A 55266-nucleotide genomic window follows, 5' to 3' on the forward strand; every position below is an offset into this window, starting at 1 on the left:
GAAGATCACCGCGAAGCGGAACAGCGCGAAGACGAGATGGAAACGCAGGAGCGGCGCCGTTGGCACGGCATGGGCATAATAATGCGCGAGGAACGCGGCCTCCGTGGGGATGCCGAGCGCGGCCCGGTCGAGCCCGAGGATGCCGCCATATTCGTCGGGCGCGGTGTGCCAGGGCATGGCGCAATAGCCGAGATCGGCCAAGGGGTGACCGAGCGTCGACAGTTCCCAGTCGAGGATGCCGATCACCTCGGGCTTCTCGGGATGGAAGAGCAGGTTTCCGAGCCGGAAGTCGCCATGGGCGATCGCGACATGGCCGTCATCGTCAGGCAGATGCGCGGGCAGCCAGTCGGCGACCGCCTCCAGCTCGGCAATGCGCTCGCCCGGCGATTCCCGCAGCTGTTTGGTCCAGCGCGCGATCTGGCGCTCGAAATAGTTTCCGGGGCGGCCGAAATCGCCGAGACCGACCTCATCGGGCTTCACCGCATGGAGCTTCGCCAGTGCCTCGGCCATGCCGAGATAGAGGCCGTGCCGCTCGGCCGGCGCGAGGCCGGGCAAGGCAGCGTCATGGAAGACGCGCCCCTCCAACCGCTCCATCAGATAGAACGGCGTGCCGAGCGGCTCGGGATCGGTATGGAAGAGCACGGCACGCGGTACAGGCACATTGGTTGGCCCGAGGGCTTCGAGCACACGGAACTCGCGGTCGATCGCATGGGCTCCGCGCAGGATCGGCCCGGCCGGCTGCTTGCGCAGCACGAGACGGCGCGTGCCCCAATCGACGAAATAGGTCGGATTGGACTGGCCGCCGCCGATGCGTTCGAGATTGAGATCGCCGGCGCCGAAGCGCGCCTGCAGGATGCCAGCCAAAGCGGCCGGATCGAAATCGATGCCGGACGGCACTGGGGCTGCCATCGCGTCAGCCCTGCGCCGCGCCGGCCACGGGCCAATGCCAGAAATCACGCCCCTCCTGCGTGAGGAAGCGGTTCAGCACCATCTTGTGAACCTCATCGGCCCCGTCGACCAATCGCGCCTGACGGGCATAGCGGTAGATCCACTCCAGCACCGTGTCCTTGGAATAGCCGCGCGCACCATTGACCTGGATCGCGACATCGGCGGCATCGTGCAGGACATTCGCGACCTGAACCTTGGCCATCGAGACCTCCTTGCGCGCGAAGCCGCCGCGATCAAGTTCCCAGGCCGCCTTCATCACCAAGAGGCGGCCGATCTCGATGCGCATGGCGAGATCGCCAAGCTTGAGCTGGATGCTCTCGCGATCGGCGAGGCGCTGGCCGAAGCCGTAACGCTCGGCGGCATAGGCCTGCGCGATCTCGATGCAGCGCTTGGAGAGGCCGAGCCAGCGCATGCAATGGGTGAGGCGGGCCGGGCCGAGGCGAACCTGCGTCACCTTCATGCCCTTGCCCTCGCCGGCCAGCACGTTGTCGGCGGGGATTTCGAGCCCGTCGAACTCCAACTCGCAATGGCCGCCATGCTCCTCCGGCCCCATGATCTCGATGCGGCGCAGGATGCGCCAGCCCGGCTGATCGGCATGAAAGAGGAAGGCAGTGAGGCCGTTGCGCGGATCGTCCGAGGTGCGGGCGATCAGAATGAAGTGCTTGGCCTCCTCCGCCCCGGTGATGAACCATTTCCGGCCGCTGACGACATACTTGTCGCCACGCCGCTCGGCCCTGGTCTGGATCATCGAGGGGTCGGAGCCGCCGCCGGGATGAGGCTCGGTCATGGCGAAGGCGGAGCGCACCCTGCCTTCGACGATCGGCTTCAGCCAGCGCTCCTTCTGCTCGGGCGTGCCGAGCGCCTCCAGCACCATCATGTTGCCGTCGTCGGGCGCCGCCGAGTTGAAGATGACCGGCCCGAAGATCGAGCGGTTCATCTCCTCGTAAGCGACGGCCATGCCCATCTTGCCGAGGCCCGCACCGCCGGTTTCCGGCTTGAGCTGCACGCACCAGAGGCCCACGGCACGCGCCTTGGCCCGCATCGTGTCGAGCAAGGGCAGCGCGATATTGCCATGGGCGTCGTAGGAGGACCGATCGGCTTCAAGCGGCAGGATCTCGCGCTCGACGAAGGCGGCGATGCGCGCGCGATAGTCTTCGATCCGGGGAGAAATCTCGAAATCCATGGCTGTGCTCACAGGGACGAAACGAGATGGCCGCCATCGACTTCGATGGTCGAGCCGGTGATGTAGCTGCCGGCAGTGGAAGCAAGCAGGAGCAGCGCGCCATCGAGCTCCTCCGGCTGGCCTAGCCTTCGCTGCGGGATGCGCTTGATCAGGTTCAGGCCGGCTTCGGTCGCGAAGAAATCGCGGTTGATGTCGGTCTCGATATAGCCGGGGCAGAGCGCGTTGACGCGGATACGATCGCGCGCCCATTCGAGCGCCAGCGCCTTGGTGAGCTGGATCACGCCTGCCTTCGAAGCGGCATAGGCGCTGACGCCGCCGGCAACACGATGCCCGAGGATCGAGGCGATATTGACGATGCTGCCGCCCCGGCCGGCCTCGCGCATGCCACGCGCCACGGCCTGGGCGACAAGGAAGACACCTTTCAGATTGGTGTCGAGCACCGCATCCCAAGCTGCTTCCGAGAGATCGGCCGCCGGCCCGGCACCGCTAACCCCGGCATTGTTGATCAGGATGTCGAAATGCCGGCCGTCGAGCGCATCCGCGATCGAGGCAGCATCGGCCACGTCCAGAACCAGATGTTTCGCGCTGCCGCCCGCCGCGGCGATCTCGGCGCCCGCCTGATCCAGCGCAGACTGCCTTCGCGCGGCAAGCGTCACATCGGCGCCGTGTCGCGCAAGCAGCCTGGCGAAATGCAGCCCCAGCCCGCCCGACGCGCCCGTCACCAAAGCCGTCCGGCCTGAAAGATCCTCGAACATCGCGGCGATTCCTCCACCAAAAATCGAGCGAGCGCTCGCTATTTTTATGGCGATCCACCCACGCTTGCAATAGCTTGCTTCGACAGCGGAAGCTTGGCTCAGGCAGAGGCGCGGACAGGGTGCAGCCGGCGGATCAAAAGGACGACGCCAGCGCTTTCTCGATGGAGGCGCTCTGCCAGCGCATCTTCGAGCGCCATCGCGACGCCATCCGCGTGCGCAAGCCGCATGTCGCCGTCGCCAATCTCGCGCGCATCGTCGAGGCCACGCTCAAACTCTCGAACCGGCAGGGCTTTCACGCCACCAGCCTACGCGATCTCGCAGAGGCCTCCGGCCTCAGCATGGGCGGGCTCTATGCCTATTTCCCCAACAAGACGACGCTGCTGGCGATGATCCTCGGCGAGGTCGCGCACGCGGCGCAGGAAGCGCTCGGCGCACCGCCTGCCGCCATCGCCGGCGATCCGCGGCGCCATCTCGCCTGGCTGATCGAGAGCCATATCCGCCTGACCGAGGTCATGCAGCCCTGGTTCGTCTTCGCCTTCATGGAGGCGAAGTCGTTTCCCGCCGCCGAGCGCCGGCAGGCCATCGACAGCGAGGCAGCGACCGAGACGATGATCGCCGAGGTCCTGCGGCGCGGCACGGCCGACGGCGTCTTCTCGATTGCGGATATCGATCTCGTCGCCGCGCTGATCAAGCCGCTGCTGCAGGAATGGTATGTGAAGCGCGCCAAGTACCGGAAGCGCGGCACATCGATCGAGACCTATATCGCTGCGACCACCGATTTCATCATGGCGGCGGTGCGGGCGCGGCCGCCCAGCTGACCGGATTAAATTACCCGGATAAAATATTGCCTTATTAAAATCCGGGTACTATTAGAACACCCATCACGGAAGGATGGGTTGCACCGATGCAGATGGCTGACAGGAGGGCGGCGACGGCCGCCTACAAGGAACGGAAGACGGTGGCGGGCATCTTCGCCTTCCATTGCGAGGCGGCCGGGCTGACATGGGTCGGCCGCGCGCCCGATCTTTCCACGATCGAGAACCGGCTGCGCTTCACGCTCCGCCATGGCAGCCACCGCCAACGCTCCATGCAGGCGGCGTGGAACGCGCATGGCCCCGAGGCCTTCCGCTTCGAGGCACTGGAGAGGCTGGAGGACGAGGATATCGCCTATGTGCTGGATCGCGTGCTGAAGGAGCGCCTCGCCCATTGGCAGGCGAAGCTCGGCGCCGAGGCGCTCTGATCAATCGCAGCTTGCCCCACCCACGCTGGTCATCCCGGGCGTAGCGAAGCGAAGACCCGGGATCCATTCCGGAACGGTTCAGGCATGGATCCCGGATCGGCGCAGCTTCGCTGCTTGTCCGGGATGACGGCGTGTTTCCTGAAAGAACGAAGTACAGGCTGCGCCGGCTCAATCGTCCATCTTGAGGGCGGCGATGAAGGCTTCCTGCGGGATTTCGACCTTGCCGAACTGCCGCATCTTCTTCTTGCCTTCCTTCTGCTTCTCCAGAAGTTTCCGCTTACGCGTGGCGTCGCCGCCATAGCACTTGGCGGTCACGTCCTTGCGCAGCGCGCGGATGGTCTCGCGGGCGATGATCTTGCCGCCAATGGCCGCCTGAACCGGAATCTGGAACATGTGCGGCGGGATCAGCTCCTTGAGCTTCTCGCACATGGCGCGGCCGCGGGCGTCGGCACGCGAGCGGTGGACCAGCATCGAGAGCGCATCGACCGGCTCGGCATTGACCAGGATCGACATGCGCACGAGGTCGCCCTCGCGATAATCGGTGATCGCGTAGTCGAAGGAGGCATAGCCCTTCGAGATCGATTTCAGTCGATCGTAGAAGTCGAACACCACTTCGTTCAGCGGCAGGTCGTAGACGACCTTGGCGCGCGAGCCGACATAGGACAGATCGGTCTGGATGCCGCGGCGGTCCTGGCAGAGCTTCAGGACGGAACCGAGATATTCGTCGGGCGTGAAGATCGTCGCCTTGATCCAGGGCTCCTCGATGAATTCGATCTTCATCACGTCCGGCATGTCGGCCGGGTTGTGCAGTTCCAGCGTGGTGCCGTCGCGCAGCTTGAGACGGTAGACCACGGACGGCGCGGTCGAGATCAGGTTGAGGTTGAACTCGCGCTCCAGCCGCTCCTGGATGATCTCCAGATGCAGCAAGCCGAGGAAGCCGCAGCGGAAGCCGAAGCCGAGCGCGGCCGAGGTCTCCATCTCGTAGGAGAACGAGGCATCGTTCAGCCGCAGCCGGCTCATCGCGGCGCGCAGCACCTCGAAATCGGCGGCGTCGACCGGGAAGATGCCGCAGAACACCACCGGCTGCACCGGCTTGAAGCCCGGCAGCGGTTCCGCGATCGGCTTCTTCTCATCGGTGATGGTGTCGCCGACGGCGGTATCCGCGACCTCCTTGATCGAGGCGGTGAAGAAACCGACCTCGCCGGGGCCGAGCTGCTTGACCTCGGTCATCTTCGGCTTGAACACGCCGACGCGATCGACGCCATAGGAGGCGTTGGCCCGCATCATCCGGATCGTCATACCCTTCTTCAGCACGCCGTCGATGACGCGCACCAGCACGACGACGCCGAGATAGGCGTCGTACCATGAGTCGACCAGCAGGCACTTGAGCGGCGCATCGGGATCGCCCTTCGGCGCCGGCAGCTTCTGGACGATCGCCTCGAGCACGCCCTCGATATTGAGGCCTGTCTTGGCCGAGATCGGCACCGCCTCGGAGGCATCGAGGCCGATCACATCCTCGATCTGCTGCTTGATGCGCTCCGGCTCGGCGGCCGGCAGATCGATCTTGTTGAGGACCGTGACGATCTCGTGGTTGGCGTCGAGCGCCTGATAGACGTTGGCGAGCGTCTGCGCCTCGACGCCCTGCGAGGCGTCGACGACCAGCAGCGAACCCTCGCAAGCCGCGAGCGAGCGCGAGACCTCATAGGCGAAGTCGACATGGCCGGGGGTGTCCATCAGGTTCAGGACATAGTCCTTGCCATCCTGGGCCTTGTAGTCCAGCCGCACCGTCTGCGCCTTGATGGTGATGCCGCGCTCCTTCTCGATATCCATCGAGTCGAGGATCTGCTCGCTCATGTCGCGGGCCGCGACAGTGCCGGTCTGCTGGATCAGGCGATCAGCCAGCGTCGACTTGCCGTGGTCGATATGGGCAACGATCGAGAAGTTGCGGATATTGTCGATGGAACGGGTGCTCATGCGCGCGCCATAGCAGTGATGCCGCGTCGCGCCAAGCGGTTGCGCGTTTCGAAGCTCGCCTGGTGACCATAAACTCTGCGGTCATCCCGGGCGAAGCGCAGCGAAGACCCGGGATCCATGCCTGAGCGTATCCAACGAAGGTTCCGGCATGGATCCCGGATCGGCGCCGCTTCACGGCTTGTCCGGGATGACGGCGGAGAGTTTCGAAATCTCCAAATGCAACTTGCAAATTCCAATATCTGAGAATTATTCTCAGCCATGGAGTTCGACCACGATACCGAGATCGACCGCATGCTCGGGCAGCGCCTCAAGGCTGCCCGCCAGCGCCATGGCCTGACGCTCGACGTGCTTGCCGAGCGCAGCGGTGTCAGCCGAGCGATGATCTCCCGCGTCGAGCGCGGCGAATCGAGCCCGACCGCGGCGCTGCTGGTCCGGCTCGGCTCCGGGCTCGGCCTCTCGCTCTCCGCCCTTCTGGAAGAGAATGCAGGAAGCGGGCCGCTGGCGCGCCACGACGCCCAGCCGGTCTGGCGCGATCCGGCGAGCGGATACCTGCGCCGCAACATTTCGCCGCGTGGAACGGGGTCGGGCTTCGAGATCGTCGAGGTGGAGCTTCCGGCCGGAGCCGAGGTGAGGCTCGACAATGCGACCGGTGCGGCCGCGCTCGACCAGCAGATCTGGGTGCTGCGCGGCCGGCTCGACCTCACCGTCGAAGGCCTCCGCCACGAGCTCGTCGAGGGCGACTGCCTGCAGATGCATCTGCGCGGCCCGATCATCTACCGCAATCCGGGCGATGCGCCCGTCCGTTACGCCGTCATCCTCGCCGCCAGAAGCGGCGCCTTTCCGGGACATATCGCATGAACGCGACCAGCCTCGCCGTCTCCATCGACACGCTCGATGCCAAGGCTGCCGAGGCGGCCATCCCGGCGCTGGCGGAAATCCTGCGCGACAGCGTCGCCAACGGCGCCTCGGTCGGCTTCATGAACTGGAATATGGCCGCCGATTACGAGCGCTTCTGGCGCGATGTCGCGGCAGGCGTCGCGAGCGGGCAGATCATCCTGCTGGCTGCGCGAAACGGCGACGGCCTCGTCGGCACCGCCCAGCTCCACCTGATCGGCAAGCCGAACCAGCCGCACCGCGCCGAGATCGCCAAGGTGCTGGTGCATTCGCGTGCGCGCCGGCAAGGCATCGGCGAGGCGCTGATGCAACGCGCCGAGGCGATCGCGCGGGAGAAGGGCCGCGACCTGCTGGTGCTCGACACGGACGAACACGGCGCGGCGCGGCGGCTTTATAACCGGCTGGGCTGGACCGAGGCCGGCACCATCCCGCGTTATGCGCTGATGCCTGATGGAGCCGATTGCGGCTCGACGTTCTTCTACAAGAGCCTGGCTTGAGCCACCGTTGTCATTCCGGGGCACGCCGCAGGCGTGAACCCGGAACCCACGACTGGGTGAGGCATTTGACATCCCACGACTAGCGGCTCGCCCAGTCGTGGTTTCCGGGCTCTTCGCTACGCGAAGCCCCGGAATGACAAGAAGGCTCAGCCCTCGGCGTTGCCGCGGACATAAGGCTCGACCGGGCCTTTGAGCGTGATCGTCATCGGACGGCCGAAGCGGTCCTTGGCGGTGCCGGCGGCGACCTTCACCCAGCCTTCGGAGACGCAATATTCCTCGACATTGGTCTTCTCGACGCCCTTGAAGCGGATGCCGATGTCACGGGCCAGCACCTCTTCATTGTAGAAGGGGCTCTCGGGATTGACGGAAAGACGGTCGGGAAGCTGCTCGGACATGGCTCGCACCTGAATTGCGGAAAGGGATGATTTGCCCGCTCGATAGCCGCTTCCGCCCGCAAAGCCAACTCAGGGCCTCGAGGCTGGCCTAGCGGCTGCCGTCGAGCAGGCGGCCGACGACCTTGGCGGTGTAGTCGACCATCGGGACGATGCGAGCATAGTTCAGGCGCGTCGGGCCGATAATGCTGACGACGCCGACGATGCGCTGCTCGGCGTCGCGGAAGGGCGCGGCGACCATCGATGACCCCGACATCGAGAACAGCTTGTTCTCCGAGCCGATGAAGATGCGCACACCGTCGCCATCCTCGGCCCGGGTCAAGAGGTCGATGACGTCGGTCTGCGTCTCCAGATCGCCGAAGAGCATGCGGATGCGCTCGAGGTCCTCCTGCGCCCGGAGATCGTCGAGCAGGTTGGCCTGGCCGCGCACGATGAGATGGCGGTCGCTGCCGGGGCCGGCCTGGGTCGCGATGCCGCTTTCGACGAGGCGGGCCGTCAGCACGTCGAGCTCGCGCTCCATCAGTTCGCGCTGCCCGCCGATCTCGCCGCGCAGTTCGGCCAGCGTCTTGCCGAGGATACGGGCGTTGAGGAAATTCGCGGCCTCGCTCAGGGCCGAGGCCGGGAGGCCGGGCGGCAAAGCCAGCAGACGGTTCTCCACCGTGCCGTCCTCCGAGACCAGCACGACGAGCGCGCGAGCAGGGTCGAGCCGGACGAACTCGATATGCTTCAGCCGGACATCGGCCTTGGTGGTGACGACGACGCCGGCGCCGCGCGACAGGCCAGAGAGCAGGGCCGAGGCTTCCGTGAGGGTCTGGTCGAGATTGCGGTTGCTGGCAGCGACCCTGATCTGCGCTTCGATGCGCGAGCGCTCCTCGGTCGTGAGGTTGCCGACCTCCATCATCGCATCGACGAAGAAGCGCAGGCCTCTCTCAGTTGGCAGGCGTCCGGCGGAGGTATGCGGCGCGTAGATCAGCCCGGCCATTTCGAGGTCGGTCATGACATTGCGCACCGTCGCGGGCGACAGCGCCCTCGGCAGCAGGCGCGCGATATTGCGCGAGCCGACGGGCTCCCCCGTCGTCAGATAGCCGTCGACGATCTGGCGAAAAATCTCGCGCGAGCGCTGGTCGGTCTCGACCAGGCTGCTCATCGTCTCGAGGCGGGGCGTATGGGCGCTCATGAACCTTTTCAGACGAACCGTCGTTCTCGTCCTATTGTCGTCATGCAAGGCGCGGGGATCAAGGGGCAGAACCGCTCCGCGCCTTGCCGCGCGCGGCGCAAACGCCTACAAGCCGCCACTTCCCCGCAAGACAGGAATATTTCATGCGACCCTCCAAACGCGCCGCCGACGAGATGCGCAAGGTCACGCTCGAACGCGGCGTGGTGCGCTATGCCGAGGGTTCCTGCATGGTGACGTTCGGCGAGACCAAGGTGCTCTGCGCCGCGACCGTCGAGGAAAAGGGGCCGCCGTGGCTGCGCGGCACCGGCAAGGGCTGGGTCACCGCCGAATACTCGATGCTGCCGCGCGCCACGCATGAGCGCACGCGCCGCGAGGTCACCTCCGGCAAGCCCTCCGGCCGCACGCAGGAAATCCAGCGCCTGATCGGCCGTTCGCTTCGTGCCGTGGTCGACCTGACCGCGATCGGCGAGCGCCAGATCGTCGTGGATTGCGACGTGCTCCAGGCCGATGGCGGCACCCGCACGGCCTCGATCACCGGTGCCTGGGTCGCGCTGCACGACGCGCTGAAATGGATGGAAGGGCGCGGCCTGCTCAAGGGCACCAACCCGCTCAAGGACCATGTCGCCGCGATCTCCTGCGGCATCGTCGCCGGCAACCCGGTGATCGATCTCGACTATGTCGAGGATTCCGGCGCGCAGACAGACGCGAACTTCGTCATCACCGGCTCCGGCGGCATCGTCGAGGTGCAGGGCACCGCCGAAGGCGCGCCCTTCTCCGAGGAGGAGCTTTTGTCGCTGCTGAAGCTCGCCAAGGGCGGCGTCTCCCAGCTCGTCACACTGCAGAAGGCGGCGGTGGCGTAGTCATCGTCATAGAACACGGCGTCATCCCGGACGCAGCGAAGCGGAGATCCGGGATCCATTGTAGAGTGCGACGCTCTTCGATGGATCCCGGGTCAAGCCCGGGATGACGGCGTGGTTCCAGAGGATAAGAAGAGATGTCGGAGCACCGCCTCCTCACCGGCAAGCTCGTGATCGCGACCCATAACCAGGGCAAGTTGCGCGAGATGCGCGACCTGCTGGCGCCCTACGGCATCGAGCTCGTCTCGGCCGGGGAACTCGGCCTGCCCGAGCCGGTCGAGGACGGCACCATGTTCTCGGAGAACGCGGCGATCAAGGCTGTCGCCGCGGCAAGCGCCAGCGGGCTGCCGGCGCTCTCCGACGACTCAGGCATCTGCATCGACGCGCTCGACGGCGCTCCGGGCCTGTTCTCTGCCAACTGGGCGGGACCGGGCAAGGATTTCGCCCCGGCGATCGGGCGGGTGCAGATGGAACTCGCCAAGCGCGGCGCGATCACGCCGGAGAAACGCAAGGCGCATTTCGTCTCGGCCCTGGTGATCGCCTGGCCGGACGGCCATCAGGAGCTGTTCGAAGGCCGCGTCTTCGGCACGGTGACCGAGCAGGCGCGGGGCCTCGGCGGCTTCGGCTATGACCCGATCTTCCTGCCGGACGGGTATGAGAAGACCTTCGGCGAGATGTCGGCTGAAGAGAAGCACGGCATTCCGGCCGATGGCTCGCCCGGTCTGTCGCATCGCGCGCGCGCCTTCCATGTGCTCGCCGCGACCTGCCTGAGGAAGCCCTCTTGAGCGCCCCGGCCGCCCTCACGGAGCGGCCAACGCTCCTGCATCCGACCGCGGATGCGGGCTTCGCCGTCTATGTGCACTGGCCGTTCTGCCTGGCCAAATGCCCCTATTGCGACTTCAACAGCCATGTGCGGCTGCAGCCGCCGGACCAGCAGCGCTATATCGCCGCCTTCCGCCGCGAGATCGCGCACCGGGCCGCGCTGGTGCCGGGCCGCACGGTGTCCTCGATCTTCTTCGGTGGCGGCACGCCCTCGCTGATGGAGGGCCGCACGGTCGGCGCGATCCTCGACGCCATCGGCGAGCATTGGGCTGTCGACCCCAATTGCGAGGTCTCGCTGGAGGCCAATCCGACCAGCGTCGAGGCCGGGCGCTTCCGCGATTTCCGGGCGGCCGGCGTCAACCGCGTCTCGCTCGGGGTGCAGGCGCTGAACGATGCCGATCTCAAGGCGCTCGGCCGGATGCATTCGGCCGAGGAGGCGCTCGCCGCCGTCGCGATCGCGCGCCAGTATTTCGAGCGCTACTCCTTCGACCTGATCTATGCCCGCTCGCCCTTGCAGACGCCCGCCCTGTGGCGCGCCGAGCTGGAGCTGGCGATCAGCCATGCGGCCGAACATCTCTCGCTCTACCAGCTGACGATCGAGCCCGGCACCGCCTTCGAACGGCTGTTCCGTTCCGGCAAGCTCGCCATTCCCGACCATGATGCGGGCGCTGCGCTCTACGAGACGACGCAGGAGATCACGGCCAGGCACGGGATGCCGGTCTACGAGATCTCGAACCATGCCCGGCCGGGGGCAGAGTGCCGGCACAACCTCGTCTATTGGCACTATGGCGAGTACGCCGGAATCGGCCCCGGCGCCCATGGCAGGCTGGTGACGGCGCAGGGCCGCATGGCACATTCGACCGAGAAGCGACCGGAGATCTGGCTGGAGCGGGTAGAGGCCGAGGGCCATGCGCTGGTCGAGGACGAGCGACTATCCGAGGAAGCGCAGGGCGACGAATACCTGCTGATGGGGCTTCGCCTCGTCGAGGGTATCAATCCCCAGGTGTTCAAGGCACTGGCCGGACGCGCACTCAATGCGAAACGCATCGCCAGCCTGATCGAGCAGAAGCTGCTGATGGAGCGTGATGGCGGCCGGCTCGCCGCGACACCGGACGGGGCACTGCTGCTCGATGCGCTGGTGGCCGATCTGGCGGCTTGAGGCGATTTTCGTCGAGCGTGGAAACACCGCCGTCATGCTCGCCCTTGTGGCGAGCATCCACGTCTTGAACACCGCATGACACAAATGAAGACGTGGATGGTCGGGACGAGCCCGACCATGACGAAGAGCGCGAAATGCGCCGCTCAGCCCTTCCCCAGCCTTGCTCCCGTCTTCGGATCGAAGACATGGACCTTGTCGGGATCGACGGTGATCCAGAGCCGGCCTTCCTGCGCCGCGACCTCCCCGGTCGCCGCCTGCATCACGAAGGGGTGGCCCGAGAGCTTGCCGTGGAAGAGCTGGGTCGCGCCCAGTTCCTCGATGAACTCGACATCGAAGGGCAGCGAGCCCGCCTGCCCTTCCGAGGCGATCTCGACATCCTCGGGACGTAAGCCCACCTCGACCGGAGACTGTGCCGTCAGGTCCTCGCGCAGGTCGCGGACTTCGATGATGGTGTCGCCGAGCGCGACGATGCCGGAGCCGTCGACGAGGCCGGGCAGGATGTTCATCGGCGGCGAGCCGATGAAGGTCGCCACGAACTTGCTCGCCGGCTTGCGATAGACCTCGGCCGGCAGGCCGATCTGCTCGACCTGGCCTGCATTCATCACGACAAGCTTGTCGGAGAGCGTCATCGCCTCGACCTGATCGTGGGTGACGTAGATCGAGGTGACGCCCAGCGCGCGCTGCAGCTTCTTGATCTCGACGCGCATCTGCACGCGGAGTTTCGCGTCGAGATTGGAGAGCGGCTCGTCGAAGAGGAAGACCTGCGGCTTGCGCACGATGGCGCGGCCCATGGCGACGCGCTGGCGCTGGCCGCCGGAAAGCTGGCGCGGCCGGCGCTCCAGGAAGGGCTCGATCGCGAGGATGCGCGCGGCTTCCTTGACGCGCTTGTCGATCTCGTCCTTGGGCGTGCCGCGGTTGCGCAGGCCATAGGCCATGTTGTCGTAGATGTTCATATGCGGGTAGAGCGCATAGTTCTGGAACACCATGGCGATGTCGCGGTCGGCCGGCTCGACCTGGTTGACGACGCGCTCGCCGATCGCGACCTCGCCGGACGAGATCGTCTCCAGCCCGGCGACCATGCGCAGAAGCGTGGACTTGCCGCAGCCGGAGGGGCCGACGAGCACGCAGAAGCCGCCGTCGGGGATGTCGAAGGAGACGCCTTTCACGGCCTCGACGCCGCCGGCATAGACCTTCTTGACGTTGCTGAGAGTGACCTGGGCCATTCGCGGATTACTTCTCGGTTTCGACCAGGCCCTTCACGAAGAGCCTCTGCATGGCGATGACGACGAAGACGGGCGGCAGCATCGCCAGCATGGCCGTGGCCATGGCGAGCTGCCATTCCGTCAGGGCGTCGGCGGTGACGATCATCTTCTTAATGGCGATGACGATGGTCTGCATCGAGTCCTTCGTCGTCACCAGAAGCGGCCAGAGATACTGGTTCCAGCCATAGATGAACTGGATGACGAAGAGCGCGGCGATCGTCGTCATCGAGAGCGGGAGCAGCGTGTCCTTGAAGAACCTGAAGGGGCCGGCACCGTCGATCTTCGAGGCTTCGAGCAATTCGTCGGGGATCGTCATGAAGAACTGCCGGAACAGCAGCGTGCCCGTCGCCGAGGCGATCAGCGGGATGGCGAGGCCCTGATAGGTGTCGAGCATGTTCAGGTCGGAGACGATCTTGAAGGTCGGGAAGATGCGAACCTCGACCGGGAGCATCAGCGTGATGAAGATGATCCAGAACGCCGCCATGCGGAACGGGAAGCGGTAATAGACCACTGCATAGGCCGAGAGCACGGAGATGAAGATCTTTCCGAGCGCGATCGTGATCGCCATGATGAAGGAGTTCACCATCATCCCGATCACCGGCTCGCGCGTCGTGCTCGACGTGCCGACAAACAGGATGCGCTTGTAGTTCTCCAGGAAATACGGGCCGGGATAGAGCGGCATCTGGCCGTTGATCACGGTCGCGGCGTCCCAGGTCGAGGCGACGAAGGTCAGCCAGACCGGGAAGGCGACGATCAGCACGCCGATCGTCAGGATGACATAGGCGATCGCGTCGCCCAGGCGGCGGTCTTCGACCATCAGGCGGCCCTTCCCATTTCGCGCAGCAATCCGGCCAGCGCGTCCGCACAGGCATCGAGGCAGGCCTGGCCCTTCTCGGGCGTGGCACGGCGCGCATCGCCGATCACACCGGTCTCGGTCATCTCCCGGAAGGAGCGGTGGCGCGAGACGGTCGGCCGCCCCGGCAGGCCGTCGCGGGCGCCGAAGGCCTCGGCCAGGCGCGGCTCGCGCACCGAGCCCGGCGCCAGCACCATCATCATCGAGGTCTCGACCTCGCAGGCATGCTGGACGCCCTTCTGGTCTTCAAGCAAGGGCGGGAACGCGTCCTGCGCCAGCATGAAATAGGTGGTCGCCTCGACATGCAGCCGGGTCTCGCGCGCGAAATCAGGCAGGAAGGCGGTGAGCGCGGCGATGTTGCCGCCATGGCCATTGACGATCAGCACGCGGTGGAAGCCGTGGCGCTCGATGCTCCTGAGGAAGGCGAGCAGCACGGCGCGATAGGTCGGGATATCGAAGGTGAAGGTACCGCCGAAGGCCATGTGATGCTCGGCCATGCCGCACCACAAGGTCGGCGCGACGACGACGTCGACATCGCCGGCGCGCTCGGCCGCCGCCTTGCAGACGCCGCTGCACAGGATCGTGTCGACGCCGACAGGCAGATGCGGGCCATGCTGCTCGATCGAAGCCACCGGCAGGACGACGATCGTGTCCGTCGCCGCCTTGGCGCGCAGTTCCTCCGCGGTGAGGTCCATCCAGAGCACGGAGGACATCAGTAGCTGACCTTGCGCTCGATGAAGCGGAACTGCACGGCCGTCAGCCCGATCACCATGATCAGCAGCAGCACCGACTGGGCCGCCGAGCCGCCGAGATTGGAGCCGCCCTTGCCGTCCGAGAAGACCTTGTAGACCAGCGTCTCGGTCGCGCCCGAAGGGCCGCCGCCGGTCACCGTGTCGATGATGCCGAAGGTGTCGAAGAAGACGTAGACGATGTTGACGACGAGCAGGAAGAAGGTCGTCGGCGAGAGCAGCGGGAAGACGATGGTCCAGAATCGGCGCATCGGCCGGGCGCCGTCGATCACCGCCGCCTCGATCACGCTTTTCGGAATCGATTGCAGGCCGGCGAGGAAGAACAGGAAATTATAGCTGATCTGCTTCCAGGTCGCGGCCAGGATGACCAGCAGCATGGCGTGGTTGCCGTTGAGCCGCGGATTCCACGGGACGCCAAGCGATTGCAGGCCGCGGGCGAGCATGCCGAGCGAGGGATCGAACATGAAGATCCAGAGCACGCCGGCGATCGCGGGCGCCACCGCATAGGGCCAGATCAGCAGCGTCTTGTAGACCTCGGCGCCCCGGATCTGGCGGTCCGCCATCACGGCGAAAAGCAGCGCGATCGAGAGCGAAAACACGCAGACGAAGGTCGAGAAGACCGCCGTGTTGATGAAGGCCTTGAGGTAGCCGGGATCGGCGAAGAGCATCTGGTAGTTCTCGAACCAGACGAATTCCGTCGATGTGCCGAAGGCATCCTCGAGCAGGAAGCTCTGCCAGACCGCCTGGGTCGCCGGCCAGTAGAAGAACACGACGGTGATGGCGAGCTGCGGCAGAAGCAGCAGGAAGGGGATCGTCAGCCCCTTGAAGTATGCATTCTTCTGCATCGGCTTCCCTGGAACGAGACGGCCATCCCGGACGGAGAGTGTCCGGGATGGCCTTGGGTTTGCAAGAGCTAAGCGTTTAGCGGGCCGCGGTGCGCTCGAACTGGCGCAGCATCTGGTTGCCGCGCTCGGCCGCCGCATCCAGTGCCGCCTGCGGCGACTTCTGGCCGTTCAGCGCCGCCTCCAGCTCCTCCGACCAGATGTCGCGGATCTGGACGAGGCTGCCGTAGCGCAGGCCCTTCGAGTTGTCGGTCGGAGCCTTGTTGGTCAGCTCGAGGATCGGGGTCTCGAGATAGGGCTTGTCCTTGTAGAAGCCGGACGCCTTGACCTTCTCGTAGGCCGCCTTGGTGATCGGCAGGTAGCCCGACTCGGTATGCAGCTTCACCTGGCGATCGACATTCGAGAGGAAGGTGAAGAACTTCGCGACGCCCTTGTACTCGTCGGCCTTCTTGCCACCCATCACCCAGAGCGAAGCGCCGCCGATGATCGAGTTCTGCGGAGCGCCCTGCACGTCGGGATAATACGGCATCGCGGCATTGCCCCAGTCGAACTTGGCGTTCGCCCTGACATTGCCGAAGAAGCCCGAGGAGGTCAGGAAGATCGGGCATTCGCCCGAGGTGAAGCGGCCTTCGCCATTGTTGGTGCGACCGGAATAGTCATAGGTCTTGTCCTTCTGCAGCTCGACCAGATTGGTCCAGTGCTTGAGGAAAGCCGGGCTCTTGTTGAAGTTCAGCACGGCGTCGAAGCCGGCCATGCCGTTGACCTTGGTCGAGAGCGCCACGTTATGCCAGGCGCCGAACTGCTCGATATTGGCCCAGGTCGCCCAGGCGTTCGAGACGCCGCACTTGTCGTAGCCGGCGGCCTTCAGCTTCTTGGCGGCCGCGAAGGTGTCGGGCCAGGTCTTCGGCGGCTTCTCGGGGTCGAGGCCCGCCTTCTTGAAGGCGTCCTTGTTGTACCACATCACCATCGACGAGGAGTTGAACGGCATCGAGAGCATGTCGCCCTTGGCCGTCGAGTAATAGCCGGTGATGGCGGGCAGATAGGCGGTCGGGTCGAACTTCTCGCCGGCTTCCTTCATGACCTCGTGGACCGGCTTGATCGCGCCCTTGGCCGACATCATCGTGCCGGTGCCGACCTCGAAGACCTGCAGGATGTGCGGGGCCTGGCCGGCGCGGAAGGCGGCGATGCCGGCGTTCAGCGTGTCGGGATAGGAACCCTTGTAGACGGGTACGACCTTGTAGTCCTTCTGCGAGGCGTTGAAGTCCTCGGAAAGCTTGACGACGACGTCGTTGTTGGCGCCGGTCAGCGCGTGCCACCACTGGATCTCGGTCTGCGCCAGGGCAGGCGCGGCACCGGCCAGCGCGAAGGCAGCGACCGACATCAGGATGCGCGATTTGATGCTCATGGAATGTCTCCCTTCCGCGGGCGGGCGCCGCCGCGGTTCTTGTCGTTGGTGCGCAAGCTAGCATGAAGCGCAGGCGACATTTCAATGACAAATCGATGACGACCGGCGCAATCCGCTTTAGGTCTGGGTCCGGCCCGGCATGAATCGCGCCGGCCTCTCGCTTGCACATTCCGGCGTAACCGGCTGATCTGCGCTCCCGACCCGAATCCGCCCGTGGATGCCGCCATGCCCAGCCTCGACCTCGCCGTGACCACGACCCTGCCCGCGGATGCCGATGCCGCCGCGCTCGCCGGCCGCGTCTGGCGCCCCGATCTCGGCGGCCCGGCCGTGGTGACGCTCCGCGGCGGACAGATCGTCGACGTGACCCGGAGCTTCCCCACCAGCCGGGATCTCTGCGAGAGCGCCGACCCGGCCGCAGCCCTGCGCGCAGCCGAGGGCGAGGCGATCGGTTCGTTAGCCGACATTCTCGCCAACACGCCTGTGGATGGCCGCGATCCGAAGCGCCCCTGGCTGCTCTCCCCGCTCGACCTGCAAGCGGTGAAGGCGGCCGGCGTCACCTTCGCCGTCTCGATGCTGGAGCGCGTGATCGAGGAGAAGGCACGCGGCAACCCGGCCGCGGCTGCAACGATCCGCACCGAGATCGGCAAGCTCATCGGCGACGACCTGTCGAAGCTGAAGCCCGGCTCGCCCGAGGCGATGCATCTCAAGGAGGTGCTGATCAAGCAGGGCGCCTGGAGCCAATATCTCGAAGTCGGGATCGGGCCGGATGCCGAGATCTTCACCAAGGCCCCGCCGATGTCGACGGTCGGCACCGGCGCGGATGCCGGGCTGCATCCGGCCTCGAGCTGGAACAACCCCGAGCCGGAGATCGTGCTGATCGTCGCCTCGACGGGTGCCATCGTCGGCGCCACGCTCGGCAACGACGTCAACCTGCGCGATGTCGAGGGTCGCTCGGCGCTCCTGCTCGGCAAGGCCAAGGACAACAATGCCGCTGCCGCGGTCGGCCCCTTCATCCGCCTGTTCGATGCCGGCTTCACGCTCGACCATGTCCGCCAGACCACGGTGACACTGACGGTCGAGGGCGAAGACGGCTTCCGGCTGGAAGGCTCCTCCTCGATCGCAAAAATCAGCCGCGACCCGGCCGATCTCGCCGCGCAGATGATCGGCCCGCATCATCAGTATCCGGACGGGGCGGCGCTCTATCTCGGCACCATGTTCGCGCCGATCAAGGATCGCGACGCGCCCGGCGGCGGCTTCACCCATAAATACGGGGACATCGTCACCATCGCCGCGCCCGAGCTCGGCAGCCTCGTCAACCGGATGAAGCGCACCGACGCCTGCGCGCCCTGGACCTATGGCGCCTCGCATCTGATGCGTTACCTCGCCGGGCGCGGGTTGCTCTGAGCGGCAGGATCGCAATTTTCACGGCCGCCGTGTCATCCCGGATGCAGCGAAGCGGAGATCCGGGATCCATCGTAGAGCGCGGCGCCCTTCGATGGATCCCTGGGCAAGCCCGGGATGACGGCGTGGTTTCGCGCAGACACGAACGGCGCCTGTGGCAGATGCGTGCGTCCAAACATCCCAATCTTCTACGAAAAGAACGAGAACCTGCCTTTCCGTCAGGCGGATGGTAAGAATTTTCTGCCACTGAGCGGGCTGGACCAGGAGGGTTCGGCGTGGCGATGAGTGAGATCGGGAGACAGAGCTCCCAGGTCGACAGCAAACCTGTCGACGGCAAAGGGATGAGGGTGCGCGTGGCCGGCTCGCCTCTCGCCTGGATCATGGCTTTCGCGCTGGCGGCCATCGCCGGCCTGATCTTGCCCCTGCGCCTGCCGCTCGGGCCGAATGCCTGGGACACGGTCGTCTATCTCGACGCGATCCAACGCATCGAACTCGGCCAGGTCCCGACCATCGATTTCTTCGCGCCGATCGGCCCCCTCGGCTTCTACCTAGCCGCGGCGCTCGACATTCTCTTCCCCAACGCGCAGCCGATGCTGCTGATCAACTGGGCACTGCTGCCGGTCATGCTGCCGGTGCTGGCCCTGATCGCCCGCGAGGTCTCCCGGCGCTCCCGGCCGCAGGCGCTCGCGCTCGTCCTGCCCTTCCTGCTGTTCGCGGCGCTGCCGATCAACCTGCACGGGCTCTATCCCTCGCCCGGTTTCGACGGCTACGGCTTCTACAACCGCCATGTCGCCCTGCTGCTCTACCTGCTGATCGCCACGCTGATCTTCGTGCAGCGGCGCGGCTTGCAGGTCGGGCTCGTGGCCGCGCTGATGCTGGCGCTGTTCCTGACCAAGATCACCGGCGCGGTCTCCGGCACGCTGCTCGTCGGCTATGCCACGCTCAGCGGGCGGATGCGCTTCCGCGATGCGGTCATCGCCGCCGGCTTCGTCATCCTCGCGCTGGGCGTGCTGGAGCTCGCGACCGGGCTGAGCTCCGCCTATGTCATCGATATCCTGACCCTGCTCGGCCTCAACACCGATACGCTGCTGCCGCGCTTCCTGACCGTGGCCTCGGTCAAGTTCAACGTGATCGGGCCGTCGCTGCTGCTGCTCGCCGTGCTGGCCTATGCCTCCTGGCGCGATGGTTTGCCGGCGACACTCGCCGGCTGGCGGGCGCTGGCCGATGCACCGATCGGCTGGTTCGCGGCCGGCCTGTTCGCGCTCGCCCTGTTCGAGACGCAAAACACCGGCTCGCTCGAATTCATCGGGCTGTGGCCGATCCTGCTGCCGCTGCTGCTCGACTGGTGGGAGCGGCGCGAGGACCGCATGCGGCCGGTTGTTCTCGTCCTGACGCTCGCGGTCACGCTGCCGAGTGCCGTGATCTGCCTGGAGCGGGGCATGCGTGCGGTGATGGGCGCGGCGACCTATGTCGCACTCGACGTGCCCGATCTCGGCCCCCTCGGCCGCATCAGCGTGAAGCGCGACATCGCCGCGCGCGCCGCGGCGATGCTCGACCACTATGCGACGCAGCCGGAAGGCTATCGCGACCTGATCCAGCGCGACATCCTGCCCTCCTATATCCTCTATTCGGAGATCGACTATCAGGCGACCTGGATGCTCGAGATCCAGCAGGCGATCACCGCGATCAAGGCCTGGGAAGCCGCCAACAAGCGCGAGCTCAACGGCTTCTTCACCTTCGACTTCGTCGATCCGCTGAACCGCCTGCTGGAGCGCTCACCGCCGCGCGTCGTGCCCGTCGGCGTCGACCCAGGCCGCAGCACGCCGGACCTCCAGCCGGGGACCATCGAGGCCCTCCGGCAGACGGACGCGATGCTGATGCCGAAATGCCCGGTGACGACGCCGCGCGAGATGATCCGCAGCCATTTCGCCGCCGCGCTCGAAGGGCGCGAGCGGATCGCGCTCGCGCCCTGCTGGGACATGTATCTCAGGAAGTAGGCGGTAGAGCATTCTCGAGCGAAGCGGATACCGGTTCGCGTGAAGAAAATGCGATAAAACAAAGAACTAGAGCGTACCTGCGGTTCGGAGAAACACGGGCACGCTCTATATATCAGCCAGCCGCCGTCTGCCCGGCTTCCCAGCCGAGGATGGCGCGCTTGCGCGTCAGTCCCCAGTGATAGCCGGTCAGCGCGCCGGACTTGCCGATGACGCGGTGGCAGGGCACCACGAAGGAGATCGGGTTCTTGCCGACCGCCATGCCGACGGCGCGTGCCGCGCTCGGCTTACCGATATGGCTGGCGACCTCGCCATAGGTGGTGGCGCAGCCGACGGGGATGCGCAGCAGCGTCTCCCAGACCCGGACCTCGAAATCGGTGCCGATCAGCACGACGCGCAGCGGCGTCTCGGGCGACCAGGCCTTGGGCTCGAAGATGCGGCCGGCATAGGGCGCGGTCAGCACCGGGTCGTAGTGATAATCGGCATGGGGCCAGCGCCGCATCATGTCGGCCAGCGCCTCGGCGCGGCCGCCGACGACCTTGCCGCCATCGGCGCTGTTCGAGACCCAGCCAAGGCCGGCGAGGCCGCGATCGGTGATCACCACCAGCGCCTCGCCGAAGGGTGAGACATGGAAGCCGTAGGAGAGCTTCAAGCCCTCACCACCGGTCTTCCATTCGCCGGGCGACATCGCCTCATGCGTCACGAAGAGATCATGCAGGCGGCCGGGGCCGGAGAGTCCGACTTCCAGCGCCGTATCGAGGATGCTGGCCGAGGCGGAGAGCAGCCCCTTGGCATGGTCGAGCGTGATCGCCTGCAGGAAGGCTTTCGGCGTCAGCCCGCACCAGCGCCGGAAGAGATGATGGACATCGGTCGGCGTCGCGCCGGCGGCCTCCGCGATCGCCTCGATCGTCGGCTGCTCGCGCCAGTTATGGGTGATGAAGGAGAGGATACGCCGGACGGTGTCGTAATCCGAGCCGGGCGCGACGGCCGGGAAATCGGCCTCGCTCGGCATGGCCTCGGCGGCACGCGCCAGCACCGCATTGGAGAAGCGCGTCGGGGTCATCGCCGTTTTCATGGAAGCATGAGCGTTCATGGGAGCCTCGCATCATTCGTCATGATGCGAATCTAGGGTCTCCACCATGCCGTTCCCACCCGAAAGCTGGCAAGGGCGGGGTTGCCCTCCACATCGTCCTCACTGATCAGCCTCATCCTGAGGAGCCGCGAAGCGGCGTCTCGAAGGATGGTCCAGATGGTTCAGGAGCCTCCGGGAACATCCTTCGAGACGGCCCTTGCGGGCCTCCTCAGGATGAGGGCTGATAGGGCCATGACTTCTCCCGCCGACGCGATCATCGATCTCTACCAGCGCCATGCCGCCACCTATGACGGCCTGCGCGGCAAGCTGCTGATGGAAGGCCCCTGGCTCGCGCGTTTCCGGGCCCTGCTCGCACCCGACGCGGCGATTCTCGATATCGGCTGCGGCACAGGCCAGCCGATCGCTCGCCATTTCAGCGAACAGGGCCATGCCGTCACCGGCGTCGATTCCGCCGCGGCGATGATCGCCCTGTGCCGGGAGCGCTTTCCCGAGGGCGACTGGCAGGTCACCGACATGCGCAAGCTCGCACTTGGACGCCGTTTCGGCGGACTGATCGCCTGGGATTCGTTCTTCCACCTGACGCCCGATGATCAGCGCGGGATGTTCAAGGTCTTCGCGAACCATGCCGCACCGGGGGCGGCTCTGATGTTCACCAGCGGTCCGGCGCATGGCGAAGCGATCGGCAGCTTCGAGGGCGAGGCGCTCTATCATGGCAGCCTGGACCCACAGGAGTACCGGACCTTGCTCGCGCAGAACGGCTTCTCGGTCATCGACCATATCGTGGAGGACCAAAGCTGCGGCGGGCATACGATCTGGCTCGCCCAGGCCGGTCCTGCTCAGGGCGCCCCGTAATCCGGCCCGCGGCGGGCGCTCGACAGGGCGGAACCCAGCGCATCGGCGAAACCGGCGCGCTCATGCGGCGAGAGCGCGGCGGCGACCGCGACGCTCTGCCCACGCGAGACCAGCTTCAGGCCGAGCAGGCCGTAATCCTCGTCGGTCTGGCGTTCGAGCCTTGTCCAGATCGGATTGAAGCGCCAGACCGTCTCGCGCCCGTGATGCGAAACCTTGCGCAGGAAGACCTCCAGCGGCGTCACCACGATGCGCTCGAAGGCGCGCGCATGCCGGAAATTGACGTGGAAGGCGACAAAGAGCGCGACGACATCGATCCCGAAGAAGCCGGCGACCGGCCAGGCACCGAGCACGACGAAGGGGATCGAGGAGATCACGCTCGCCAGGCAGACCAGCGTCATCACGATGCGGAAGCCGTTCCGGCCGAGCGAGCGATGCGGCGTGATCGTGGCGTCGAAGACCGGCCGCTGCGACGCGTCCGCGATCTCGCTGCCAAGGCTCTTGCCGGTGGTCATGCGACGATTATAACGCCGTCATGGATCAGCGGAACAGGCCCCCTCGCATGGCTGCGCCGGCAAAGCGCATCACGTTGCCGCGCGCCCGCAAGCCGGCGGAGATCCGCGAGATCTTCAGCCGCTTCCAGGCCGCCAATCCCGAGCCCAAGGGCGAACTCGACCACACCAACGCCTTCACGCTGCTGGTCGCCGTCGTGCTCTCGGCGCAGGCGACCGATGCAGGCGTCAACAAGGCCACCCGCGCCCTCTTCGCCATCGCCGACACGCCGGAGAAGATGCTCGCGCTCGGCGAGGAGGCCGTGCGCGAGTACGTCAAGACGATCGGGCTCTTCCGCACCAAGGCGAAGAACGTGATCGCGCTCTGCGAGAGGCTGATCGCCGAGTTCGGCGGCGAGGTGCCGGCGACCCGCGAGGCGTTGGAGAGCCTGCCCGGCGTCGGCCGCAAGACCGCCAATGTCGTGCTCAACATCGCCTTCGGCGAGATCACCCACGCCGTCGACACCCATGTCTTCCGCATCGCCAACCGCCTGCGCATCGCGCCGGGCAAGAACGTGCTGCAGGTCGAACTCGGGCTGGAAAAGGCCGTGCCGCCCGAATTCGGCCGACACGCCCATCACTGGCTCATCCTGCACGGGCGCTACACCTGCAAGGCGCTGCGCCCGGAATGCCTGCGCTGCATCCAGAACGACCTCTGCGATTCCGCCGACAAGCGGATCGCTTGAGCTTTCAGCGCAGACAAAGCCCCCGGCGCACAGCGGAATTCGGGCGCGCCGGGAACCTTCGGATCGGAGCAGAGCAAGCTGCTCAAGCCGTCGCGTGCGGCTCGTGCCGATAATCCCACACTGCCCAGGCCGAAATCCCCGCGATCAGCAAACCGACCAGGAGATGGCTCCAGAACGCGTGGAGATGGGTCGTGAAGCCGAGCATCCAGGGCGAGGCCACCAACCAGAGCCCGAGCGCGAGGTTCAGCCACTCTTCCCATTCGGCAAAGGCCGAAATCGCGGCGATCGCGATCAATGCGAGCACAGCGCCGACGATCCAGGCATTGCGCGCCGGCATCACATCGCCGGTATAGCCCATGAACCAGGGTGAGAAGAACAGCAGCGCGGCGAGGATCAGGTTAAGCCAGTCCTGCGTCCGTCCGGTCTTCATATTCGAGGTCATCATGATCACCTCCATCGGTGACGATCATCCAACCACTACGCCTCGCGCATGAGGCGCCAGGTCCCGATTATTATACGATCAGGTCGATAATATTTCAAGAACATATTGGGAACGACAGGTGACCGACCGAAGCCCGTCACCTGTGCAGCGATGTCTTCTGCGCGGCGGCACGACCGAACCGCGGTGAGTGAATTCACTTCGCGTCGAGCAGGTCCTTGACCGAAAGCAGGACCAGTTCGTTGTCGTCGGCCTTCTTCGGATCGCGCGAGGAGGAGAAAGGCAAGTTGTTGTCGTTGCCGACGACGATGATGCCATTGGCGCGATCGACCACGTCGACGTTCTCGATGGTGAAGAACGGGAAGGGCAGCACGCCGTCGATGGCGCCCTGCTTCGCCTTGCCGTCGGGATCGGCGATCTTCATGAGGTCGATGAAGCCGATCTTGCGCACGGGCTTGCCGACATTCGCCTCGGTCAACTCGATCTTCACGATGCGCTTGAACTTGGCGAGGTCGTGGAAGCAGTCGGGGCCCTTCTGGCCAGCAGCGCAAGCCTTGTCGGCGGTGCCCTCGCCGTTATCGCGCTCGATGATCAGCGCTGTAGAGCCGTCGATCATGTTGAAATCGCCGATGGCATTGCCCTTCTGCTCAAGGGGATAGAACCAGGAGCGGCCGGTCCACTTCTCGCCCGCGACATCGAATTCGAGGATGCGCAGCACTTCCTTGCCATCGACCTCCTCGTTGCCCTTGGTTTCGGCGTTCCAGAGCGGGCCTTCGAGCAGCGGATAGAGGAAGCGGCCATCCGGCGACTGCGCCATGCCCTCATAGCCCTTGGAACGGCGCACGTTGAAAGCCGGCATGGGAGCATTGGGCGCGCCGGGCGTGGTGATGGCGTAATGGTCGGGCGAGCGGGCCGGCTTGCCGTCGACCTGTGTCTCGAACACCGCCTCGACCTTGCCGGTGGCGTCGACGCGGATGAGATAGGGGCCGAATTCCTCGCCGATCCAGAACTTGCCGCCGATCGGCTGGATCGATTCAGGATCGAAATCGGCACCGGTCAGGTAGCGCTTTTCCGTGCCTTCCTGGACGATACGGAACGGCACCTTCTTGTCGGGGTCGTGCAGGAAGGTGGTCAAGAGACGCTCGACCGCGCCCTTGCCGAAATCGGCCCTGAGGCGATGGAAGAACAGCATCGCGTCCGGCGAATTCGCCTTGGCGCCGAAGCCGTTATCGGTCAGCACGAGGAACTCGCCATTCCCCAGCGAGCGGATGCCGGAAAAACCCTGCACGGGCTGGCCGGCGAAGGGGGTGGAGAGCCCGGTCGGGCGTCCGCCCGAGGTGCCCATCACGGTGCCGACCGCCTCGACGCGCTTGCCGGGCGTGACGAACTTGCCGGAGATCTTGAGATCGGCCGGCGCATCGGCCGGAGCCGGGATGATGGTGTTCGCCGGCAGCAGGGCTTGGCCGACGAGCTTGGCGGGGAATTCCTTCTGGGGCGCCTCGGCTCCGGCGAGAATCGTCGAGGACAGCAACAGGGTGGCAATGATCGGCAGGCGCATGGAATACTCCGGGATGAAGCGAAGCCTTCGCTTCGCCCGTCTCGATTGCGCTGCGACGACAGCCCGGCGACCGTTCCGTGACGGTTGCCGGACCAGATCATCAGACCGAATGAGATATTCAGTCCGATGATCTGGTTTTTCGTTTTTGCATCGGCATTTTCCGAAAACCGGGCCCCACTTTTCGGGCCGATGCCCTAGCGCTCAGTATCCCCGCGCCGGATCGACCACGTTGATCAGCGGTTCTCCGGCTTCCAGACGTCCGACCTGCATGGCAATCGCCGTGGCGATCGCGGCGGGTTCCGACATCGCCGAGTTATGCGGCGTCACCGTCACGCCCGGATGGCTCCAGAGCCGCGACTCCACCGGCAGCGGCTCGACCTCGAAGACATCGAGCGTCGCGCCCTTGAGCGTGCCGGCATCGAGCGCGGCGAGGATATCGTCCGCGACCTGCAGGCCGCCGCGCCCGGCATTGATCAGGAACGGCCCGCCGAGGCGCCCGTCCTGCGCGAGGCCCGAGAGCATCCCGGCATTGATGATGCTGCGCGTGTCCGGGGTCAGCGGCAACAGGCTGACGAGGATGTCGGTACGGCCCAGGAAAGCCTTCATGCCGTCCTCGCCGGAGAAGGTCTGGAGACCCTCGATCGTCTTGGGCGAACGGCTCCAGCCGGCGACGTCGAAGCCCATGACGGCGAGCTTGCGCGCCGCGTCCTGGCCGAGCTCGCCCAGCCCCATGATGCCGACGCGGACCGAGCGGGCGGCCGGCTGGTTGCGGTCGTCGTCCCAGAGCTTCTCGCGCTGCTGGCTGTCATAGCGGCGCTGCTGGCGCAGATAGCTCAGGCAATGCAGGACGATGTACTCGCTCATGCGCGTCGTCAGGTCGGGGTCGACGATGCGGGCGATCGGCACTTCGGGCAGCTTGTCGTCGGCGAAGAGGAAGTCGACGCCGGCGCCCAGCGAGAAGATCGCGGCGAGATTGGGCAGGCCCGTCAGACTGCCGGGCGGGTGCTTCCAGCTCGCGACGTAGTGGACGGCGCGACGGTCGAAGGGCTCGCCGAGGACGACGATCGGCATATCCGGCAGCAGCGCCTGGAAGCGCGCGCGCCAATCCTCGACATGCCAGCCCGTCATGGCCAGAAGCAGACTCATCCCGTAACCCTCTCCGTAACCCGTTCCGCGACCAGCGGGCCGCGCGCCGCACCGTCTCCGATCCGATAGGCCTTGCGCAAGCGCTCGCTCGCCGCTTGGTAACCGGCCTCATTGCGGGCATGGACGATGCCGAGTGGCCGATCCGGCCCCACCGCATCGCCGATCCCCGCCAGCCCGACGATGCCGACGGCATGGTCGATCGGGTCCTGCGGGCGCACGCGGCCACCGCCGAGCGCCACGACCGCGAGGCCGACGGCGCGTGTGTCGACAGAGGCGACAGTCCCGGCCGTTTCGGGATGGACCGGCTTCACGACCGGCGCGGCGACGAGGTGCTTCTGCGGCGCCTCCAGCAGGTCCGCCGGGCCACCGAGCGCCACGATCATGCGGGCGAAGCGTTCGGCCGCGGCGCCGGAGGCGAAAGCCTGCTCGATCTTGGCGCGGGCGGTGTCGAGATCCGGCGCGAGCTTGCCGAGCAGCAGCATCTCGGCGGCGAGCGCGACCGTGACCTCGTGGAAGCGCGGTTCGCGATGGCGCCCGGTGAGATGGTCGAGGGCATAGGCGACCTCGAGCGCATTGCCGGCGGCGGAGGCGAGCGGCTCGCTCATGTCGGTGAGGAGCGCAGTGGTCGGCAGGCCCGCGCCGTTGGCGACGCCGACCAGGGCCCGCGCCAGGGCCTGCGCCTTGCCGTAATCCGGCAGGAAGGCGCCGGAGCCGAATTTCACGTCCATGGCGAGGCCGTGCAGGCCGGCGGCGAGCTTCTTCGACAGGATCGAGGAGACCAGCAAGGGAATCGTCTCGACCGTCGCGGTGACGTCGCGAATGGCATAGAGGCGCTTGTCGGCCGGGGCGAGATCGGCAGTCTGGCCGATAATGGCGCAACCCGCCTCCCGCACCACCTTGCGGAAGAGGTCGATGCCCGGTTGCGTGACGTAGCCCGGGACCGCGTCGAGCTTGTCGAGCGTGCCGCCGGTATGGCCGAGGCCGCGGCCTGAGATCATCGGGACATAGCCGCCACAGGCCGCGACCGCCGCCGCCAAGGGCAGGCTCACGGTATCGCCGACGCCGCCGGTCGAATGCTTGTCGAGGGCGGGACCGGGCAGGTCGTCCCAGCGCAGCACCGTGCCGGAATCGCGCATGGCCAGTGTCAGCGCCACGCGCTCGCGCTCGTTCATGCCGTTGAAATAGACCGCCATGGCGAAGGCGGCGGCCTGGCCCTCGCTGACCGAACCGTCCGGCAGCCCGGCGATGAGCTGGCGGATATCGGCCTCGGACAGTTCCGCCCCGTCGCGCTTGGCGGCGATAATCTCCTGGGTCAGGCGCATCAATAGCTCCCACGCGGCGCGGCATCGGGCCCGGCGCCATCAATAGCCGCGACGAGCGCGCCGTAGAGGCCGCTGGCGCCGAAGCGGAAGGTTGTCGGCGAGGCCCAGTCGGGCCCCATGATCGCGTCGGCTAGGTCGAGATAGCTTCTGGCGTCGGCGAGCGTCCGGATGCCGCCCGAGGGCTTCAACCCGATGGGACGGGCGGTGCCCGCGATGACGCTCAGCATCACGCGCACGGCGGGGATGCTGGCCGAATGCGCGGTCTTGCCGGTCGAGGTCTTGATGAAATCGGCGCCGGCCGCGATGGCGAGCTCCGAGGTGGTCCTGACCTTGTCGAGATCGGGATACTCGCCGGTCTCCAGGATCACCTTCAGCCGCCGCTCGCCGCAAAGCCCCTTGACGTTGCGGATCATCGCTGCCGCCGCCGTGGTCTGCCCGGCAAGGACGGCCCGCCAGGGCAGGACGAGGTCGATCTCGTCGGCACCGGCAGCGAGTGCCTCTTCCGTCTCGCGCATCGCCGGGGCGATCGGCGTGTCGCCATCGGGAAAGTTAACGACCGTCGCGATGCGGACGGGGCCGTCGCCGAGTTCCGCTCGCGCTGTCGCGACGAAGCGCGGCCACAGGCACACGGCAGCGACCGGCACGGGGCCGGAGACGGCGCGGCGGCAGAGATCGCGCGTGCCTTCCTCCGTGGCATCGTCGGCGAGATCGGTGAGGTCGAGCAACGCGAGCGCGCGCCGGGCGAGATCGGCATCGGACATGGCTTACAACTCCGACAGGAAGGCGCGCAGCAGGCGCCTGAGCGCGCCCGCCGCGAGGCCCGCGACATCGCGCGTCTCGGCATGGTGCGGCGTGCCGCCAAGGAGGCCTGCACCCATATTGGTGACGATCGACAGGCCGGCGACGCGCAGGCCGTAGCGTCGCGCCAGGATCACCTCCGGCACGGTCGACATACCCACGAGATCGGCGCCGAGGATCTTCGCCATGCGGATCTCGGCCGGCGTCTCGAAGCTCGGTCCGGTGAACCACATATAGACGCCCTCGCCGAGCGGGATCGCCGCCCTCTGGGCTGCACGCTTGAAGCGGCCGCGCAGATGCGGATCGTAGGCGTCGACCATCGGCACGAAGCGTCCGTCACCCTTGTCGCCGACGAGCGGGTTGGGGCCGTTCAGGTTGATATGGTCGGTGATGAGCGCAAGGCTGCCCGGACGCATCTCCGGCGAGAGCGAGCCCGCCGCATTGGTCAGGATCAGGGGCGGCGAGCCGAAGGCGGTGAGCACGCCGAGGGGCACGCGCATCACGGCGGAATCGCCGCCCTCGTAATAATGGGCACGGCCCTCGTAAATCAGCACCTTCCGACCATGCAGCGTGCCATAGCAGAGCTGGCGCGCGTGGCCGGAAACCTCACCGCGGGGAAAGCCGGGCAATTCGGCATAGGGAATGCGCACGGCATGCTCGATATCCTCGGCGACGGCGCCAAGGCCGGTGCCGAGCACGATCGCGCAATCGATCGCTTCGACGCCGCGGTCCGTCAGGATGGATGCCACCGCGTCAAGGGTCGGATCGGCCGCCATGCATGCTCTCCCCTGGCCGCAGCGGGCGGCCCCAAATCACCGCGGCAAATTGGCCGGTCCGAAGGAGGCTGGCAACAGCTCCTCCAGCGTGAAGCGCGCGCGGATGCCCTCGGGCCCGGCGATCGCGACCGGTGTCTCCGGCGCGGCGAATTCGCGGATGCGCTGGCGGCAGGCACCGCAGGGCGTGACCAGCTCGGCGCCCTCGCCGAAGACCAGCACGGCCCGGATCGCGCGGCCACCGGCCGCGACCATCGCCGCGATCGCCCCGGCCTCGGCGCAGGAGCCGACCGGATAGGCGGCGTTCTCGACATTGCAGCCGGCATGGACCGCGCCGTCATCGGCCAGCAGCGCGGCGCCGACCTTGAAGCGCGAATAGGGCGCGTAGGCGCGCGGCTGGATGGCGGCGGCGGCAGCGAACAGGGCCTCGAAATCGGGAGCGGCCGGCAAATCAGCGTTCCTTGACATAGGGCAGGCCAGAGGCCCTGGGCGGCGTCGCCTTGCCGATGAAACCGGCGAGCAGGACGATGGTCATCAGATAGGGCAAGGCCTGGATCGCTTCCACCGGCACGAGGCCGATGCCGGGCAATGTCACGCCCTGGAGCCTGATCGCGACGGCATCGAGCAGGCCGAACAGCAGGCAGGCACCGAGCGCCGGCCAGGGCCGCCAATTGGCGAAGATCACGGCGGCGAGCGCGATGAAGCCGCGCCCCGCCGTCATATGCGGCAGGAAGCCGGCGGATTGCGCCACAGCGAGATAGGTGCCGCCGATGCCGCAGAGCAGGCCGCAGATCGCGACAGCGCCGTAGCGCAAGCCCGCGACCGAGATGCCGGCCGTATCGACCGCTGCCGGGTTCTCGCCGACGGCGCGGATGCGCAGGCCGAAGCGGGTGCGCTTCAGGACGAAGGCCGTGACGAGCACGCAGAGCAGGGCGAGATAGGCGGGCGCCCCATGGCCGGAGACGACCTCGTCATAGATCAGGCCGAGCCCGGGCACGTTTTCGCGGGTCCAGCGGGCGAAGGGCAGGGTGATCTCGCCGAAGCGGGCCGGGCCTTCCAGCGAGGGTGTGCGTCCGCCCTGCCCGTACCAGGCATTGCCGAGAATGACGGTTAGTCCGGCCGCCAGCATGTTGATGGCGACGCCGGAGACGATCTGGTTGCCGCGCCAGGTGATGGCGGCGAAGCCATGGACCAGCGCCAGCGCCAAGGCGGCGAGGATGCCGGCGCCAAGCCCGATCCAGGCCGAGCCGGTGACGAAGGCCGCGACTGCCGAGGCGAAGGCTGCGATGAGCATCTTGCCCTCGAGGCCGATATCGACGACGCCGGCCCGCTCCGACCACAAGCCCGCCATCGCCGCGCAGATCAGCGGAATCGACAGCCGGATCGTCGAATCGAGCACGACGGCGATGAGCTGGAGCAGCTCCATCGTCAGTTGCTCCCCCTTGTCATTCCGGGGCTTCGCGCAGCGAAGAACCCGGAACCCACGGCTGGGCGCGCGCTTTCGGAACGGCGGCAGGCGGGCTCACCCGGTCGTGGGTTCCGGGTTCGATCCTGCGGATCGCCCCGGAATGACAAAGGGGCTCGCGCCGTCATGGTGTCCGCCCCATCCCAAGCACGACCGCCACCAACCGCCGGAACAGCCCATCCAGCGCCCCGGCGAAGAGCACGAGCACGCCGCCGATGACCACGACCATGTCGCGGGTGATCGCCGGCTTGTCGAAGGAGAGCTCGGCGCCGCCCTGGTAGAGCACGCCGAAGAGCAGGGCGGCGAGACCGACACCGGCCGGATGGCCGCGCCCCATCAGCGCGACCGCGATGCCGACGAAACCGTAGCCGGCGGTGAAATCGAGCACGAGCCGATGCTGGACGCCGAGCGCCTCGTTGACCGCGAGCCCGCCAGCCAGCGCGCCCGAGATCGCCATCGCGACCATGGTGACGGCAGCCGGCGAGATGCCGGCATAGGCGGCGGCGCGCGGATTGGCGCCGACGGTGCGGATCGCATAGCCCAGCCGCGTGCGCCAGATCAGCAGCCAGACGGCGGCGAGCGCCATCAGGGCGAGGAAGAAGGCGCTGTTCAACGGCGTCGAGGGCAGTTTCAGGCCGAGCGGCGCGAGCAGTTGATGCATCGGCGTCAGGATGGCGCCGGCCGGGAAATCCGGCGTCTCCGGCTGCATCGAGCCGGGTTTGCCGATGACCTCGCGCAAGAGATAGACGATCAGCGTCGCAGCGACGAAGTTCAGCATGATCGTGGTGATGACGACATGGCTGCCGCGCTTGGCCTGGAGCCAGCCGGGAATGAAAGCCCAGAACGCGCCACCCGCTGCCGCTCCCAGGATCGCGAAAGGCGCGGCAAGGAAACCGGGCAGCGTGGGAAGCGCGAAGCAGGCGATCGCCATGGCGATGCCGGCGACCGTCGCCTGCCCCTCGCCGCCGATATTGAACAGGCCGGCATGGAAGGCGACGGCGACCGCGAGCCCGGTGAAGATGAAGTTCGTGGCGTAATAGAGCGTGAAGCCGATGCCCTCCGCACTGCCGAGCGCGCCGCGCAACAGCAGGGCGGTTGCCTCCAGCGGGTTCTCGCCGATGCCGATGACGACGAGCCCGGCGACGAGGAGCGCCGCCACGACCGAAACCAGCGGCACCAGCGCGATATCGGCCCAGCGCGGCAATTCGACGGGGGCGGCGCTCATGCGGCCTCGTCCGTGACGCCGGCCATGAGCAGGCCGAGATCGCGCTCGTCGGCCTGTTCAGCGACCCGCTCGCCGGTGATCCGGCCGCCGCACATGGCGATAATCCGGTCGGAGAGCGCCATCACCTCCTCCAGCTCGACCGAGACGAGCAGGATCGCGACGCCCTGATCACGCAGCGCGACCAGCCGGCGATGAATGAACTCGATCGCGCCGATATCGACGCCGCGCGTGGGCTGGCCGACCAGCAACACCTTGGGGCCTCGCTCGATCTCGCGGGCGAGCACGATCTTCTGCTGGTTGCCGCCGGAGAATTTCGCCGTCTTCAATGCCGGATCGGGCGGGCGCACGTCATAAGCCGCGAAGGCCTCGCGCGCATGGGCCTCGATGCGGGCCGGCGAGAGCAGCGGGCCGGAGCCGAAGGCGGGGTCGTGCTGGTAGCCGAGGATGGCGTTCTCGGCGGCCGAGAAGGCGGTGACGAGGCCGCTGCGGTGGCGATCCTCCGGGATATGCATCAGGCCGAGATCGCGCAGCCGCGCCGGATGGCGATCAGCGGTGGCAAGAATCTGCCCGCCCAGCCGGATCACGCCGCGGCTCGGCTGGATCAGGCCGGCCAGCACCTCCAGCAATTCGCTCTGGCCGTTGCCGGCGACCCCGGCGATGCCGACGATCTCGCCTTCATGGAGCGTGAGATTGACATCCTTCAGGGTCTCGGTGCCGCGCCCGTCGCGGCAGGACAGGCCGACCGCCTCCAGCACCGGCGCGCCGCGCTCGCGCGGTTCCTTCTCGACACGCAGCAGCACGCGCCGGCCGACCATCGCCTCGGCCAGAGCCGGCGGCGAGGTTTCGACGGTGGCGACATGGGCGACCATCTCGCCGCGGCGCATCACCGAGACCCGGTCGGTCACGTCCATGATCTCGCGCAGCTTGTGGGTGATCAGGATCACCGTCTTGCCCTGCGCCTTCAGCGCCCGGAGCAGGGCGAAGAGCTGGTCGGCCTCGGCCGGCGTCAGCACGGCCGTCGGCTCGTCGAGGATCAGGATCTCGGCGCCGCGATAGAGCGCCTTCAGGATCTCGACGCGCTGCTGCAGGCCGACGGAAAGTTCGCCGACGATGGCGTCAGGATCAATCGCGAGGCCATAGTCCTGCGAGAGTTTTGCGAGCGCGGCGCGCGCCTTCGATACGCCGCCCTTGAGCAGAGCCCCGCCTTCGGCGCCGAGCACGACGTTCTCGACGACGCTCAGCGTCTCCACCAGCATGAAGTGCTGATGGACCATGCCGATGCCGGCCGCGATCGCATCGGCCGGGGAGCGAATGCGGCGCGGCTCGCCCGCGATCCTGATCTCGCCGGCATCGGCCTCGTAGAAGCCGTAGAGGATCGACATCAGCGTCGACTTGCCGGCGCCGTTCTCGCCGACGATGCCATGGATGGAGCCGGCCGCGACCGAGAGGGACACGTCCCTGTTGGCGGCGACCGGGCCGAAGCGCTTGGAGATGCCGGTGAGCGCGATGGCGGGCTCAGAACTCAAGGGAGCCGCCCGCGCCTCACATCGTGCATTTCTGGTCGGACATGTAGTCGTGGACCTTGACGGTGCCGGCGATGATGTCGGCCTTGGCCTTGTCGGCGGCGGCCTTCATCTCCGGCGTGATCAGGGCCTTGTTGGCGTCGTCCAGCGCCCAGTCGATGCCCTCTTCCTTCAGGCCGAGCACGGAGACGCCGGGCTTCCAGGCGCCGTCCTGCGCCGCCTTGAAGGAGTTGTAGGCGGCGGTGTCGACACGCTTGAGCATCGAGGTCAGCACCTTGCCGGGATGCAGGGCGTTCTGGTTGGAATCGACGCCGATGCCGAGCTTGCCGGCATCGGCCACGGCGCGGAGCACGCCGATGCCGGTGCCGCCCGCCGCGTGATAGACCACGTCGGCGCCGCGATCGATCTGCGACTTGGCGAGCTCGCCGCCCTTGACCGGATCGTTCCAGGCGGCCGGGGTCGAGCCGGTCATGTTCTGGAAGATCTCGGCGCCGGCCTTGCCGGCCTTGACGCCCTGGACATAGCCGCAGGCGAACTTGCGGATCAGCGGGATGTCCATGCCGCCGACGAAGCCGACCTTGCCCGATTTCGAGGCCAGCGCCGCGAGCAGGCCGACAAGATAGGAGCCCTCATGCTCCTTGAAGACGACCGACTGCACGTTCGGCAATTCGACGACCATGTCGATGATCGTGAACTTCAGGTTCGGGAACTCGGCCGCAACCTTCTGCAGGGCGGTCGCCTGCGAGAAGCCGACCGCGATGATCGGCGAATGGCCGTCGCGGGCGAAGCGACGCAGGGCCTGCTCGATCTGGGCATCGTTGGTCGGCTCGAAATCGCGGAAGTCGACATTGGTCTCCTTCTTGAACTTCTCGGCGCCCATGAAGACGCCCTCGTTGAAGGATTTGTCGAACTTGCCGCCCTTGTCATAGACGATCGCGGGCTTGATCGTTTGCGGCTGCGCCAGAGCCGCGACAGTGGAAAGCGCAACGCCGGCGAGAGCCGCCGCGAAAGAACCCAAACGCATCGAAAGATCCCCTGTCATAGCCGGGCGCCGTTGTCCGGCCCTCGATCGCGGCACGATGGCATGGCCCGGGCGCGCGGCCAAGCTGGCGAAAAGTCATGTTTGTCGGGAGGGTGCGGCCGAGCCGGGATGGCGATTGCCGAAGGACCGCTGCCGGCCTTAGGCTGCGATCCATGATGCTGAACGACGACGAGATCGAGCGCTATGCGCGCCATATCGTCCTGCCGGAGATCGGCGGGCCGGGCCAGCAACGGCTCAAGAACGCGCGCGTGCTGGTCATAGGCGCCGGCGGGCTCGGCGCGCCCTTGATCCAGTATCTGGCGGCGGCCGGGATCGGGAAGATCGGCATCGTCGACGACGATATCGTCTCGCTCTCGAATCTGCAGCGGCAGACCATTTTCACCACCGAGGATATCGGCGCGCACAAGGCGGTCGCCGCCGCCCGCTTCGTGCGGAACCTCAACCCAAATGTCGTGGTCGAGGAGCACGTCACGCGGCTCGATCCGCATAATGCCCGCGCGCTGATCGCCTTCTACGACATCGTCGCCGAAGGCTCGGACAATTTCGCGACGCGCTATGCCGTCTCCGACGCCTGTTTCCATGAGCACAAGCCGGTGGTGATGGGCGCGCTCGGCCGTTTCGACGGCTCGCTCACCACGATCCGCGCCCATGAGACCGGGCCGGACGGAAAGCCGAACCCGACCTGGCGCTGTCTCTTCCCGGAAGCGCCGCCGCCCGGCGCGATCCCGACCTGCGCGGAAGCCGGCGTGCTCGGTGCCCTGCCCGGCATCATCGGCTCGATGATGGCGCTTGAGGTGGTGCGCGCCATCACGGGCTTCGGAGAGCCGCTCGTCGGCAAGCTCCTGCTGCTCGATTCGCTGGCGATGCGCTTCGAGACGCTGCGCTATGGCTGGGACGAGGCGAATCCACTCAACGGCACGGGCACGAACGAAGGTCGATCTTAACCGGTTGCTGCTAGCAAGCCCCATCGACAGCGATGGGGAAGAGCGCGATGCAGGCCGGTGGCACGATCGGAACACCCGTTTCGACGCGAGCGACCTGGCTTCCCAATTTGCCCCTCGGCCTGCTCGGCACCGCCGTCCTCGCCTGCGCGCTGCTGCTGACGCTGCCCCTGACATTGCCGCTCGGACCGATGTACTGGGACCTCGTCCTCTATCTCGACGCCGCCAACCGGATCGGCGACGGGCAGGTCCCGCTGATCGACTTCATCGCGCCGGTCGGACCGCTCGGCTATTGGCTCTTCGCCGGGTTCGACGCGCTGTTCCCACGCGCGCATCCGCTGCTCACGGCGCAATGGTGCCTGTTCGCGGTGACAGCCCCGGCCATGGCCGTGGTCCTGCATGCCATCAGCCGGCAATCGCGCGCCACGGCCATGGCGCTGCTCCTGCCTTATCTCGCCTTCCAGATCCTGCCGATCAATGTCGAGCACTATTCCTTCTTCCCGGGCACGGACGGGTTCGGCATCTACAACCGGCATGTCAGCATCGTGCTCTACGTGCTGGTCGCCGGCCTCCTCTTCCTGCGCGGCCCCGCGCTTGGCGCCGTCATCGGCTGGACACTCACCGCCCTGTTCCTGATCAAGATCACCGGCTTCCTTGCCGGCGGCCTCGTCACGGCCTTCGCACTCGCGGCCGGGCGGATCGGCTGGCGCCAAAGCCTGCTGATCGCCGCCGCAGGCGGGCTGGCGGCGCTCGGCCTCGAACTCGCGACCGGGCTGGTCAGCGCCTATCTCGACAGCATCCTCGCGCTTGTCGCGATCAATGCCGGCGGCATCCTGCCCCGCTTCGTCCAGGCGGCCTCGCTGCATCTCGACATCGTCGGCGCCGGAACGGCACTCGGGCTCGCCCTGCTCTGGCTCGACCGACGCGACATCGCGGAGGCCGCCCTTGCGCTGCGCCGCCAGCCGTCCACGGCCGGCTTCGTCCGCCTGCTCGACCGTGATGTCGCCTGGCTCGCGGTCGTCATGGTGGCAGGGCTGTTCTTCGAGACCCAGAACACCGGCGGGCAGGCCTTCATCTTCATCTGGCCGGTGCTTCTGGTGATCCTGTCGCGCTGGCTCGGCAGCGGCCGGCGCGGCGCGCTCGTCGTCTGCGGCCTCGTCGCGGCGACCGCGATTCCGCCCGCTGAAACCGTGCTCCAGCGCGGGACACGCGCCCTGATGGCGCAGGCTGGCTATGCCGCCCTGCCGAACCAGCATCTCGGCCGACTCGGGCTGGTCTCGCAGCACGCCAACGTCATGGACCGCGCGAGCGCGATGCTCGACATCTACGCCAGCCATCCCGCGACCTTCCGGGAGTTCACCGCCCGCGAGATGCTGCCGAATCCGCAGCTCTATTCGGAGCTCGACTTCCAGGCGTCCTGGCTGATGGCGGTCGACGAGGGCGTTTCGGCGATCCTGGCGCATGAGCAGGCCAGCGGGCGACGCTTCGAGACGATCATGAGCCTCAACTTCGTCAATCCCTTCCCATCCGTGATGGGCCGCAGCGCGCCGCGCGGCATCGCCATCGGCGCCGACCCGTTCCGGGCGGTGCCGAAGCCTGACGACGCCGAGATCACGCTCGCCCGCGAGGCCGACCTCGTGCTCTATCCGCTCTGCCCGGTCACGGTCGCGAACGAGGCCCTGCGCAGGATCTACGCGCCGGTCCTGACGGGCCGGCGGGAGATCGCGCTCGGGCGCTGCTGGAAGGGCTATGTCAGGGCGGATTAGAGGCTCTCACACGCGATCAACATCTCCAACCTGCAAGGAAAAACGTCCTTCCTTCAAATTGAGCGATCTCGCTTCACCTGCACTTCTCTCGGCTGTGAGACACTCATATTCTTGGAACTGGGCATCATGTCATGCGTACACTTGCCGTTTGCGTTCTGTTCTGGACTTCAACAGCATCGGCCTACGCTTTCGATAGCGCCTGGCAGCGGCTTGAAAGCTATCGCATTCTGACAGGAAGCTGCTCGTCGGAAGTCGAGAAGGCGTTGAAGGGTTTTCACGTCGCGGATCTAGATGAGCCAATTGCCATCATCTACGAACGTGAAGCCAATTTTGTCAGCAGTATCAGCAACCCGACCGGTATCGTTCAAGCCCGCAAGGCTATGGATAACTATCGAAATGAAATGGTCCGCCAACTCGACGAAGCGGTCAAATCCATGGGCTGCGAGAAAGCGATCCAGCGCCTCCGTCTCGATATTCCCAAGCCCGTTACCAAACAGCAGATGATCGAGTTCGTTCGCTCCGTTCCGATACCAACATCCGAACGCACGGACTCCATCCCTGCCATCGACAGGATCGGCACGAAGGCGGCCTACCCGCTACAGAAGATCATCACGCGCACGCTCATCGACAAAAAGCAGTGTGATCTGGCTACTCTGAAAGCGTCTGTCGTGAAGGAAACGCCTAGGGAGGCGATCAACCCGCCGCCATTCGTCGGTGTGCCCAAATCCCATGAAGAGCGCTGGGATATCGTCTGTGACGGCAACAACCTGACGGCCTTGATCACGTTTGTTCAAGACGCGCGAAAGTGGCGCAACTACAAGATCGAAACGAAAAACAGCGCCAGCGAGAAAGCTGACGCTGCAACAAGTGGCGGCCTTCGCAAAGGTCTCGACTGACAGGCGTCGCTCAGCGCTTCGCCTCGATCACATCGAAGAGCTGCGCCGCGAGGTCCGGGCCGCCGAGCTTCTTGATCGCGCGCACGCCGGTCGGCGCGGTGACGTTGATCTCGGTGAGCTTGCCATGGATCACGTCGATGCCGACGAGCAGCAGGCCGCGCTCGCGCAAGGTCGGGCCGATCGCCTCGCAGATCGCGAGCTCCTGCTTCGACAGGTCGGTCGGGCGCGCCGCGCCGCCGCGCACCATGTTGGCGCGGAGATCGCCGACCGCCGGGACGCGGTTGACGGCGCCCGCCGCCTTGCCGTCGATCAGGATGATGCGCTTGTCGCCCTCGGTGACCTCCTTGATGAAGCCCTGAACGACCCACGGCTCGCGGAAGAGGTTGCTGAACAGATCGAAGAGCGAGCCGAAATTCGGGTCGGTCCTGCTTGTCTTGAAGACGGTCGCTCCGCCATGACCGTAGAGCGGCTTCATGACGATCTCGCCGTGCTCGTCGCGGAAGGCCTCGATCTCCGCCTTGTCGCGGGTGATCAGGGTCGGCGGCATCAGTTCCGGGAAATGCGTGACGAGGATCTTCTCGGGGGCATTGCGCACCGAGGTCGGATCATTGACCACCAGCGTTTTCGGGTGGATGCGCTCCAGCATATGGGTCGTGGTGACATAGGCCATGTCGAAGGGCGGGTCCTGCCGCAGCAACACGACGTCAAGCGTCGACAGGTCGACCTTCTCCTCGGCGCCGGCGGTGAAATAGTCGCCCTCGACGTCGCGCACCTTCACCGGGCGCATCGGCGCGGTGACCTTGCCGTCGCGCATCGAGAGCTTGTCGGGCGTGTAGGTGTAGAGCGAGTGGCCGCGCGCCTGCGCTTCCAGCATCAGCGCGAAGCCGGTATCCCCGGCGATCCGGATGCGCTCGATCGGGTCCATCTGGATGGCGACGTTGAGGCTCATGACAGGCTTCCTGTTGCAGGCAGGCGGTTCTTATCGGACCGCGGACCGGGTTCCTGCAAGTGGGGCGCCCTGCATCACAGGACAAGCGCGAAGGCGGCGGGAACATGGCGCGGCCGGCGCCAGGGCGCCAGAAAGACCGCATCGGCGCGCAGAAAATGCTCGCTGGCCCAGGGATTGCGCGAGAGCCAGTGCCGGATTCGCCGCTCGACCAAGCGCTGTTTTTCCGCGGTGATCGCGATCATGGCGTCGTCGAGCCGGCCGCGCGCCTTGACCTCGACGAAGGCGATGGTGCGGCCGCGCTTCATCACGAGATCGATCTCACCGCCCTTGCCGCCGAAGCGCCGCTCCAGCAGGCGATAGCCCTTGGCGGTGAGCCAGAGGATGGCCAGCCATTCGGCGCGGCGCCCGGTCAGGCCGGAGCGCTTCGCCTTGCGGCTACGCCCGCCCGGATCGGCGCCGGCCTTGCTCACGGATCGTCGCGGGTGAGTTCGAGCGCGCGGGCATAGACCTTGCGGCGCGGCTGGCCGGTCTCGGCCGCGACCTGCGCAACCGCCTCCTTCAGCGAGACTTTTGCCATCGCCGCGCGCAGGCGCTCGTCGATCGCCTCATCGGTGGGGACGAGTTCGGCAGCGCCGGGCGGACCGATGATCACGACGATCTCGCCGCGTGCCTCTTCCTCGCTCTCGTAATGGGCCGCAAGTTCCGGAAGCGTGCCGCGCCGGACCGTCTCGTAGAATTTGGTGAGCTCGCGCGCGACCGCACCCGGCCGCGCGCCCAGCACGGCGGCTGCATCACTCAGCATCTCGGCGAGGCGGCGGGGCGATTCGAAGAAGACGAGCGTTCCGGGAATCGCGGCCAGCTCGGTCAGGCGGGTGCGGCGCCCGCCCGATTTCGGCGGCAGGAAGCCCTCGAAGAAGAAGCGGTCGGTCGGCAAGCCGGCCAGTACGAGTGCCGCCAGCACGGCGGAGGGGCCGGGAATGCCGGTGACGGGCAGGCCTTCCGCCACCAGTTCGGCCACGAGCTTGTAGCCGGGATCGGAGACGAGCGGCGTACCAGCGTCCGAGATCAGGGCGAGCTTGCCGCCCTCGCGCAGCTTCGCCAGCACCTTGGGGCGCATCTGCGCGGCATTATGCTCGTGATAGGGCAGGAGCGGGGTCGATATCCCGTAATGCGCCAGCAGCGTCTTCGACGTCCGGGTGTCCTCGGCCAGGATCGCATCGGCGGCGGCGAGCGTCGCCAGCGCCCGGAACGAGATATCACGGAGGTTGCCGATCGGCGTCGCGACGATGTGCAGGCCCGGCGCCAGAGGCTCGGCCTCTGCCTTCAGACCAAAGGCGGTATAGCTGGGGGAGCGGGCGGCGGCATCGGTCGACATCCGGTCACGCTGCCACAGCGGCCGCGCCCGCGCCATGGCAAGGCACGCGCCGACCCCTGCAACCTATAGTTAACAACTTGAAAATAGACTTGCGGACTGGCACGAGAGGTCCGGGGGTAGAACAGTTCCGCAGGACCCATCGCCGGGCCGCGTTTGGCCGGCCCGGTCACGACTGGAGATCGCCCGTGTTCCATCATCGGCATATCGCACCGATTCTGCGGTCCAAGGCACGGGCCTTCGCCGTCCTGCTGCCGCTCGCGCTCGCGGCTTGCAGCGGCGGCACCTCGGGCCTGCCCGGCTTCGATTCGGGCGCGCCCACAGCCGGCGGAGCCACGCCGACCGGCCAGACCATCGGCACCGGCAAGGTCAAGGTCGGGCTCATCCTGCCGCTCACGGCCGAGGGCCAGGGCGCGGTCGTCGGCAATTCGCTGAAGAACGCGGCCGAGATGGCGCTCGCCGAATTCCCGAACGCCGACCTGACGCTGCTGGTCAAGGACGATCGCGGCACGCCGGAAGGCGCCCGCGCCGCAGCGCAGGAAGCGCTGTCGGAAGGGGCCGAACTGATCGTCGGCCCGCTCTTCGCGCCCTCCGTCCAGGCGGCCGGGCAGGTCGCGCGCGGCGCCAACAAGCCGGTCATCGCCTTCTCCAGCGATTCCAACGTCGCCTCGCGCGGCATCTATCTCCTCTCCTTCCCTCCCGAAAACGACGTCAACCGCGTCATCGGCTATGCCGCCCAGCAGGGCCGCAAATCCTTCGCCGCGCTGGTGCCGGACACCGCCTATGGCAAGGTCGTCGAGGCCGCCTTCCAGCAGGCCGCCGCCAATCGCGGCGTGCGCGTCGCCGCGATCGAGCGCTTCAGCTCGGACCCGGCCGCGATGAAATCCGCAATCCAGCGCCTGATGCCGTCGCTCGCCCAAGCCGATGCGCTGTTCGTGCCGGCCGCCGCCGACACGATGCCGACGCTCGGCCAGCTCCTGCAGGAGGCCGGCTACAATCCGGCCAAGGTCAAGCCGCTCGGCACCGGCGTCTGGAACGATGCCAGCATCGCCCGCGTGGCGGGCATCCAGGGCGGCTGGTTCGCCTCGCCCGATACGGCCGGCTTCAACGCCTTCGCCGGCCGCTACCAGCAGCGCTTCAACAGCGCCCCGACCCGCACCGCGACGCTGGCCTATGACGCGGTCTCGCTGGCGGCGGCGCTGGCGCGCACGCAAGGGTCGCAGCGCTTCTCCGAGGCCGTGCTGACCAATGGCTCGGGCTTTGCCGGGGCGGACGGCGTCTTCCGCTTCCGCCCGGACGGACAGGTCGAGCGCGGCCTTGCGGTGCTGGAGCTGCGCAACGGCCAGATCGTCACGATCAACGCCGCCCCGCGTGATCTCGGGCCGAGGTCGCAGTAGTCGAAGACCTCACCTCCCGTCCGCAGGACGCGGGTTTGATCCGGGCCTCTCTCACGCCGTCATTCCGGGCGACCGAAGGGACCGCTTTCCGATGGATTCCGGATCGGCGCCGCTTCGCGGCTTGTCCGGAATGACGTGGTGGCGGGTTGCGGAGCCTTCTGCCTAAGGCAGCGCCGCCGTCTTCGCGTTGCGACCGGCCGCGCGTTCGGCCGCTGCGATCAGGCCATCCACGGTGAGAAGCTGCGGCAGGATCTCGGCCTGCGCCTCCTTGCGGGCGGGATAGAACAGATAGAGCGGCACGCCGGCGCGGCCCTGCTCGGCCAGCGCCTTGGCGATGCGGCTGTCGCGATTGGTCCAGTCGGCCTTGAGATAGACGACGCCGAGCTTCGCGAAGGCGTCCTTCACCTCCTGCCGGGAGAGCGCGACGCGCTCGTTTGCGATGCAGGTGATGCACCAGGCAGCAGTGAAATTGACGAAGACCGGCTTGCCCTGCGCCTGCAAGGTCGCGACCCGCTCGGGCGACCAGGCCTCGATATCGCCGGCCCGCGCTTCGGTCGCCGCGCCGGGAACGGCGTTCTGCACAGTGAACCAGCCGGCGCCGAGCACGACCAGCGCCGCGAGAGCCGAGCCGAAGGCGCGGCGTGCGAAAGAGCCGCGCGTGACGCCGACGAGCCAGACGGCAAAGCCTGCCGCCAGCACCGCGACCAGGGCGGCGAGCACGCCCTGCGGTCCGCTCTGCACCGAGGCGACCCAGATCAGCCAGATCGCCGTCGCGAACATCGGGAAGGCAAAAGCCTGCTTCAGCACCAGCATCCAGCGGCCGGGCTTCGGCAGCAGGCGCAGCAGGCCGGGCGCGAAGGACAACGCGACGACCGGCAGGGCGAAGCCCAGCGCCAGCGCCATGAAGACGGAGAGGGCGACGGCCGGCGGTTGCGTGACCGCATAACCCATCGCCGCGCCCATGAAGGGTGCCGTGCAGGGCGTCGCGACCACGACCGCGAGCACGCCGGTCATGAAGGCGCCGAGCCGCCCGCCGCGGCCGGCGAGGCCATCGCCGAGACCGGTGACGGACGTGCCGATCTCGAAGGCGCCGAGCAGGTTGAGGCCGATCAGCACCATCACCACCGCGAGCGCGATGACGAGCGGCGGGGACTGGAGCTGGAAGCCCCAGCCGACGCTGCTGCCGAGGCTACCCAGCGCGATCACTGCACCGGCCAATATCAGGAAGGTCAGCAGCACACCGCTCATGAAGAGCAGGCCCTGCTCGCGAACCTCCAAGCGATTGCGATGCGCGAGCTGCGCGAAGCCAAGCGCCTTGATGAACAGAACGGGCAGGACGCAAGGCATCAGGTTGAGGATCAGGCCGCCCGCGAAGGCGAAAGCCAGCGCTGCCCAGAGCGTCAGGTCGGCGCCCTCGGCCGGCATCGGAATCCGCACCACCGCTGGACGAGCCTCAGGCGTTGCTGCTCCACCGGCCGCCATCAGGGCCGGATCGGCATCGGCGAGGAGGGTCACGGCCCTCGGCGCCCCCGCTTCCGTGAAGGTGAGCACGCCGGAGATTTCAGGCTTCGCCAGCTTGAAGGCGTTTGAGCGGGTCAGCGTCAGGACGGGCTTGTCGCCGGCCACGAAGGGCTGGTCGGCCGCATGCTCGATCAGCGTGTCGGAGATCGGAAAGAAGCGCAGATCGGCCGCGCCAGCCGGCAGGCCCGGCAGGTCGAGCACGAGCTTGCCGGCATCGTCGCGGAGCTTGCCACGGAACGAAGCCTGCTTCGGCAACGATGCGATGGCGGCCTCGATCCGCGCCTCGGCGGCCTGGTCGACCGCACTCGCGGCGGCGATGGGGAGGTCGAGCGAGAAGGAGCCTTCCTCGGGAATGCAGATCTTCTCGCAGACGAGCCAGGTCGCCTCGGCCTTCAGCGCAAAGTTCTCGCCGGGCTTGGCATCGGCGGGAACCGTGATCTCGAGCGGCAGCAGGACCGTGCCTTCGAAGCCGAAATTGACGAGGGGCTCGACCCGGATCGCCTTGGGCGCCGGCCACTGGATTTCGCCCGCGCTCGCGCCGGCCGGCAGATCCCACTTGATCTGGGTCGGCTCGCCGGAATCGCCGGGGTTGAGCCAATAGGTATGCCAATGCGGCGCGAGTTTCTGGACGAGCGCAACCTTGAAGCGCTCGCCGGGCGCGACCGCATCGCGGCTCGACAGCAGGGTCGCGGTGACGCGCGGCGAGATGACGGCGGCGGATTCAGCGGCGAGCGCAAGGCCGGGCGCAAACAACCCCAGCGCCAAAGCCGCTCCACGCAGGAAACGCTTGCCGAAATGAAGCCGCATGATGCCGTCGCAATCCCTGATCATCCGGACCCCATGCCTCAATCCGCCTTCATCCGCCAATGACAAGGCAGTGAGGCGGGGTCATGGGCCATTCTGGGCGATCCGCGCCTGAGAGGCAGCGTGCCATGATGTCGCCGCCCCATCGAGGAGGGCGCGATGTCCGTCATGGTCGGGCTTGTCCCGACCATCCACGTCTTCCTTCAACGAAGGCGGTGTTCAAGACGTGGATGCTCGCCACAAGGGCGAGCATGACGGTCGTGGTCAGTCAGATCGCGGCGCCATCCGTGACGATGTCGGCGCCCAGGCCCTGGCGGACCGCGCGCACGATCTCAGCCTCCGCCGCCGCGCCGCGCTTGCGCGGGCGGCTCGCGTCGATGCGGTGCTCGGCGATGATCTGGCCGGGCGCACCCGACAGGACCACGACGCGATCGGCGAGATAGGCAGCCTCGTCGATATCATGGGTGACGAAGAGCACGGTCTTGCCGGTGCGCTGCCAGACGCGGATCAATTCGTCCTGCAGGTTTTCGCGCGTCAGGGCATCAAGCGCCGAGAAGGGCTCGTCCATCAGCAGGATTTCCGGCTCGACGGCGAGCGCGCGGGCGAGCGAGACGCGCTGACGCTGGCCACCGGACAACTGGTGCGGCCAGCGCTGCGCCAGCGGCGCGAGACCGACGAGATCGAGCATGGCTGCAGCCTTGGCGAGGCGCTCGGCACGCGGGGCGCGGCCCTCGAGCCCGAAACCGACATTGGAGACGACCTTGCGCCAGGGCAGCAGGCGCGAATCCTGGAAGACCAGCGCGACCGGCCGGCGCGTCCGATCCTTCGCATCGATGACGACCTCGCCGCCGCTCGGTTTGGCAAGGCCGGCGATGACGCGCAGCAGGGTCGACTTGCCGACGCCGGAGGGGCCGACGATGGCCAAGAATTCGCCGCGCCCGACCGAGAGGTCGAGCTTGCGCAGGACCTCGGTCTCCTCGCCGTCGCGGGTGAAGGTCAGCGACAGGCCCCGAATCTCAATCGCACTCTTCTCGATCACGCTTTCCAACGCAGCACCCATTTCTGGAAGGCGACGAAGCCGGTGTCGAGCAGGCCGTAGAGCGCCGCCATCGTCAGCATGTAGACCACGACGATATCGGTCGCGAGCAGGCTGGACGCCTGCATCATGCGCTGGCCGACACCGGCGACGCCGAAGATCTCGGCCGCGACCACCGCCATCCAGGCCTGGCCGAGCGCCGTCCTGATGCCGACGAGGATGCCCGGCAAGGCCGCCGGCAGCAGGATCTTGAACAGGCGAGCCCAAGGCGAGCGGAAGCCGAAGGCATCGGCGACCTCGATGAGATCGCGGTCGACGCCGCGGATCGCGCCCTGCGCCGCGAAGAAGACGATCCAGAACACGCCGATGGCGATGATGAAGACCGCCGCGCCCGGCGTGACGCCGAACCAGATGATGGCGAAGGGCACCCAGGCGAGGCCGGGAATCGGGCGTAGGACCCGGACGACCCAGGCCGTCGCCTCCTCGGCGACGCGGGACATGCCGACAGCTACGCCGAAGGCGATGCCGAGGCCGGCGCCGACGAACAGTCCGACGAAGTAGTGCCAGAGCGAACCGAGTATGGCCGCGAACCAGGCGCCGGAAGACAACTCCCGCATGAAGGCCTTCGGCAGGGCGCTCGGCCCCGGTAGGAAAGCCGGATTCACCAGTCCGAAATAGGGCATCGCCTCCCAGAGCAGGAGGAAGGCGACGAGGCCCAGAAGGGCGAGGGCGGGAGCCCGCAGCGACTGCAACGTCAAACCACTCAACCTCTGGCTCGTAAACGCGCCGTCATCCCGGGCGAAGCGAAGCGCAGACCCGGGATCCATGCCTGAACCTTCTTCGGGGATGCTCCGGCATGGATCCCGGGTCTCCCTCCGGTCGCTCGGGATGACCCGCGTTTCATCGTCTCAACGACATCGATGAGGGTCGGCATCAGCCGCCCGCCTTGATCGCGCGCTCGTAGTACTGGGTCTCGAACAGCCCGTCGAAGGGGAGTTCCTTCTCCAGCGAACCGAGCTTGACCTGGTAGGCCTGCATCGCACGGGACGGCTCGATGATCTTGCGCGGGTCGATCTCGAAGCGGCTGGCCGGCGAGACCAGCGCCTTCTGGATCAGCTCGGGATCGACGATGCCCTTGCCGAGCGCGGCGCCGACATGGGGGGCGGCCTTGTTCGGGGCGGCCTTGATCAGCGCAGCAGCCTTGACGAGGCCGGAGACGAGGCTCTGCACGGCCTGCGGGTTCTTGGTGGCGAAGGCGCCGGAGACGGCGACGACGGTGCCGGGCTGGCCCGGGAAGACCTCCTCGCCACCGGCGACGAGCTTGATCTGCGGGTTGCGGGTCTGGAGGATGGTCAGCGCCGGCTCGCGGACGGAGCCGCCATCGACCGCGCCGGCCAGGATCGCCTGCTGGGTCGCGTCGATGCCCATCGGCACGATCTCGACATCGGCCTTGTCGACCTTCGCGACCTCCCAGAGCCAGTATTGCAGCGTCGTGTTGGGCACCGAGCCGGCCGGCTGGGTGGCGAGGCGCGCGGCCTTGCCATTGGCGGCGCGGAACGCCTTGAAGGCCGCAGCGGCATTGGTGCCGGGCGTGAAGAACTTGGTGAGCGAGGGCGCGCTGACCACGACATTCTCGCCGATCGCGGTCGAGGCGACGACGCGGATGTCGATGCCGCGAGCGCGGGCGACGGCCAGCGGCGCGACGCCGGCAACATAGACATCGATCGTGCCGGAAGCGAGCGCCTGGATCATGTTCGGGCCGGATTCGAAGACGGTGACCGCAACGTCGATGCCGCCCTGCTTCAGCCAGCCCTCGCCATTGGCGACGAAGAACGGCGCCGTGCCGACGATCGGGATGTAGCCGACGCGTGCCGCGACGCTCTGGGCGCGAGCCGGGGCGGCGAAGGGCATGGCCGCCGCGAGGCTCGACCCGGCGATGAGGAACTGGCGGCGATCCATCGTTCAAACCCCTTTCAAAAGCAGGCCCAAACGAGCCCCCATTGACAGACTGAGAAAAGGATTTTCTATCTTGATGCAATAGATCAGCTAGAAAAAGATAATTCGTCTCTTTCGTGCGAAGTCTGCGAAACGAATTTCTCCAGATAGCGAGCTTGAGAGAATGGACGCCATCGACCGCAAGATTCTGACCGTGCTCCAGGCGGACGCGAATATTTCCATCGCCGAGCTCGCCGACCGCGTCGGGCTCTCGCAGACCCCGTGCTGGAAGCGCATCCAGAAGCTCGAACAGGCCGGCGTGATCCTGAAGCGGGTGGCGCTGGTGGCGCCGGAGAAGATCGGGCTCGGCCTCACCGTCTTCGTCCAGATCGAGACGGCGGATCATTCCGGCCCGTGGCTGGACAAGTTCGCCCAGATGGTCGCGGCGATGCCGGAGGTGATGGAGTTCTACCGGATGGCGGGCGATGTCGACTACATGCTGCGCGTCGTCGTCGCCGACATGGCCGCCTATGACGGCTTCTACAAGAAGCTGATCGAGACGATCCCGCTCAAGAACGTCACCTCGCGCTTCGCGATGGAGCGGATCAAGGCGACGACGGCCTATAAAGTGCCGGACCTGCCCCGCAACTGAGGAACGGCGGACAACGCGCGGCGCATGACAGCGCGGCACGGCAGATGCTACGTAACGGGCCGTTCGCCATCCGCGCTGCCCGAGGAGCCGCCTTGTCCGCTTCCCGCTCCGTTCTCCTGATCATCGGCGGCGGCATCGCCGCCTACAAGATGCTGGAGGTCATCCGCCGGCTGAAGGATCGCGGCATCGCCTCGCGCTGCATCGTGACCAAGGCCGGCGAGCAGTTCGTCACGCCGCTCACCGTGTCGTCGCTGGCGGGCGAGCGCTGCTTCACCGACCTGTTCTCGCTGACGGATGAGGCTGATATCGGCCATATCCAGCTTTCGCGCTCGACCGATCTCGTCGTGGTCGCGCCAGCGACCGCCGACCTGATCGCCAAGATGGCGAACGGGCATGCCGACGACCTCGCCTCGACCGCGCTGCTCGCCACCGACAAGCGCGTGCTGATCGCACCGGCGATGAACCCGCGCATGTGGCAGCACCCGGCGACGCGCCGGAACATGGCGCAGCTCGAGAAGGACGGCATCCTCGTCGTCGGCCCCAATGTCGGCGCCATGGCCGAGCGCGGCGAGAGCGGGCCGGGCCGCATGGCCGAGCCGCCGGAGATCCTCGCCGCGATCGAGCTCGCGCTCGCCGGCGAAAAGCCCAATGCCCAGCGCGCCATCGGCTTCCTCGGCCGGCTGCCGGGCGGCGAGCCTACGACAGGCTCGCTTGCCGGGCGGCATGTGCTGATCACCTCGGGCCCCACGCATGAGCCGATCGACCCCGTGCGCTACATCGCCAACCGCTCCTCCGGGAAGCAGGGCCATGCCATCGCGACCGCGGCCGCCGCCGCCGGAGCGCGCGTGACGCTGGTCAGCGGGCCGGTGAACCTGCCCGATCCGGCGGGGGTCGAGACCATCCATGTCGAATCGGCGCGCGAGATGCTCGCCGCGGTCGAGACGGCGCTGCCGGCCGATATCGCGATCTTCGCCGCTGCCGTCGCCGACTGGCGGGTGGCCGACGCGGCCTCCGACAAGCTGAAGAAGGACGGCAAGGCATTGCCGCCGCTTTCGCTGGTCGAGAACCCCGACATCCTCGCAACGATCGCGCATCGCAAGAACGGGCGCCCGCCGCTGGTCGTCGGCTTCGCGGCCGAGACGCGGAACGTGATCGACTATGCCCGCGCCAAGCTCGCGAAGAAGGGCTGCGACCTGATCGTCGCCAACGATGTCGGCGGCACCGGCGTGATGGGTGGCGATGCCAATACCGTGCATCTCGTCACGACGACCGGCGTCGAGACCTGGCCGACCCTGCCGAAGGGCGAGGTCGCAAACCGCCTGATCGCCCATATCGCCGGGCTCGCGCCTGCCCGGCAGGCGGAGTGACGATGGTCACGGTCCTGTTGCAGCGCCTGCCGCATGGCGCCGACCTGCCCTTGCCGGCCTACGAGACGGAAGGTGCGGCCGGGCTCGACCTGCGTGCCGCCATTTCCGGAAGCCTCTCGCTCGTCCCTGGCGAACGCGCGCTCGTCCCGACCGGGCTCGCGATGCAACTGCCCGCGGGCTTCGAAGGGCAGGTGCGCCCGCGCTCGGGGCTGGCGCTTCGCCACGGCGTCACCGTCCTCAATGCGCCCGGCACTGTCGACAGCGATTATCGCGGCGAGGTCTCGGTCGTGCTGATCAACCATGGCAGCGAGACCTTCACGGTCACGCGCGGCGACCGCATCGCCCAGCTCGTCATCGCTCCGGTCAGCCATGTCCGCCTCACGGAGGTCGCAGCGCTCGATGAGACGGCGCGCGGCGCCGGCGGCTACGGCTCGACGGGCGTCAGCGGCGGCAAACGCGCTGGAGACAGGTCATGATCCTGCTCTCGCGCCGCAGCCTGCTCGCCATCGCCGCCGTGGTCGATATCGCCTTGCATGCCCGCCCCTCGCCGGTCGCGGCCAAGCTGCTCGCCGCGCGCCATGCGCTGCCGCCGCGCCATCTCGAAACCCTGCTGCAGACGCTGGTGCGCGTCGGCATCCTCAAGGGCGTGCGCGGCCCGCGCGGCGGCTACGAGCTTGCCCGCGAGCGGCGCAAGATCACGGCCGGCGACATCGCCCGGGCCGCGATGCAGGAAGCCATCGAGGACGGGCTCGGGCCGGAGCCGCAGTCGCGCCTCGTCGACGAGGTCGTCGGACCGGAGGTCGCGCAGGCCTCGGCCGCGTTCCTCGCCGCGCTCGATACGGTCACGGTCGAGGAATTGTGCCAGAGGGCGCAGGCGAAGGCCGTCTTCGGCGGGCCCGATGCGAAAGCAGATTTTACAATCTAAGGATGTTATTTATTTCTTTTTATCGACAGTTTCTGTGAATTGATCTAGCGTCACGGTTGAACGGTCTCTCGTCCAGAGGAGTCATGTCATGGCCGAAGCACAGAAGACGACGAAGGCGCCCGGACGCGGACGCATCTACAACTCGATCACCGACACGATCGGCGACACGCCGCTGGTCAAGCTCAACCGCCTGCCGGCCGAGCGGGGCGTCAAGGCGACGATCCTCGCCAAGCTCGAGTTCTTCAACCCGATCTCGAGCGTCAAGGACCGGATCGGCGTCAACATGATCGATGCGCTGGAAGCCTCCGGCGCACTCAAGCCCGGCGGCACGCTGATCGAGCCGACCTCGGGCAATACCGGCATCGCGCTCGCCTTCGTCGCGGCCGCGCGCGGCTACCGCCTGATCCTGGTGATGCCGGAGACGATGTCGCTGGAGCGGCGCAAGATGCTCGCCCTGCTCGGTGCCGAGTTGGTGCTGACGCCCGGCCCCGGCGGCATGCGCGGCGCCGTCGCCAAGGCCGAGGAGCTCAAGGCCGAGATAGCGGGCTCGATCATCCCGCAGCAGTTCGAGAACCCGCATAATCCCGAGATCCACCGCAAGACCACGGCGGAGGAGATCTGGAACGACACCAATGGCGCGGTCGATATCGTCATCTCCGGCGTCGGCACCGGCGGCACCATCACCGGCGTCGGCCAGGTGCTGAAGGCGCGCAAGGCGAGCGTGAAGATGATCGCGGTCGAGCCGGAGGATTCTCCCGTCCTGTCCGGCGGCCAGGCCGGCCCGCACAAGATCCAGGGCATCGGTGCCGGCTTCGTGCCGGGCATCCTCGATCGCGGCGTCATCGACGAGGTCGTCACCGTCGGCAACCAGACGGCGTTCGAGACGGCCCGCGCGCTCGCCAGGAGCGAGGGCATTCCGGCCGGCATCTCGTCGGGTGCTGCCGTCGCGGCGGCTCTCGAAGTCGGCGCCCGGCCGGAAAATGCCGGCAAGACCATCGTGGTGATCATCCCCTCCTTCGCCGAGCGCTACATCTCCAGCGCCCTGTTCGAGGGTCTGTGACCGCAGCGGCCGTCCAGATCGTCCGGCTGGCGGACAGCCTGCCGGACGATTTCGAGGCCTTGCGCCAGGAAGCGAGCGCGGAAAGCTATCGCTTCGTCGAGGGACTGCGCGAGGAATGGCTGGCCGGCCATTATGGCGGCGAGGACGAGCGTTTCGTCACTTTCGCCGCCTTCCATGAGGGCGAACTCGCCGGCATCGGCGCGCTGACGCCCGACCCTTACGATCCCGCGCCCGATCTGCTGCGCGTCCGGCATGTCTATGTCCGGCCGCTGCGTCGCGGGTCCGGTATCGGCCGCGTGCTGGCCGCCGCCTTGATCCAGCAGGGGCTCGATCTCGCGCCGCGCTTGTCGCTGCGCGCGGCCGATCCGCGCGCATGCGCCTTCTGGGAAGCGAACGGCTTCACGCCCGACACGGGCGGACCACGCCGCTCGCATCTGCTGACGCGCTGAGCCCCTCTCAGCGCACCAGAACCAACCGGTTGTTCCAGGGGTCGGTGACGCTCGGCACGCCGTCAGCCTCCTTGCCGCCGGCCGCCAGGATGCGCTGGCGCATTGCCGCGAAATCCGCTGCGTCGCGCGCGACCAGCTCGAAGCAGTCGAGCCCCGCTTCGCCCGGCTGACGCGGGCCGGCGCCGCGGCTGCCCCAGATATTGCCGGCGATATGGTGGTGATAGCCGCCGCTGGCGAGGAAGCTCGCGCCGGGATAATGCACCATCAGATCGAAGCCGAGCAGGTCGCGATAGAAGGCTTCCGCGGCAGGTGTATCGCCGACGCGCAGATGGATATGGCCCATCCCCGTACCCTCGGGCATGCCAGCGTAAGCTGCGTCGTCGGCTTCGCTCAGAAGCTTGTCGAGATCGAGCCGCTCGGTCGCCATGGCGATGCCGCCATCGGGCTTACGCGGCCATTCCTCGCGCTTGCGGTCGCGATAGATCTCGATGCCGTTGCCTTCGGGATCGGAGAGATAGAGCGCCTCGCTGACGAGATGGTCGGAGGCGCCTTCGAGCGGGATGCGCGTCACGGCGGCATGCCTCAGCCAATTGGCGAGGTCGCGCCGCGACGGCAGCAGGATGGCCAGATGAAACAGGCCGGCGGTCGAGGTCGGCCGAGCGGCGCCCGCCACCAGCCGAACAAGCACCTGACCGCCGACGCCGAGCTCCGCGCTCCCGGCATCCTGCCGGATCAGGCCAAGGCCGATCACATCGCGATAATAGGCGGTCAGTGCCTGAAGATCATGCGCCCGCAGCGTCACCGCGCCAATGAAGACGGGCGCCTGGTGGGCTTCGAGTGTGGCGGCCGGAGCCGCCCGTTCGATCGTTGCGACCATGGGAATTCCTTTCGCGGCGGCCCCGCCGGCCGCATTCCCAAAATGGCGCTTCCAGCACGCCTTGTCGCCCACCCGGGCAGCAAGGCTGCGATTGCATGGTTGCAATGATAGGTCGCGCCGCGCTTATCCCGCCCTGGGCGGGCCGACCCTGTCCGCCATGGTAGCACCGCGCTGGCCGAGCGGCTTCGGCCGGCCGGTGGTGGTGTCATGCGCCGTCTGGTGCTCCAACTCGGCATTGAGTTCGGCGCCGGCCAGCACGATCGTCGCCGAGAGCCAGAGCCAGGTCATGAACACCACGACGGTCGCAAGCGAGCCATAGGCGGCCGTGTAATTGCCGAGCGTCGAGACATACCAGGAGAAGGCATAGGAGGCCGCGCCCCAGAACAGGGCCGCGGCGATGGCGCCGGGCATGACCCAGATGAAGCGCACGCGCTCCCGGCTCGGGCCGATCCAGTAGAGCACCGCGATCGAGAGCGTCGCCATGACGAAGAAGGACGGCCAGCGGACGAGCCGGATCAGGCGTTCGAGTTCGGAATGGAAGGGAAAGAGCGCGGTCACCACCGGCAGGCTGGCGATGGCAACGAGGGCGGCGGCAAGCAGGACGACGCCGCTGACCGTGGTGAACAGCGAGATCGCGTTGAGCTTGAGGAAGCTGCGCTTCTCGCCCTCGCGATAGATGATGTTGAGCGCATCGAAGAGCGCCTTCACCGCCGCATTGGCCGACCATGTCGCGACGCCCAGGCTGATCCAGAAGGTCAGCGACAGATTGAAGCCGGACTGGGTCGAGAGCCGCATCGCCTGCTCGTGGATGAGCTCCCGCGCAGCTTGCGGGAACATGGTCGTCACCGTGTCGAGCTGTTCGGCGATGGTCGCGGGGTCGGTGAAGTAACGGTAGATCGTGACCAGCAGGGACAGGGCCGGCACGAGCGAGAGCAGCGTGAAGAAGGCGACCGCGCCGGCAAGCGAGGACAGGCGATTCTCGGCGACATTGCCGATGAAGCGCAGCAGCACGTCCTTCCAGCCGAGCCATGTCATCTGCAGCGGCGTCTTCGCCAGCCGGCCGCGCACGGCCTCCGCCTTGCGCCGCCCGAGCTTGTCCGCCACCACTCCCGACAGATAGCCGAGCGCAACCCCGATCCCGGCAGCGCCCGTGATCCGTTTGAGGAAAGCCATCTCGGGTTTCGCGCTCCGCCTGCCGTTTCCGCCACAGCTTGCGAGCAACGGGCTGCATTCGCAATCGTTCCGGCCGGGGGCCGCTGCCAGAGCGGCTTAGCCGATTGTTAACCTTAATGCTTCGTTATGACGGGGCGCAGCCGCGAGCGGCAGGCGCTTGTCTGTTCCTCCGGATACGCCCGATGACGAAGCTGTTCAGAACCGGCCTGACGGGCCTCGCAATCCTGCTGTCGGGCGCGGCCTATGCGGCCGACCTGCGCAAGGTCGCCTTGCCGCCGGCTCCGGAACTGCCGGCGTTGTATTCCTGGACCGGCTTCTATGCCGGTCTCCAGGGCGGCTATGCCTGGGGCGACAGCCGGGTGCGGATCGGCTCGGCCGGCGGCGCCTTCGCACCCGTCAGCTTCCGCGTTGGCGAAGATAGCGCCTTCGGCGGCGCCCATGCCGGCTTCAACTATCAGCTCGGCGGCATCGTGGTCGGCATCGAGGGCGATGTCGAAGCGCTGAACAGCCGCAGCCGCTTCGACGGGGTGGGCCTCTCCGCCCGCGTCAGCCAGGATTGGCAGGGCTCGGCCCGCGCCCGCCTCGGCCTCGCCTTCGACCGTTGGATGATCTACGGCACCGGCGGCGTCGCCTTCACGGAATACGAACGGCGCGTCTTCACGCCCGGCGGCGGCTTCGGCGAGCGGCTGACGAGCGCGCGGACCGGCTGGAACGTCGGCGCCGGCGTCAATTTCGCCTTCACCGACAACCTGATCCTCGGCGCCGAATACCGCTACACCGATTTCGGGCGGAACCGTTTCGCCAGCTCCGGCGCCTTCCCGAGCCTCAGCGGCTCGCAGGAACTGTCCAGCCACAGCGCCCGCGCCAGCGTCGCCTACAAATTCTGAGGCGCCTTCAGAATCCCGTGCGCTGGCGGATCGCGGCGGCAAGCGTGCCGTCGTCGAGATAGTCGAGCTCGCCTCCGACCGGCACACCATGGGCGAGCTTGGTCACCTTCACCGGCAGATGCGCCAGGAGATCGGTGATGAAATGCGCCGTGGTCTGGCCGTCGACCGTGGCGCTGAGCGCGAGGATGACCTCCTTCACCGCCGGTTCGGAAGCGCGCGCCACCAGCGCGTCGAGCGAGAGATGCTCCGGCCGGACGCCGTCGAGAGCCGAAAGCACGCCGCCAAGGACGTGATAGCGGCCGGAAACCGCGCCCGAACGCTCCAGCGCCCAGAGATCGGAGATATCGGCGACGACGACGATCAGGCTGTCATCGCGGCGCGGATC

Annotated in this window: 56 protein-coding genes (2 of these 56 cut by a window edge); 22 read left to right on the forward strand and 34 right to left on the reverse strand. The window is 67.1% G+C overall.

Going from position 1 to position 55266, the window contains the following annotated elements; all coding sequences use genetic code 11:
* The 3 genes in view from ACODTJ_RS11960 to ACODTJ_RS11970 are tightly spaced (at most 8 nt apart) and all read right to left on the reverse strand, a layout consistent with a single transcriptional unit that may run on beyond the window.
* Window positions 1-909, reverse strand: the 5' portion of a protein-coding gene (locus ACODTJ_RS11960; protein WP_454654190.1) for a phosphotransferase family protein. The gene continues 129 nt to the left of window position 1, outside the view; 909 of the gene's 1038 nt are visible here — the first part of the coding sequence; the start codon lies at window positions 907-909; its stop codon lies beyond the left edge, outside the window.
* Between the two features lie 4 nt (window positions 910-913).
* On the reverse strand, window positions 914-2131 hold the full coding sequence (locus tag ACODTJ_RS11965; protein ID WP_454654192.1) for an acyl-CoA dehydrogenase family protein: 1218 nt from the start codon (window positions 2129-2131) through the stop codon (window positions 914-916).
* Window positions 2132-2139: 8 nt separating this feature from the next.
* Entirely contained in the window at window positions 2140-2886 is a 747-nt protein-coding gene (locus tag ACODTJ_RS11970; RefSeq protein WP_454654194.1) for an SDR family NAD(P)-dependent oxidoreductase, read from the reverse strand.
* 161 nt (window positions 2887-3047) lie between these two features.
* On the opposite strand from ACODTJ_RS11970, the gene ACODTJ_RS11975 reads away from it, so the two are divergent.
* Together ACODTJ_RS11975 and ACODTJ_RS11980 are read left to right on the forward strand one after the other, a co-directional pair.
* Complete coding sequence (locus tag ACODTJ_RS11975; RefSeq protein ID WP_454658900.1) at window positions 3048-3704, forward strand: TetR/AcrR family transcriptional regulator; 657 nt, start codon at window positions 3048-3050, stop codon at window positions 3702-3704.
* 86 nt (window positions 3705-3790) lie between these two features.
* Entirely contained in the window at window positions 3791-4126 is a 336-nt protein-coding gene (locus ACODTJ_RS11980; protein ID WP_454654195.1) for a GIY-YIG nuclease family protein, read from the forward strand.
* A gap of 168 nt (window positions 4127-4294) precedes the next feature.
* On the opposite strand, the gene lepA is transcribed toward ACODTJ_RS11980, so the two are convergent.
* Window positions 4295-6100, reverse strand: a complete 1806-nt coding sequence (lepA, locus tag ACODTJ_RS11985; protein ID WP_454654196.1) for a translation elongation factor 4 — start codon at window positions 6098-6100, stop codon at window positions 4295-4297.
* A gap of 258 nt (window positions 6101-6358) precedes the next feature.
* Between lepA and ACODTJ_RS11990 the strand changes: the two genes are divergently transcribed.
* Both ACODTJ_RS11990 and ACODTJ_RS11995 read left to right on the forward strand, forming a co-directional pair.
* Entirely contained in the window at window positions 6359-6958 is a 600-nt protein-coding gene (locus tag ACODTJ_RS11990) for a helix-turn-helix domain-containing protein (RefSeq protein ID WP_454654198.1), read from the forward strand.
* Window positions 6955-7491, forward strand: a complete 537-nt coding sequence (locus ACODTJ_RS11995) for a GNAT family N-acetyltransferase (RefSeq protein ID WP_454654199.1) — start codon at window positions 6955-6957, stop codon at window positions 7489-7491. The genes ACODTJ_RS11990 and ACODTJ_RS11995 overlap by 4 nt, the downstream gene beginning before the upstream one ends.
* 146 nt (window positions 7492-7637) lie before the next feature.
* Here ACODTJ_RS11995 and ACODTJ_RS12000 read toward each other — a convergent pair whose 3' ends face one another.
* Window positions 7638-7886 carry a DUF3297 family protein gene (locus ACODTJ_RS12000; RefSeq protein WP_454654201.1) on the reverse strand — a complete coding sequence of 83 codons (249 nt, stop codon included), beginning with the start codon at window positions 7884-7886 and terminating at the stop codon, window positions 7638-7640.
* 88 nt (window positions 7887-7974) lie between these two features.
* Window positions 7975-9060 (reverse strand): heat-inducible transcriptional repressor HrcA, encoded by a 1086-nt coding sequence (hrcA, locus tag ACODTJ_RS12005; protein ID WP_488848913.1) that lies wholly within the window; start codon window positions 9058-9060, stop codon window positions 7975-7977.
* Window positions 9061-9203: 143 nt separating this feature from the next.
* Here hrcA and rph point away from each other — a divergent pair, with 143 nt between their 5' ends.
* The 3 genes from rph (at window position 9204) to hemW (ending at window position 11898) form a co-directional block, all read left to right on the forward strand.
* Entirely contained in the window at window positions 9204-9920 is a 717-nt protein-coding gene (gene rph / locus ACODTJ_RS12010) for a ribonuclease PH (RefSeq protein WP_454654203.1), read from the forward strand.
* A gap of 134 nt (window positions 9921-10054) precedes the next feature.
* Window positions 10055-10702 carry an RdgB/HAM1 family non-canonical purine NTP pyrophosphatase gene (rdgB, locus tag ACODTJ_RS12015; protein ID WP_488848915.1) on the forward strand — a complete coding sequence of 216 codons (648 nt, stop codon included), beginning with the start codon at window positions 10055-10057 and terminating at the stop codon, window positions 10700-10702.
* Entirely contained in the window at window positions 10699-11898 is a 1200-nt protein-coding gene (gene hemW / locus ACODTJ_RS12020; protein WP_488848917.1) for a radical SAM family heme chaperone HemW, read from the forward strand. The genes rdgB and hemW overlap by 4 nt, the downstream gene beginning before the upstream one ends.
* A gap of 143 nt (window positions 11899-12041) precedes the next feature.
* On the opposite strand, the gene ACODTJ_RS12025 is transcribed toward hemW, so the two are convergent.
* From ACODTJ_RS12025 to ugpB, 5 genes are all read right to left on the reverse strand, one after another.
* Complete coding sequence (locus ACODTJ_RS12025; RefSeq protein ID WP_488848919.1) at window positions 12042-13121, reverse strand: sn-glycerol-3-phosphate import ATP-binding protein UgpC; 1080 nt, start codon at window positions 13119-13121, stop codon at window positions 12042-12044.
* Window positions 13122-13128: 7 nt separating this feature from the next.
* Complete coding sequence (gene ugpE, locus ACODTJ_RS12030) at window positions 13129-13977, reverse strand: sn-glycerol-3-phosphate ABC transporter permease UgpE (protein WP_454654208.1); 849 nt, start codon at window positions 13975-13977, stop codon at window positions 13129-13131.
* A complete protein-coding gene (locus ACODTJ_RS12035; protein WP_454654210.1) occupies window positions 13977-14726 on the reverse strand; it encodes a creatininase family protein in 750 nt (249 codons plus the stop codon). Before ACODTJ_RS12035 ends, ugpE begins: the two co-directional genes overlap by 1 nt.
* Window positions 14726-15607 carry a sn-glycerol-3-phosphate ABC transporter permease UgpA gene (ugpA, locus tag ACODTJ_RS12040; protein ID WP_454654211.1) on the reverse strand — a complete coding sequence of 294 codons (882 nt, stop codon included), beginning with the start codon at window positions 15605-15607 and terminating at the stop codon, window positions 14726-14728. Before ugpA ends, ACODTJ_RS12035 begins: the two co-directional genes overlap by 1 nt.
* A 76-nt stretch (window positions 15608-15683) precedes the next feature.
* Window positions 15684-17009, reverse strand: coding sequence for a sn-glycerol-3-phosphate ABC transporter substrate-binding protein UgpB (gene ugpB, locus ACODTJ_RS12045; RefSeq protein ID WP_454654213.1), 1326 nt, complete (start codon window positions 17007-17009; stop codon window positions 15684-15686).
* A gap of 225 nt (window positions 17010-17234) precedes the next feature.
* Between ugpB and ACODTJ_RS12050 the strand changes: the two genes are divergently transcribed.
* Together ACODTJ_RS12050 and ACODTJ_RS12055 are read left to right on the forward strand one after the other, a co-directional pair.
* Window positions 17235-18413, forward strand: coding sequence for a fumarylacetoacetate hydrolase family protein (locus ACODTJ_RS12050; protein WP_454654214.1), 1179 nt, complete (start codon window positions 17235-17237; stop codon window positions 18411-18413).
* A gap of 350 nt (window positions 18414-18763) precedes the next feature.
* On the forward strand, window positions 18764-20407 hold the full coding sequence (locus tag ACODTJ_RS12055; RefSeq protein WP_454654215.1) for a hypothetical protein: 1644 nt from the start codon (window positions 18764-18766) through the stop codon (window positions 20405-20407).
* 112 nt (window positions 20408-20519) lie between these two features.
* Here ACODTJ_RS12055 and ACODTJ_RS12060 read toward each other — a convergent pair whose 3' ends face one another.
* Window positions 20520-21416, reverse strand: a complete 897-nt coding sequence (locus ACODTJ_RS12060) for a methylated-DNA--[protein]-cysteine S-methyltransferase (RefSeq protein WP_454658901.1) — start codon at window positions 21414-21416, stop codon at window positions 20520-20522.
* A 312-nt stretch (window positions 21417-21728) separates the two neighbouring features.
* Between ACODTJ_RS12060 and ACODTJ_RS12065 the strand changes: the two genes are divergently transcribed.
* Window positions 21729-22349 carry a class I SAM-dependent DNA methyltransferase gene (locus ACODTJ_RS12065; protein ID WP_454654216.1) on the forward strand — a complete coding sequence of 207 codons (621 nt, stop codon included), beginning with the start codon at window positions 21729-21731 and terminating at the stop codon, window positions 22347-22349.
* Here ACODTJ_RS12065 and ACODTJ_RS12070 read toward each other — a convergent pair.
* Entirely contained in the window at window positions 22334-22861 is a 528-nt protein-coding gene (locus ACODTJ_RS12070) for a DUF2244 domain-containing protein (protein WP_454654217.1), read from the reverse strand. The genes ACODTJ_RS12065 and ACODTJ_RS12070 overlap by 16 nt on opposite strands.
* A 47-nt stretch (window positions 22862-22908) precedes the next feature.
* On the opposite strand from ACODTJ_RS12070, the gene nth reads away from it, so the two are divergent.
* Entirely contained in the window at window positions 22909-23583 is a 675-nt protein-coding gene (gene nth / locus ACODTJ_RS12075) for an endonuclease III (RefSeq protein ID WP_454654218.1), read from the forward strand.
* An 82-nt stretch (window positions 23584-23665) separates the two neighbouring features.
* Here the strand turns inward: nth and ACODTJ_RS12080 are convergent, their stop codons facing one another.
* From ACODTJ_RS12080 to ACODTJ_RS12130, 11 genes are all read right to left on the reverse strand, one after another.
* Window positions 23666-24028 (reverse strand): SPW repeat protein, encoded by a 363-nt coding sequence (locus ACODTJ_RS12080; protein ID WP_454654219.1) that lies wholly within the window; start codon window positions 24026-24028, stop codon window positions 23666-23668.
* 190 nt (window positions 24029-24218) lie between these two features.
* Window positions 24219-25580 carry an esterase-like activity of phytase family protein gene (locus ACODTJ_RS12085; RefSeq protein ID WP_454654220.1) on the reverse strand — a complete coding sequence of 454 codons (1362 nt, stop codon included), beginning with the start codon at window positions 25578-25580 and terminating at the stop codon, window positions 24219-24221.
* A gap of 201 nt (window positions 25581-25781) precedes the next feature.
* Window positions 25782-26726, reverse strand: coding sequence for a 2-hydroxyacid dehydrogenase (locus ACODTJ_RS12090; RefSeq protein WP_454654222.1), 945 nt, complete (start codon window positions 26724-26726; stop codon window positions 25782-25784).
* Window positions 26723-28048 carry a thymidine phosphorylase gene (gene deoA / locus ACODTJ_RS12095; protein WP_454654224.1) on the reverse strand — a complete coding sequence of 442 codons (1326 nt, stop codon included), beginning with the start codon at window positions 28046-28048 and terminating at the stop codon, window positions 26723-26725. The genes ACODTJ_RS12090 and deoA overlap by 4 nt, the downstream gene beginning before the upstream one ends.
* Window positions 28048-28809: a deoxyribose-phosphate aldolase gene (gene deoC / locus ACODTJ_RS12100; RefSeq protein ID WP_454654225.1), complete on the reverse strand. Its 762-nt coding sequence runs from the start codon at window positions 28807-28809 to the stop codon at window positions 28048-28050. Before deoC ends, deoA begins: the two co-directional genes overlap by 1 nt.
* 3 nt (window positions 28810-28812) lie before the next feature.
* Window positions 28813-29622, reverse strand: a complete 810-nt coding sequence (locus ACODTJ_RS12105; RefSeq protein WP_454654226.1) for a purine-nucleoside phosphorylase — start codon at window positions 29620-29622, stop codon at window positions 28813-28815.
* A gap of 36 nt (window positions 29623-29658) precedes the next feature.
* Window positions 29659-30069: a cytidine deaminase gene (locus ACODTJ_RS12110; RefSeq protein WP_454654227.1), complete on the reverse strand. Its 411-nt coding sequence runs from the start codon at window positions 30067-30069 to the stop codon at window positions 29659-29661.
* Window position 30070: 1 nt separating this feature from the next.
* On the reverse strand, window positions 30071-31045 hold the full coding sequence (locus tag ACODTJ_RS12115; protein ID WP_454654228.1) for an ABC transporter permease: 975 nt from the start codon (window positions 31043-31045) through the stop codon (window positions 30071-30073).
* A gap of 163 nt (window positions 31046-31208) precedes the next feature.
* A complete protein-coding gene (locus tag ACODTJ_RS12120) occupies window positions 31209-32309 on the reverse strand; it encodes an ABC transporter permease (protein WP_454654229.1) in 1101 nt (366 codons plus the stop codon).
* Entirely contained in the window at window positions 32306-33835 is a 1530-nt protein-coding gene (locus ACODTJ_RS12125) for an ABC transporter ATP-binding protein (RefSeq protein ID WP_454654230.1), read from the reverse strand. The genes ACODTJ_RS12120 and ACODTJ_RS12125 overlap by 4 nt, the downstream gene beginning before the upstream one ends.
* Window positions 33836-33851: 16 nt before the next feature.
* Complete coding sequence (locus tag ACODTJ_RS12130; protein ID WP_454654231.1) at window positions 33852-34856, reverse strand: BMP family lipoprotein; 1005 nt, start codon at window positions 34854-34856, stop codon at window positions 33852-33854.
* Between the two features lie 170 nt (window positions 34857-35026).
* Between ACODTJ_RS12130 and ACODTJ_RS12135 the strand changes: the two genes are divergently transcribed.
* The 3 genes from ACODTJ_RS12135 (at window position 35027) to ACODTJ_RS12145 (ending at window position 38477) form a co-directional block, all read left to right on the forward strand.
* Window positions 35027-35818 carry a HesA/MoeB/ThiF family protein gene (locus ACODTJ_RS12135; protein ID WP_454654232.1) on the forward strand — a complete coding sequence of 264 codons (792 nt, stop codon included), beginning with the start codon at window positions 35027-35029 and terminating at the stop codon, window positions 35816-35818.
* A gap of 47 nt (window positions 35819-35865) precedes the next feature.
* Window positions 35866-37581, forward strand: coding sequence for a hypothetical protein (locus ACODTJ_RS12140; protein ID WP_454654233.1), 1716 nt, complete (start codon window positions 35866-35868; stop codon window positions 37579-37581).
* Window positions 37582-37712: 131 nt separating this feature from the next.
* Window positions 37713-38477, forward strand: coding sequence for a hypothetical protein (locus ACODTJ_RS12145; protein WP_454654234.1), 765 nt, complete (start codon window positions 37713-37715; stop codon window positions 38475-38477).
* Between the two features lie 10 nt (window positions 38478-38487).
* Here the strand turns inward: ACODTJ_RS12145 and gshB are convergent, their stop codons facing one another.
* The 3 genes from gshB to rsmI all read right to left on the reverse strand — a co-directional run bounded on the left by gshB (window position 38488) and on the right by rsmI (window position 40801).
* Window positions 38488-39426 carry a glutathione synthase gene (gene gshB / locus ACODTJ_RS12150; RefSeq protein WP_454654235.1) on the reverse strand — a complete coding sequence of 313 codons (939 nt, stop codon included), beginning with the start codon at window positions 39424-39426 and terminating at the stop codon, window positions 38488-38490.
* Window positions 39427-39500: 74 nt separating this feature from the next.
* Window positions 39501-39896 (reverse strand): YraN family protein, encoded by a 396-nt coding sequence (locus ACODTJ_RS12155; RefSeq protein ID WP_454654236.1) that lies wholly within the window; start codon window positions 39894-39896, stop codon window positions 39501-39503.
* Complete coding sequence (gene rsmI, locus ACODTJ_RS12160; protein ID WP_454654237.1) at window positions 39893-40801, reverse strand: 16S rRNA (cytidine(1402)-2'-O)-methyltransferase; 909 nt, start codon at window positions 40799-40801, stop codon at window positions 39893-39895. The genes ACODTJ_RS12155 and rsmI overlap by 4 nt, the downstream gene beginning before the upstream one ends.
* 185 nt (window positions 40802-40986) lie before the next feature.
* Between rsmI and ACODTJ_RS12165 the strand changes: the two genes are divergently transcribed.
* Window positions 40987-42195, forward strand: coding sequence for a penicillin-binding protein activator (locus ACODTJ_RS12165; RefSeq protein ID WP_454654238.1), 1209 nt, complete (start codon window positions 40987-40989; stop codon window positions 42193-42195).
* A 162-nt stretch (window positions 42196-42357) separates the two neighbouring features.
* Here ACODTJ_RS12165 and ACODTJ_RS12170 read toward each other — a convergent pair whose 3' ends face one another.
* From ACODTJ_RS12170 to ACODTJ_RS12185, 4 genes are all read right to left on the reverse strand, one after another.
* Window positions 42358-44523 (reverse strand): protein-disulfide reductase DsbD family protein, encoded by a 2166-nt coding sequence (locus tag ACODTJ_RS12170; protein WP_454654239.1) that lies wholly within the window; start codon window positions 44521-44523, stop codon window positions 42358-42360.
* Between the two features lie 265 nt (window positions 44524-44788).
* The gene (locus tag ACODTJ_RS12175; RefSeq protein WP_454658902.1) at window positions 44789-45556 is read right to left on the reverse strand and encodes an ABC transporter ATP-binding protein; all 768 of its coding nucleotides are present in this window, start codon (window positions 45554-45556) and stop codon (window positions 44789-44791) included.
* A complete protein-coding gene (locus tag ACODTJ_RS12180) occupies window positions 45556-46239 on the reverse strand; it encodes an ABC transporter permease (RefSeq protein ID WP_454658903.1) in 684 nt (227 codons plus the stop codon). The genes ACODTJ_RS12175 and ACODTJ_RS12180 overlap by 1 nt, the downstream gene beginning before the upstream one ends.
* 250 nt (window positions 46240-46489) lie before the next feature.
* Window positions 46490-47515 (reverse strand): ABC transporter substrate-binding protein, encoded by a 1026-nt coding sequence (locus ACODTJ_RS12185; RefSeq protein ID WP_454654240.1) that lies wholly within the window; start codon window positions 47513-47515, stop codon window positions 46490-46492.
* A gap of 160 nt (window positions 47516-47675) precedes the next feature.
* Here ACODTJ_RS12185 and ACODTJ_RS12190 point away from each other — a divergent pair, with 160 nt between their 5' ends.
* The 6 genes from ACODTJ_RS12190 (at window position 47676) to ACODTJ_RS12215 (ending at window position 51944) form a co-directional block, all read left to right on the forward strand.
* Window positions 47676-48143 carry an Lrp/AsnC family transcriptional regulator gene (locus ACODTJ_RS12190; protein ID WP_454035061.1) on the forward strand — a complete coding sequence of 156 codons (468 nt, stop codon included), beginning with the start codon at window positions 47676-47678 and terminating at the stop codon, window positions 48141-48143.
* Between the two features lie 44 nt (window positions 48144-48187).
* Window positions 48188-49510, forward strand: coding sequence for a phosphopantothenoylcysteine decarboxylase domain-containing protein (locus tag ACODTJ_RS12195; RefSeq protein WP_454654241.1), 1323 nt, complete (start codon window positions 48188-48190; stop codon window positions 49508-49510).
* A 2-nt stretch (window positions 49511-49512) separates the two neighbouring features.
* Window positions 49513-49986, forward strand: coding sequence for a dUTP diphosphatase (dut, locus tag ACODTJ_RS12200; protein ID WP_454654243.1), 474 nt, complete (start codon window positions 49513-49515; stop codon window positions 49984-49986).
* Window positions 49983-50435, forward strand: coding sequence for an RrF2 family transcriptional regulator (locus ACODTJ_RS12205; protein WP_454654244.1), 453 nt, complete (start codon window positions 49983-49985; stop codon window positions 50433-50435). The genes dut and ACODTJ_RS12205 overlap by 4 nt, the downstream gene beginning before the upstream one ends.
* Before the next feature lie 88 nt (window positions 50436-50523).
* Window positions 50524-51495 (forward strand): cysteine synthase A, encoded by a 972-nt coding sequence (gene cysK, locus ACODTJ_RS12210; protein WP_454654246.1) that lies wholly within the window; start codon window positions 50524-50526, stop codon window positions 51493-51495.
* A complete protein-coding gene (locus ACODTJ_RS12215; RefSeq protein WP_454654247.1) occupies window positions 51492-51944 on the forward strand; it encodes a GNAT family N-acetyltransferase in 453 nt (150 codons plus the stop codon). Before cysK ends, ACODTJ_RS12215 begins: the two co-directional genes overlap by 4 nt.
* 7 nt (window positions 51945-51951) lie before the next feature.
* On the opposite strand, the gene ACODTJ_RS12220 is transcribed toward ACODTJ_RS12215, so the two are convergent.
* Window positions 51952-52821, reverse strand: coding sequence for a VOC family protein (locus ACODTJ_RS12220; RefSeq protein WP_454654249.1), 870 nt, complete (start codon window positions 52819-52821; stop codon window positions 51952-51954).
* Window positions 52822-52944: 123 nt separating this feature from the next.
* On the reverse strand, window positions 52945-53994 hold the full coding sequence (locus tag ACODTJ_RS12225; RefSeq protein ID WP_454654251.1) for a YihY/virulence factor BrkB family protein: 1050 nt from the start codon (window positions 53992-53994) through the stop codon (window positions 52945-52947).
* Between the two features lie 182 nt (window positions 53995-54176).
* On the opposite strand from ACODTJ_RS12225, the gene ACODTJ_RS12230 reads away from it, so the two are divergent.
* Entirely contained in the window at window positions 54177-54881 is a 705-nt protein-coding gene (locus ACODTJ_RS12230; RefSeq protein ID WP_454654252.1) for an outer membrane protein, read from the forward strand.
* A gap of 7 nt (window positions 54882-54888) precedes the next feature.
* On the opposite strand, the gene recR is transcribed toward ACODTJ_RS12230, so the two are convergent.
* Window positions 54889-55266 carry the 3' portion of a recombination mediator RecR gene (recR, locus tag ACODTJ_RS12235; protein WP_454654253.1) on the reverse strand. Its footprint extends 228 nt past the window's final position, so the window shows 378 of its 606 coding nt (coding positions 229-606); its start codon lies off the right edge, out of view; its stop codon occupies window positions 54889-54891.

It is taken from the genome of Allobosea sp. FG18 (genome assembly GCF_057809495.1).

Bases quoted from the DNA above. Each gene is read 5' to 3' on its own strand.
- deoC (WP_454654225.1), bottom strand. From the start codon at position 28,809: ATGTCCGATGCCGATCTCGCCCGGCGCGCGCTCGCGTTGCTCGACCTC.
- nth (WP_454654218.1), top strand. From the start codon at position 22,909: ATGGCTGCGCCGGCAAAGCGCATCACGTTGCCGCGCGCCCGCAAGCCG.
- ACODTJ_RS12190 (WP_454035061.1), top strand. From the start codon at position 47,676: ATGGACGCCATCGACCGCAAGATTCTGACCGTGCTCCAGGCGGACGCG.
- ACODTJ_RS12145 (WP_454654234.1), top strand. From the start codon at position 37,713: ATGCGTACACTTGCCGTTTGCGTTCTGTTCTGGACTTCAACAGCATCG.
- ACODTJ_RS11995 (WP_454654199.1), top strand. From the start codon at position 6,955: ATGAACGCGACCAGCCTCGCCGTCTCCATCGACACGCTCGATGCCAAG.
- ACODTJ_RS11970 (WP_454654194.1), bottom strand. From the start codon at position 2,886: ATGTTCGAGGATCTTTCAGGCCGGACGGCTTTGGTGACGGGCGCGTCG.
- ACODTJ_RS12230 (WP_454654252.1), top strand. From the start codon at position 54,177: ATGACGAAGCTGTTCAGAACCGGCCTGACGGGCCTCGCAATCCTGCTG.
- ACODTJ_RS12205 (WP_454654244.1), top strand. From the start codon at position 49,983: ATGATCCTGCTCTCGCGCCGCAGCCTGCTCGCCATCGCCGCCGTGGTC.
- gshB (WP_454654235.1), bottom strand. From the start codon at position 39,426: ATGAGCCTCAACGTCGCCATCCAGATGGACCCGATCGAGCGCATCCGG.
- rsmI (WP_454654237.1), bottom strand. From the start codon at position 40,801: ATGTCGACCGATGCCGCCGCCCGCTCCCCCAGCTATACCGCCTTTGGT.
- ACODTJ_RS12070 (WP_454654217.1), bottom strand. From the start codon at position 22,861: ATGACCACCGGCAAGAGCCTTGGCAGCGAGATCGCGGACGCGTCGCAG.
- ACODTJ_RS12090 (WP_454654222.1), bottom strand. From the start codon at position 26,726: ATGAGTCTGCTTCTGGCCATGACGGGCTGGCATGTCGAGGATTGGCGC.
- ACODTJ_RS11965 (WP_454654192.1), bottom strand. From the start codon at position 2,131: ATGGATTTCGAGATTTCTCCCCGGATCGAAGACTATCGCGCGCGCATC.
- ACODTJ_RS11990 (WP_454654198.1), top strand. From the start codon at position 6,359: ATGGAGTTCGACCACGATACCGAGATCGACCGCATGCTCGGGCAGCGC.
- ACODTJ_RS12225 (WP_454654251.1), bottom strand. From the start codon at position 53,994: ATGGCTTTCCTCAAACGGATCACGGGCGCTGCCGGGATCGGGGTTGCG.
- ACODTJ_RS12185 (WP_454654240.1), bottom strand. From the start codon at position 47,515: ATGGATCGCCGCCAGTTCCTCATCGCCGGGTCGAGCCTCGCGGCGGCC.
- ACODTJ_RS12135 (WP_454654232.1), top strand. From the start codon at position 35,027: ATGATGCTGAACGACGACGAGATCGAGCGCTATGCGCGCCATATCGTC.
- deoA (WP_454654224.1), bottom strand. From the start codon at position 28,048: ATGCGCCTGACCCAGGAGATTATCGCCGCCAAGCGCGACGGGGCGGAA.
- rph (WP_454654203.1), top strand. From the start codon at position 9,204: ATGCGACCCTCCAAACGCGCCGCCGACGAGATGCGCAAGGTCACGCTC.
- ACODTJ_RS12180 (WP_454658903.1), bottom strand. From the start codon at position 46,239: ATGCCCTATTTCGGACTGGTGAATCCGGCTTTCCTACCGGGGCCGAGC.
- ACODTJ_RS12035 (WP_454654210.1), bottom strand. From the start codon at position 14,726: ATGTCCTCCGTGCTCTGGATGGACCTCACCGCGGAGGAACTGCGCGCC.
- ugpA (WP_454654211.1), bottom strand. From the start codon at position 15,607: ATGCAGAAGAATGCATACTTCAAGGGGCTGACGATCCCCTTCCTGCTG.
- ACODTJ_RS12065 (WP_454654216.1), top strand. From the start codon at position 21,729: ATGACTTCTCCCGCCGACGCGATCATCGATCTCTACCAGCGCCATGCC.
- ACODTJ_RS12050 (WP_454654214.1), top strand. From the start codon at position 17,235: ATGCCCAGCCTCGACCTCGCCGTGACCACGACCCTGCCCGCGGATGCC.
- ACODTJ_RS12170 (WP_454654239.1), bottom strand. From the start codon at position 44,523: ATGCGGCTTCATTTCGGCAAGCGTTTCCTGCGTGGAGCGGCTTTGGCG.
- ACODTJ_RS11980 (WP_454654195.1), top strand. From the start codon at position 3,791: ATGCAGATGGCTGACAGGAGGGCGGCGACGGCCGCCTACAAGGAACGG.
- ACODTJ_RS12025 (WP_488848919.1), bottom strand. From the start codon at position 13,121: ATGGCCCAGGTCACTCTCAGCAACGTCAAGAAGGTCTATGCCGGCGGC.
- rdgB (WP_488848915.1), top strand. From the start codon at position 10,055: ATGTCGGAGCACCGCCTCCTCACCGGCAAGCTCGTGATCGCGACCCAT.
- ugpE (WP_454654208.1), bottom strand. From the start codon at position 13,977: ATGGTCGAAGACCGCCGCCTGGGCGACGCGATCGCCTATGTCATCCTG.
- ugpB (WP_454654213.1), bottom strand. From the start codon at position 17,009: ATGAGCATCAAATCGCGCATCCTGATGTCGGTCGCTGCCTTCGCGCTG.
- ACODTJ_RS12220 (WP_454654249.1), bottom strand. From the start codon at position 52,821: ATGGTCGCAACGATCGAACGGGCGGCTCCGGCCGCCACACTCGAAGCC.
- ACODTJ_RS12105 (WP_454654226.1), bottom strand. From the start codon at position 29,622: ATGGCGGCCGATCCGACCCTTGACGCGGTGGCATCCATCCTGACGGAC.
- dut (WP_454654243.1), top strand. From the start codon at position 49,513: ATGGTCACGGTCCTGTTGCAGCGCCTGCCGCATGGCGCCGACCTGCCC.
- ACODTJ_RS12060 (WP_454658901.1), bottom strand. From the start codon at position 21,416: ATGCCGAGCGAGGCCGATTTCCCGGCCGTCGCGCCCGGCTCGGATTAC.
- ACODTJ_RS12130 (WP_454654231.1), bottom strand. From the start codon at position 34,856: ATGCGTTTGGGTTCTTTCGCGGCGGCTCTCGCCGGCGTTGCGCTTTCC.
- ACODTJ_RS12080 (WP_454654219.1), bottom strand. From the start codon at position 24,028: ATGATGACCTCGAATATGAAGACCGGACGGACGCAGGACTGGCTTAAC.
- ACODTJ_RS12195 (WP_454654241.1), top strand. From the start codon at position 48,188: ATGCTACGTAACGGGCCGTTCGCCATCCGCGCTGCCCGAGGAGCCGCC.
- ACODTJ_RS12115 (WP_454654228.1), bottom strand. From the start codon at position 31,045: ATGGAGCTGCTCCAGCTCATCGCCGTCGTGCTCGATTCGACGATCCGG.
- ACODTJ_RS12120 (WP_454654229.1), bottom strand. From the start codon at position 32,309: ATGAGCGCCGCCCCCGTCGAATTGCCGCGCTGGGCCGATATCGCGCTG.
- ACODTJ_RS12000 (WP_454654201.1), bottom strand. From the start codon at position 7,886: ATGTCCGAGCAGCTTCCCGACCGTCTTTCCGTCAATCCCGAGAGCCCC.
- lepA (WP_454654196.1), bottom strand. From the start codon at position 6,100: ATGAGCACCCGTTCCATCGACAATATCCGCAACTTCTCGATCGTTGCC.
- ACODTJ_RS12085 (WP_454654220.1), bottom strand. From the start codon at position 25,580: ATGCGCCTGCCGATCATTGCCACCCTGTTGCTGTCCTCGACGATTCTC.
- ACODTJ_RS12140 (WP_454654233.1), top strand. From the start codon at position 35,866: ATGCAGGCCGGTGGCACGATCGGAACACCCGTTTCGACGCGAGCGACC.
- ACODTJ_RS11975 (WP_454658900.1), top strand. From the start codon at position 3,048: ATGGAGGCGCTCTGCCAGCGCATCTTCGAGCGCCATCGCGACGCCATC.
- cysK (WP_454654246.1), top strand. From the start codon at position 50,524: ATGGCCGAAGCACAGAAGACGACGAAGGCGCCCGGACGCGGACGCATC.
- hrcA (WP_488848913.1), bottom strand. From the start codon at position 9,060: ATGAGCGCCCATACGCCCCGCCTCGAGACGATGAGCAGCCTGGTCGAG.